General features: G+C 73.2%; 38 protein-coding genes and 1 pseudogene. 26 read left to right on the top strand and 13 right to left on the bottom strand.

All coding sequences use genetic code 11. The annotated features are described in order from the left end of the window. Positions 1–249: 249 nt before the first annotated feature. The 13 genes from ABTY62_RS45940 (at position 250) to ABTY62_RS45880 (ending at position 12,596) form a co-directional block, all read left to right on the top strand. Positions 250–1,161, top strand: a complete 912-nt coding sequence (locus tag ABTY62_RS45940) for an ABC transporter ATP-binding protein (RefSeq protein WP_352135354.1) — start codon at positions 250–252, stop codon at positions 1,159–1,161. After that, positions 1,161–1,949: an ABC transporter permease gene (locus tag ABTY62_RS45935; protein ID WP_352135353.1), complete on the top strand. Its 789-nt coding sequence runs from the start codon at positions 1,161–1,163 to the stop codon at positions 1,947–1,949. Before ABTY62_RS45940 ends, ABTY62_RS45935 begins: the two co-directional genes overlap by 1 nt. 16 nt (positions 1,950–1,965) lie before the next feature. Further along, entirely contained in the window at positions 1,966–2,568 is a 603-nt protein-coding gene (locus ABTY62_RS45930) for a GNAT family N-acetyltransferase (protein WP_352135352.1), read from the top strand. Positions 2,569–2,589: 21 nt separating this feature from the next. Continuing rightward, positions 2,590–4,092, top strand: a complete 1,503-nt coding sequence (locus tag ABTY62_RS45925) for an ABC transporter substrate-binding protein (RefSeq protein ID WP_352135351.1) — start codon at positions 2,590–2,592, stop codon at positions 4,090–4,092. Between the two features lie 5 nt (positions 4,093–4,097). Further along, entirely contained in the window at positions 4,098–5,861 is a 1,764-nt protein-coding gene (locus tag ABTY62_RS45920) for an ABC transporter permease subunit (protein WP_352135357.1), read from the top strand. Then, a complete protein-coding gene (locus tag ABTY62_RS45915) occupies positions 5,858–7,147 on the top strand; it encodes an MDR family MFS transporter (RefSeq protein ID WP_502997653.1) in 1,290 nt (429 codons plus the stop codon). Before ABTY62_RS45920 ends, ABTY62_RS45915 begins: the two co-directional genes overlap by 4 nt. A 105-nt stretch (positions 7,148–7,252) precedes the next feature. Continuing rightward, entirely contained in the window at positions 7,253–7,333 is an 81-nt protein-coding gene (locus ABTY62_RS45910) for a putative leader peptide (protein WP_352135355.1), read from the top strand. A 231-nt stretch (positions 7,334–7,564) separates the two neighbouring features. Beyond that, the gene (gene ssuE, locus ABTY62_RS45905) at positions 7,565–8,119 is read left to right on the top strand and encodes an NADPH-dependent FMN reductase (protein WP_352135350.1); all 555 of its coding nucleotides are present in this window, start codon (positions 7,565–7,567) and stop codon (positions 8,117–8,119) included. A gap of 52 nt (positions 8,120–8,171) precedes the next feature. Next, positions 8,172–9,326, top strand: a complete 1,155-nt coding sequence (locus tag ABTY62_RS45900; RefSeq protein WP_352135349.1) for an LLM class flavin-dependent oxidoreductase — start codon at positions 8,172–8,174, stop codon at positions 9,324–9,326. 426 nt (positions 9,327–9,752) lie between these two features. Continuing rightward, positions 9,753–10,427, top strand: coding sequence for a GntR family transcriptional regulator (locus ABTY62_RS45895; RefSeq protein ID WP_311723033.1), 675 nt, complete (start codon positions 9,753–9,755; stop codon positions 10,425–10,427). Positions 10,428–10,493: 66 nt separating this feature from the next. Beyond that, on the top strand, positions 10,494–11,501 hold the full coding sequence (locus ABTY62_RS45890; RefSeq protein WP_311723032.1) for a 1-aminocyclopropane-1-carboxylate deaminase: 1,008 nt from the start codon (positions 10,494–10,496) through the stop codon (positions 11,499–11,501). An 88-nt stretch (positions 11,502–11,589) separates the two neighbouring features. Continuing rightward, positions 11,590–12,063 carry a nuclear transport factor 2 family protein gene (locus ABTY62_RS45885; RefSeq protein ID WP_352135348.1) on the top strand — a complete coding sequence of 158 codons (474 nt, stop codon included), beginning with the start codon at positions 11,590–11,592 and terminating at the stop codon, positions 12,061–12,063. Positions 12,064–12,191: 128 nt separating this feature from the next. Further along, positions 12,192–12,596, top strand: a complete 405-nt coding sequence (locus ABTY62_RS45880) for a VOC family protein (RefSeq protein ID WP_352135347.1) — start codon at positions 12,192–12,194, stop codon at positions 12,594–12,596. 60 nt (positions 12,597–12,656) lie between these two features. Here the strand turns inward: ABTY62_RS45880 and ABTY62_RS45875 are convergent, their stop codons facing one another. The 5 genes from ABTY62_RS45875 to ABTY62_RS45855 are packed head-to-tail and all read right to left on the bottom strand — an operon-like array spanning position 12,657 to position 17,877. Then, on the bottom strand, positions 12,657–13,415 hold the full coding sequence (locus ABTY62_RS45875; RefSeq protein WP_352135346.1) for a DUF6182 family protein: 759 nt from the start codon (positions 13,413–13,415) through the stop codon (positions 12,657–12,659). Further along, positions 13,412–14,641: a hypothetical protein gene (locus ABTY62_RS45870; RefSeq protein WP_352135345.1), complete on the bottom strand. Its 1,230-nt coding sequence runs from the start codon at positions 14,639–14,641 to the stop codon at positions 13,412–13,414. Before ABTY62_RS45870 ends, ABTY62_RS45875 begins: the two co-directional genes overlap by 4 nt. Further along, complete coding sequence (locus ABTY62_RS45865; RefSeq protein WP_352135344.1) at positions 14,638–15,498, bottom strand: SAM-dependent methyltransferase; 861 nt, start codon at positions 15,496–15,498, stop codon at positions 14,638–14,640. The genes ABTY62_RS45870 and ABTY62_RS45865 overlap by 4 nt, the downstream gene beginning before the upstream one ends. Continuing rightward, positions 15,495–17,246 carry a GH3 auxin-responsive promoter family protein gene (locus ABTY62_RS45860; protein WP_352135343.1) on the bottom strand — a complete coding sequence of 584 codons (1,752 nt, stop codon included), beginning with the start codon at positions 17,244–17,246 and terminating at the stop codon, positions 15,495–15,497. The genes ABTY62_RS45865 and ABTY62_RS45860 overlap by 4 nt, the downstream gene beginning before the upstream one ends. Further along, positions 17,233–17,877: a hypothetical protein gene (locus tag ABTY62_RS45855; RefSeq protein ID WP_352135342.1), complete on the bottom strand. Its 645-nt coding sequence runs from the start codon at positions 17,875–17,877 to the stop codon at positions 17,233–17,235. The genes ABTY62_RS45860 and ABTY62_RS45855 overlap by 14 nt, the downstream gene beginning before the upstream one ends. 625 nt (positions 17,878–18,502) lie before the next feature. On the opposite strand from ABTY62_RS45855, the gene ABTY62_RS45850 reads away from it, so the two are divergent. The 7 genes from ABTY62_RS45850 to ABTY62_RS45820 all read left to right on the top strand — a co-directional run bounded on the left by ABTY62_RS45850 (position 18,503) and on the right by ABTY62_RS45820 (position 25,913). Further along, the gene (locus tag ABTY62_RS45850; RefSeq protein WP_502997655.1) at positions 18,503–20,449 is read left to right on the top strand and encodes an AfsR/SARP family transcriptional regulator; all 1,947 of its coding nucleotides are present in this window, start codon (positions 18,503–18,505) and stop codon (positions 20,447–20,449) included. Positions 20,450–20,458: 9 nt separating this feature from the next. Next, complete coding sequence (locus tag ABTY62_RS45845; protein WP_352135340.1) at positions 20,459–21,580, top strand: CapA family protein; 1,122 nt, start codon at positions 20,459–20,461, stop codon at positions 21,578–21,580. Between the two features lie 70 nt (positions 21,581–21,650). Then, positions 21,651–22,454: a DUF2127 domain-containing protein gene (locus tag ABTY62_RS45840; protein WP_352135339.1), complete on the top strand. Its 804-nt coding sequence runs from the start codon at positions 21,651–21,653 to the stop codon at positions 22,452–22,454. A gap of 148 nt (positions 22,455–22,602) precedes the next feature. Continuing rightward, entirely contained in the window at positions 22,603–23,541 is a 939-nt protein-coding gene (gene opcA / locus ABTY62_RS45835) for a glucose-6-phosphate dehydrogenase assembly protein OpcA (protein ID WP_352135338.1), read from the top strand. A gap of 154 nt (positions 23,542–23,695) precedes the next feature. After that, positions 23,696–24,793: an LLM class flavin-dependent oxidoreductase gene (locus ABTY62_RS45830; RefSeq protein WP_352135337.1), complete on the top strand. Its 1,098-nt coding sequence runs from the start codon at positions 23,696–23,698 to the stop codon at positions 24,791–24,793. Continuing rightward, positions 24,790–25,464 (top strand): FMN reductase, encoded by a 675-nt coding sequence (locus ABTY62_RS45825; RefSeq protein ID WP_352135336.1) that lies wholly within the window; start codon positions 24,790–24,792, stop codon positions 25,462–25,464. The genes ABTY62_RS45830 and ABTY62_RS45825 overlap by 4 nt, the downstream gene beginning before the upstream one ends. A 26-nt stretch (positions 25,465–25,490) precedes the next feature. After that, positions 25,491–25,913 (top strand): tetratricopeptide repeat protein, encoded by a 423-nt coding sequence (locus ABTY62_RS45820; RefSeq protein WP_311723018.1) that lies wholly within the window; start codon positions 25,491–25,493, stop codon positions 25,911–25,913. 152 nt (positions 25,914–26,065) lie between these two features. On the opposite strand, the gene ABTY62_RS45815 is transcribed toward ABTY62_RS45820, so the two are convergent. After that, positions 26,066–27,229 carry a CapA family protein gene (locus ABTY62_RS45815; protein ID WP_352135335.1) on the bottom strand — a complete coding sequence of 388 codons (1,164 nt, stop codon included), beginning with the start codon at positions 27,227–27,229 and terminating at the stop codon, positions 26,066–26,068. A gap of 380 nt (positions 27,230–27,609) precedes the next feature. Here ABTY62_RS45815 and ABTY62_RS45810 point away from each other — a divergent pair, with 380 nt between their 5' ends. The 5 genes from ABTY62_RS45810 (at position 27,610) to ABTY62_RS45790 (ending at position 35,272) form a co-directional block, all read left to right on the top strand. Then, on the top strand, positions 27,610–30,150 hold the full coding sequence (locus tag ABTY62_RS45810) for an ATP-dependent Clp protease ATP-binding subunit (protein WP_352135334.1): 2,541 nt from the start codon (positions 27,610–27,612) through the stop codon (positions 30,148–30,150). Between the two features lie 123 nt (positions 30,151–30,273). Further along, positions 30,274–31,902, top strand: a complete 1,629-nt coding sequence (locus tag ABTY62_RS45805) for an AMP-binding protein (protein ID WP_352135333.1) — start codon at positions 30,274–30,276, stop codon at positions 31,900–31,902. A 198-nt stretch (positions 31,903–32,100) separates the two neighbouring features. Next, positions 32,101–33,150 (top strand): LacI family DNA-binding transcriptional regulator, encoded by a 1,050-nt coding sequence (locus tag ABTY62_RS45800; RefSeq protein ID WP_502997654.1) that lies wholly within the window; start codon positions 32,101–32,103, stop codon positions 33,148–33,150. A gap of 163 nt (positions 33,151–33,313) precedes the next feature. Beyond that, entirely contained in the window at positions 33,314–33,982 is a 669-nt protein-coding gene (locus ABTY62_RS45795) for a ThuA domain-containing protein (protein WP_352135331.1), read from the top strand. Between the two features lie 60 nt (positions 33,983–34,042). After that, on the top strand, positions 34,043–35,272 hold the full coding sequence (locus ABTY62_RS45790; RefSeq protein WP_352135330.1) for an alginate lyase family protein: 1,230 nt from the start codon (positions 34,043–34,045) through the stop codon (positions 35,270–35,272). A gap of 215 nt (positions 35,273–35,487) precedes the next feature. Here ABTY62_RS45790 and ABTY62_RS45785 read toward each other — a convergent pair whose 3' ends face one another. The 5 genes from ABTY62_RS45785 to ABTY62_RS45765 all read right to left on the bottom strand — a co-directional run bounded on the left by ABTY62_RS45785 (position 35,488) and on the right by ABTY62_RS45765 (position 43,705). Then, a complete protein-coding gene (locus tag ABTY62_RS45785) occupies positions 35,488–38,007 on the bottom strand; it encodes an ATP-binding SpoIIE family protein phosphatase (RefSeq protein WP_352135329.1) in 2,520 nt (839 codons plus the stop codon). 94 nt (positions 38,008–38,101) lie between these two features. Continuing rightward, a complete protein-coding gene (locus ABTY62_RS45780; protein ID WP_352135328.1) occupies positions 38,102–38,917 on the bottom strand; it encodes an ATP-grasp domain-containing protein in 816 nt (271 codons plus the stop codon). Beyond that, a complete protein-coding gene (locus ABTY62_RS45775; protein ID WP_352135327.1) occupies positions 38,914–39,816 on the bottom strand; it encodes an ATP-grasp domain-containing protein in 903 nt (300 codons plus the stop codon). The genes ABTY62_RS45780 and ABTY62_RS45775 overlap by 4 nt, the downstream gene beginning before the upstream one ends. Before the next feature lie 114 nt (positions 39,817–39,930). Next, positions 39,931–40,785 (bottom strand): ABC transporter permease, encoded by an 855-nt coding sequence (locus ABTY62_RS45770; protein WP_311723009.1) that lies wholly within the window; start codon positions 40,783–40,785, stop codon positions 39,931–39,933. Positions 40,786–40,993: 208 nt separating this feature from the next. Next, positions 40,994–43,705, bottom strand: coding sequence for a CocE/NonD family hydrolase (locus ABTY62_RS45765; RefSeq protein WP_352135326.1), 2,712 nt, complete (start codon positions 43,703–43,705; stop codon positions 40,994–40,996). A 241-nt stretch (positions 43,706–43,946) separates the two neighbouring features. Between ABTY62_RS45765 and ABTY62_RS45760 the strand changes: the two genes are divergently transcribed. After that, positions 43,947–44,231: a hypothetical protein gene (locus tag ABTY62_RS45760; RefSeq protein WP_385349995.1), complete on the top strand. Its 285-nt coding sequence runs from the start codon at positions 43,947–43,949 to the stop codon at positions 44,229–44,231. A gap of 57 nt (positions 44,232–44,288) precedes the next feature. On the opposite strand, the gene ABTY62_RS45755 is transcribed toward ABTY62_RS45760, so the two are convergent. Beyond that, positions 44,289–45,428, bottom strand: coding sequence for a class I SAM-dependent methyltransferase (locus ABTY62_RS45755; RefSeq protein WP_352135325.1), 1,140 nt, complete (start codon positions 45,426–45,428; stop codon positions 44,289–44,291). After that, positions 45,425–45,663, bottom strand: a pseudogene (locus ABTY62_RS45750) (glycosyltransferase); the annotation flags it as partial. The gene ABTY62_RS45755 and the pseudogene ABTY62_RS45750, both read right to left, overlap by 4 nt.

Genomic DNA, 45,663 nt, shown 5'->3' with positions numbered 1-45,663 from the left:
CCCGCCCCTTCCCTCAACTGGGGCTCCGCCCCAGACCCCGGGGTCCAGGGGCGAAGCCCCCCACGCGGCGGAGCCGCACATCGACAGGGGCCGGGAAGGGGCGGGGAGGGGAACAGCATCGATATGCGGCTCCGCCGCGTGGCCGCCGGACACCCCCTGACGCCTCGCCCGCGGTGTCGACTTTGGTCCCGGCGACGGGCGACTTTCGACGACAGCCCGGCGCCGGGCCCGTTGCCTAGCGTGAACGGCGTGATCGAAGTGCGCGACCTCAGCAAGAAGTACGGGAACACCACCGCCGTTGACGGGTTGTCCTTCACCGTGCGGCCCGGCCGGGTGACCGGTTTCCTCGGGCCCAACGGGGCGGGCAAGTCCACCACGATGCGGATGATGCTGGACCTCGACCGCCCCACAACGGGCCACGTTCTCATCGACGGAGACCGATACCGCCGGCTCCCGGATCCGCTGCGCCGGGTCGGGGCGCTGCTGGAGGCCCGGGCGGTGCACGCCGGCCGCAGCGTGTACGACACCCTGCGGTGGCCGGCCCGCAGCAACCGCATCCCCGAGAGGCGGGTACGCGAGGTGCTGGAGCTGGTGGGTCTCGCGGGCGTGGCCCGCAAGCGGGCCAAGGGCCTCTCGCTCGGCATGGCCCAGCGGCTCGGCATCGCCGCGGCGCTGCTCGGCGATCCGTCGGTGCTGCTGTTCGACGAGCCGGTCAACGGGCTGGACCCCGAGGGGATCCTGTGGATCCGGAACCTGATGAAGGACCTGGCCGCGGAGGGCCGGACCGTGTTCGTCTCCAGCCATCTGATGAGCGAGATGGCCCTCACCGCGGAACACCTGATCGTGATCGGGCGCGGCCGGCTGCTCGCGGACACCACCGTAAGGGAGTTCATCGAGGCCAACTCCAGCTCGTACGTACGGATCCGCACGCCGGAGCCGGAGCGGATGCGCGCCGCGCTGGCGGCCACGGGCGTCCGGGTGCGGCGGTCGGCCGACGGGGCGCTGGAGGCTCACGGGGCGCGGGCCGAGGCGGTCGGGGAGCTGGCGGCGGCCCAGGGGCTGACCGTGCACGAGGTCAGCGCGCAACAGGCCTCGCTCGAAGAGGCGTTCATGCGGCTGACGGGGGAGGCCGGCGACCACCGGGCGGGGGGTGTCCGGTGATGGACGCGACCCGGGTGCGCGCGGCCTTCGCCGCCGAATGGATCAAGATCCGTACGGTCCGGTCGACCCTTTGGACCCTGTTGCTCGCCTTCCTGCTCAGCGTCGGTCTGGGCCTGCTCGTCGGCCACTCCCTGAGCGCGGGCTTCTCGCGGATGAACCAGGAACAGCAGGAGAACTTCGACCCCGTGGCGGCGGGGTTCCTGGGGCTGATGGTCGGCCAGATCTCCCTCGTCGTGTTCGGCGTGCTCCAGATCGGCGCCGAGTACACCAGCGGCACCATCCGCGCCTCGCTCATCGCGGTGCCGCGCCGGGGGCTGTTCTACGGCGCCAAGGTGGCGGCGGCGACGCTGACCGCGATGGTGTTCTCGCTGCTCACCGTGTTCCCCGCCTTCTTCGCCGCGCAGTGGGCGCTCGGCCCGCACGGCGTGCCCCTCGGCGACCCCGGTGTCCCGCGCGCGGTCCTCGGCGCCTGGGCGTATCTGACGCTGATGTGTGCGTTCTCGATCGGCGTGGCCACGATGCTGCGCAGCACGTCGCTCACCCTCGGCATCCTGATCCCGCTGCTCTTCCTCAACTCGCAGGGGCTCGGCAACGTCCCGAAGATCCGGATCGTGGCGCAGTTCCTGCCCGACCAGGCCGGGGCCGTGATGATGCAGGTGGTCTCGGTGGACGAGTCCTTCATCGGCCACCGGGACTTCGGCCCCGGGGTCGCCCTGGTGATCCTGCTGGCCTGGACGGCGGCGGCCCTCGCCGGGGGGTATGCGGTGCTGCGCCGCCGCGACCCTTGATGCATATGATGTGCAAGTGCATGATTACCGCATCAGGACGGCCACGCCCGAAGACCTCGACGGTGCCCGGAGCGTGATGCTGGACACCGTGTACCGGGACTTCGGTACGGGATATGTGCCGCGCTGGCACGGCGACATCGTCGATCCGGAGGGCGCGTACCTCCGTTCCGCGCGGCACACCCTGCTCGTCGCGGTCGACGGGCGCGACGGGCAAGTCGTGGCGACGGCCGCGCTCGACTCGCGGGGGCCCGCGCATCCGCCCAACCCCCGCGCGCTCGCCGAGCGCTACCCCTCGGGGCGCACCGCGCAGCTGCGCCGGGTGTACGTGCGGCCCGAACACCGGCGGCGGGGGCTGGCCCGGCAGTTGGTGGCCCGGCTGCTGGACTTCGCGGCGGCGGACGGCGGCTATCACTCCGTCTATCTGCACACCGACCCCGCCGTGCCCGGCGCCGAGGCCTTCTGGCGGTCCCTGGGGGAGGTGGTGTGCGACGAGCGGGCGGAATCCGGGGGCGGGGAGCGGGTCGTGCACTTCGAGGTGGCCATGCGGCGGCAGCCCTACCCGGGGGGCGTCATTAATGGAAACGATAATCATGTAATCTGTGCGGCGTCCCGCTCGTAGAACCCGTGGAGAACGAGGACCATGCGCTTCGCCCGCCGCCGTCGGCTGCTCTCCGGCCTGCTGCTCGCCCCCCTGCTCTCCGGCTGCTTCGCGGCCGAGGACAAGTCCTCCCCGTCCGGCTCCGGTTCCGGCCCCGGCGAACGGCTGCGCGTCGCGCTCGCCTTCCCGCCCGCCGAGAACTTCTCGCCGTACGGCAGTGACGCCACCCTGCTCAGCAGGCTCGGTGTCACCGAGGGGCTGACCCGGCTGGACGCCAACGGCGCCGCGTCCCCCGCGCTCGCCGAGTCATGGCGTCAGGAGGGCGAACGCGCCTGGGTGTTCACCCTGCGCGAGGCCCGGTTCCAGGACGGCACCGAACTCACCCCGGCCGCGGTCGCCGCCGCCCTCACCCACGCCACTCGGGCCGACCCGGCCCCCGCCGCGCTCTCAGGGGTGGAGCTCATCGCCGAGCCCGCCGGGAAGCGGCAGGTCCGCGTCACCACCGCCGACCCCGACCCGGCGCTGCCGCCGCGGCTGTCCAGCCCGAGCCTGGCCGTGCTGTCCGCGAAGGCCTACCGCGAGAAGGGCGCCGTCGATCCGGCCGGGACCGCCACCGGGCCGTTCGAGCTCACCAGCACGGGCGGCGGCAACCGGGCCGGCCTGGACCGCTTCGACGACTACTGGGGCGGCCGGGCGCAGGCCTCCGGCATCGACGCGCGGTTCATCGCCGACGGCACGGCCCGCACCAACGCCCTGCGCACCGGCGAGGTGGACATCGCCGAAGCCGTGCCGGTCGCCCAGGTCTCCTCCCTCGACAAGGGCATCGCCCGCGAACTGGCCACGACCCGCACCACCAGCCTCCAGCTGAACACCCGCTCCGGCCCCTTCGCCGACCCGAAGGTGCGGGCCGCCGCCCGTGCGGCGGTCGACACCTCGGTCCTCGCCAAGGACGTGTACGAGGGATACGCCGACCGCGGGCAGGGCGTGTTCGGGCCCGCCCTGAGCTGGGCGGCGGACAAGCGCGAGGAGCCGAAGGGGCGGGCGCGGGCCGCGCGCGTCCACGGCACCGCCATCACCCTCGCCACCTACGACAACCGGCCCGAGCTGCCCGAGGTCGCGCAGGTGCTGCAACAGCAGCTGAAGAAGGCCGGGTTCACGGTCGAGGTGGAGGTGCGCGAGTCCTCGCGGATCGAAGGCGACGCGCTGGCCGGCAAGTTCGACGCGTTCGTCGGCGCCCGCAACACCATGCTCGACACCGGCGACCCGGTCTCCGTCCTCGCGAGCGGCTTCACCTGCGACGGTAGCTACAACCTGGCGCTGCTGTGCGACAAGCGGGTCGACCGGGCGGTCGCCGAGGCCGAGACCACGGCCGACCCCGCGCGGCGGCAGGGCGCGGCGATGGCGGCGGAGGCCGAGATCCTGCGCACGGACGCGACCGTTCCGCTCGTCCACCAGCGGATCGTCCACGGCGTCCGCACCGCGGTCCACGGCGTCCTCCTCGACCCGTACGAGCGCACCCTCATCGGCCCCGGGACCCGGCGCTGAGCGCCATACGCCGGGGCGCACCGGGCGCGCTGTGGCGCGCCGTCGTCGTCGCGGCCCTGCTGTGCGGCATCGGTCTGCTGCCCTGGCTCTCCCGCACCGACCCGGCGCTCACCGTGCTCGAGGCGCGGTCCGCCGAACGCGACCCCGCCCCCGAGGTGCTGGCCGCCATCCGCGGTGAACTCGGCCTCGACGCGGGCCCCGCGCACCTGCTCGGGCGGTGGCTCGGCGGGCTGCTGCACGGCGACGCCGGACACTCCTGGATCTCCGGCGGCGCCGTGCTGCCCGCCGTCACCACCGCCCTCGGCGCCTCGCTGCTGCTCATGGCCGCCGCGCTGGCCGTCGCCGCCGTCACCGCCGCCGCCGTGTGCGCCCGCACCCTGCGGCTCGGCGCGCGGCGCGCCCTCACCGGGCGGCGCACCGGCGGCGCGGCGGCGATGCTCGCCGCGCTGCCCGAGTTCCTGACCGCCTCCGTCCTGGCCACCGTGGTCGGGGTGCAGCTCGGGTGGCTGCCCGCGCTCGGCTGGTACGGCCCGCGCTGGCTCGTTCTGCCCGCGCTGGCCATCGGCCTGCCCACCGGCGCGCTGCTCGGGCGGATGCTCGACGACGCCCTGCCCGGCGCCTTCGCCGAGCCCTGGGCGCGCGCCGCCGCCGCCCGCGGCATCCCGGGCCGGCGCATCGCCCGGCACGCGCTGCGCCGGTGCCTCCCCAGCCTGCTGCCCAACCTCGGTCTCTTCGTGGTCGGCCTCACCGGCGGCGCGGTCGCCGTGGAGCAGATCTTCGACATCCCCGGGCTCGGCCGGCTCACCCTGGACGCCGCCATCGCCCAGGACCTGCCCGTGCTCCAGACCGGCACGCTCGCCCTGGTGGCGCTCGCCGCGGCCGTCAGCGGCCTGGCCCGGCTCGCGGGCCGCGCGCTGCTCGGACCCGCGCTGCGCGACGGCGCGCTGGTCACCCTGCACCGGCCCGACGCCCCCGGCCGCAGCCGCCTTCCCCTTGTCCACGGCGCCCTGCTGCTCGGCGTCATCGCCCTCGGCCTGGCCCGCGACCCGCTCGCGCTGGACACCGCCGCCCGGCTGCGGGCCCCGTCCTGGGCGCACCCGTTCGGCACCGACGCGCTCGGCCGCGACCTGTTGGCCCGGGTCGGCCACGGCGCGCTCACCACGCTCGCCCTCGCGCTCGCGGTCAGCGCCGCGGCGCTGCTGGCCGGGGTGGCGCTCGGCCTGGTGCCCCGGCTGTCCCGGGCCCTCGTCGACACCGCCAACGCCGTGCCGCCCGTACTCGCCGGACTCCTCGTCACCGGAGTCACCGGCGGCGGCCCGGCCACGCCCGCGCTCGCCGTGGCCGCGGTCGCCTGGGCCCCGCTGGCCGCGCACACCTCCGCCCTGCTGCGGCAGGAGTTGGCCACCACCCACCTCGCCGCCACCCGCGCACTCGGCGCGGGACGGGCACATGTGCTGCGGCGCGCCCTGCTGCCCGCCGTACTGCCACCGGTGACCCGGCACGCGCTGCTGCGGCTGCCCTCGGTGGCGCTCGCCCTCGCCTCCCTCGGCTTCCTCGGCCTCGGCGCCGGGCCGCCGTCCCCCGAGTGGGGCCTGCTGCTGGCCGAGAACCACCCGTACGCCGAGCGTGCCCCCTGGGCCGTGCTCGCCCCTGCCGCGATGCTCGCCGTCCTCGGGGCGCTGGCGGTCACCGCGTCCGGCGGGGTGCGGTGGCCGTGGCCGGGCCGTGGCGGCCGGGCGTCCTCCGCGGCGCGTGAGGAAGCCCGGTGACCGGCACCCCCGTCCGAACGCCCGCCGCCACGGGCCGGACCTGGCGGCGGCGCCCCGGGTTGCCGCCGCTGCCGCCCCTGTTGCGGCTGCTGATCTGGACGCAGCTCGCCTTCAACATCGGCTTCTACGCGGTGCTGCCCTTCCTTGCCGAACACCTCGGCACGGCCATCGGCATGGCCGGCTGGCTGGTCGGCCTGGTGCTCGGCCTGCGCACCTTCAGCCAGCAGGGGCTGTTCGTGGTGGGCGGTGCCCTGGTCGACCGGTACGGCATCCGGCCGGTGGTGCTGGCGGGCTGCGCGCTGCGGATCGCCGGCTTCGCGTGGCTGGGCTGGGCGGAACGGACCTGGGCGGTCATCGGCGCGGTGCTGCTGATCGGCTTCGCGGCCGCGCTGTTCTCGCCCGCCGTGGAGTCCGAGGTGGCCCGCCAGGCGGTCCGTTGGGAGGAGGCGGGCGGCGGGTCCCGCACCCGCGTCCTGGCGCTGTTCTCCGTCGCCGGGCAGGCCGGCGCGTTCGTCGGACCGCTGCTCGGCGCGCTCCTGCTGGCCGTGGATTTCCGCGCCGTATGCCTCGCCGGGGCGGCGGTGTTCGTCCTCGTCCTGGCCGGACACCTACGGCTGCTGCCCCAGCACATCCCCGGCCGCAAGCCCACCCGGCCCCGGGGCGGCCCAGGGACCCTGGCGCGCAACCGGCGCTTTCTTGCGCTGTGTCTGGCGTACGGTGTCTACCTGCTGGCGTACAACCAGCTCTACCTCGCCCTGCCGCTGGAAGTGGAGCGCGCGGTGGGCTCGCAGGCGCCGCTGGCCTGGCTGTTCGCTCTTTCCTCCGCGCTGGTGGTGACCGCCCAACTGCCCGTCACCCGCTGGGCGGCCGCCCGGCTGGACCTGCGCCGCTCCATGGCGGCCGGGCTGCTGCTCGTCTCCGCGGGCTTCGCGGCCGTGGCCGCCGCGCGGCCCGCCGCCTGGACGGGCGCGGCCGGGCTGCTCCCGGCGGCGGGCCTCGTGGTGCTGCTGACCCTCGGCCAGATGCTGCTCGTCCCGGCCGTCCGCGCCTGGGTGCCCGACCTCGCCGAAGAAGGCAGGCCCGGCCTCTACACCGGCGCGCTGTCGTCCGTCTCCGGCCTCGTCGTCCTGGCGGGCAGCGCGGCGACCGGCTCGCTGCTCGACGCGGGCCTGCCCGCCGCGGTGCCGTGGCTGGTACTCGCCGCGCTCCCGCCGGCGGCGGTCGTCCTGCTGCCGCGCCACCGCAGCGCGCCTCCGGAACCCCCGGCCCCCGCGGCGAACCGGTAGCCGCACCGGCGGCCGAGTGGGCCGGGCGTTGCGGGCGTTCCGGGATATGGAATCCCGCAGGGGCCTCCTTGACCCGGTGTACCCGCCACTGATTTGATCGATGACATGAAGCGACAGGACCTCACGCGGCGGCGCCACGTCGATCTCGTGCGTGTCTCGAGCGCGTTCTGTTGCCGTCGGGTCTGAGCGAGCCCGTCAACCTCCGCTTCGCATCCCCGCCGCGCCGCCGCTGACGCATTCCGGCCGCGCGCCCTCCGGCTACGGCGATTCCACCGCCGCCACCTCACGTCCGTGACGTCCGTAACGGCTGTGCCGCCCGTCGCCGTTGCCCGTTGATGCCCCGTCAGTTCCCTCTCGTGCCCTCACCGGCCGACCGGCCCGACCACCGCATCGCACCACCGTCCCGAAGGGTCCGCCATGGCCACCGTCCTGTCCGTCTCCGGAAGCCCCTCCGCCACCTCCCGCACCGCCCGGCTGCTGCGCCACCTGGACGCCCGGCTGGAGCGGCACGGACACGAGGTGATACCGCTGGACGTCCGTACGCTCCCGGCCGGGGCCCTCCTCGGCGCCGACTTCGCGCACCCGGCCATCACCCAGGCCACCGCCCTGTTCGCGCGGGCGGACGGCGTCGTCATCGGCACACCCATCTACAAGGCCGCCTACTCCGGCCTGCTGAAATCCCTGCTGGACCTGCTCCCGCAGTACGCCCTCGAGGGCAAGACCGTGCTGCCGCTGGCCACCGGCGGCACCACCGCACACGTCCTGGCCATCGACTACGCGCTGCGGCCGGTGCTCAACTCCATGGGCGCCGGACACATCGTCCAGGGCTGGTTCACCCTCGACAAGGACCTCCAGACCGGGCCGGACGGCGCGCTCACCATCGCCCCCGGCTCCGCCGAAGCCCTGGCCCAGGTCGTCGACCGGTTCTCCCTCGCACTGGGCGGCACCCCACTGCTCGCCGCCGCCGGCTGACACCGGCCCCGACCGCCCCCACTGCCGCCGCCACCCCGAACGGAGTTCCCGAGTGAGCCTCACCTTCCACTGGTTCCTGCCCACCAACGGCGACAGCCGCCATGTCGTCGGCGGCGGCCACGGCACCCCGGTCACCGCGGCCGGCGGCGACCGGCCACCGACCGTGGGCTACCTCTCCCAGATCGCCCGCGCCGCCGAGGACCTGGGCTTCGTCGGCGCGCTGACGCCGACGGGCGCCTGGTGCGAGGACGCCTGGCTGACCACGGCCATGGTCAGCCAGCGCACCGAGCGGCTGAAGTTCCTGGTGGCCTTCCGGCCCGGATTCCTCTCGCCCACCTTCGCCGCGCAGATGGCCTCCACCTACCAGCGGCACACCGGCGGGCGGCTGCTGCTCAACGTGGTCACCGGCGGCGAGAGCCGGGAGCAGCGGGCGTACGGCGACTTCCTCGACAAGGACGCCCGTTACGCGCGCACCGGCGAGTTCCTGGGCATCGTCCGGGATCTGTGGGACGGCAGAACCGTGAATCTGACCGGCGACCATCTGCGGGTGGCGGAGGCGAAGCTGACCCGGCTGCCCGACCCCGTCCCGGAGGTGTACTTCGGCGGCTCCTCGCCTGCCGCCGGAGCCGTGGCGGCCCGGCACGCGGATGTCTATCTCACCTGGGGCGAGCCGCCGGCCGCGGTGGCGGAGAAGATCGCCTGGGTCCGGGGTCTGGCCGCGCGGCAGGGCCGCAGCCCGCGCTTCGGCATCCGGCTGCACGTCATCACCCGGGACACCGCCGAGCAGGCGTGGGCCGAGGCCGGGCGGCTGCTGGACGGCTTCGACGACGACACCGTACGGGCGGTGCAGGAGGGTCTCGGCCGCAGCGAGTCGGAGGGGCAGCAGCGGATGCTCGCGCTGCACGGCGGCGGCCGCGACGGCCTGGAGATCCACCCCAACCTGTGGGCCGGGATCGGGCTGGTGCGCGGCGGCGCGGGGACCGCGCTGGTGGGCAGCCACGCCGAGGTCGCCGACCGGATCGCCGAATACCACGCCCTGGGCATCGACGAGTTCATCCTGTCCGGATATCCGCACCTTGAAGAGGCGTACTGGTTCGGCGAGGGCGTACTGCCGGTCCTGCGCCGACGCGGCCTGTGGAGCCACCCCTTCCGCGGTGACGAACGCATCGCCGAGCACACCCCCCTCGCGGTGTCCGGGAGTTCATGACGACCCTCGCGCGCCGGTGACGAACGGATCGACGAGGCCACCGGCCACCGGATCACGACGGTCACCACGCCCGAGGGCCACTGGTGACCGTCACCGGGCCCGCGTCGCCGGGGCGGCGAGCGGCCCGGGCGGAGCGACGCGCGCGCGGAGGCGGCGGGGGAGCTGCCGGCCACGGTGGCGGGGAGGCTTCTGCGAGGAGTCGCTCGCGGACGGCTGGAGCGCGGCGGAGCTGGGCGTTCAGGGGCTCGCCGAGTGGCCCTCCGCCACGGTTCCGCTGTGGCTGGGGGAGCGCCGCGGCCCTGGCGGGCGGCTACCGGGCCAGGGCCGAGGAGTACGCGCGGATGTCCAGCCCCCGTCCGGCGCGCACCTCGGCTCCCCGCCCCCGACCCTTGACACGGCGACGACATGCGGCGTGCAATATTTCGCATGCCGGTACCCCAGAGCCGAGGGCTCGTCTCCAGGCCCCTGCTGCGCGAAAGCGCCTATCAGGCCATCCGTGACGCGATCGTCGACGGCACGCTCGCCCCGGGCGAGCGGCTGAACGACGGCGATCTGGTGGAGTGGCTGGGCATCAGCCGGACGCCCATCCGGGAGGCCCTGGCGCGGCTTGAGCAGGCCGGGCTGGTGCGCACCAGGCCGGGCCACTCCACGACCGTCAGCCCGCTGGACGTCCGGGCGGTGCGGGCCGCCCAGTCGGTGACGGCCGCGATGCACGAGCTCGCGGTGCGGGAGGCGGTGCCGAATCTGTCGTCCGCCGAGCTGGACGCCATGCGCGAGGCCAACGCCCGCTTCGCCGACGCCCTGCGCCGCAACGACGTCGGGGCCGCGCTCGCCGCCGATGACGACTTCCACGCCGTGGCGGTCACCGCCTCCGCCAACCAGGCGGTCCGTAGCGTCCTCGAGCAGTTCACGCCGGTACTCAGGCGGCTTGAGCGGCAGCGCTTCGGCTCGCTGAGCGGGCGGAGCTCGGTCGCGCAGCACGAGCGGATCATCGAGCTGTGCGCGGCCGGGGACGTCGAGGGGGCGGCCGCCGCCGCCCGCGCCAACTGGCAGACGCTGGCCCCGCTGCTCGACGTGGTACCGGCGGACGACACCGAGTAGTCCGCGCCTCCCGATTTCCCCTCGTCCCAGCACACCCTCGCACCCCGCACCCGCGAAGGAGCCACCATGTCCCTGGACGACTTCGAGCGCTATCCGCTGCTTTTCGGCCCCAGCCCCATCCACCCCCTTGACCGCCTCAGCGACCACCTCGGCGGGGCCCGCATCTGGGCCAAGCGTGAGGACTGCAACAGCGGGCTGGCCTATGGCGGCAACAAGACCCGCAAGCTGGAATACCTCGTGCCCGACGCGCTCCGGCAGGGCGCGGACACCTTGGTGAGCATCGGAGGTGTCCAGTCCAACCACACCCGCCAGGTGGCCGCCGTGGCGGCGAAGCTGGGGCTCAAGGCCGTGCTGATGCAGGAGAGCTGGGTGGACTGGCCCGACTCCGTCAACGACAAGGTCGGCAACATCCTGCTCTCGCGGATCATGGGCGCGCGGGTGGAGCTGGTCGACGCCGGGTTCGGCATCGGCTTCAAGGACAGCTGGACCCGGGCCCTGGAGGAGGTCCGCGCCGCGGGCGGCACTCCGTATCCGATCCCGGCCGGGGCCTCCGACCACCCGCTGGGCGGTCTCGGCTTCGCCAACTGGGCCCGGGAGGTCCAGGCGCAGGAGCGTGAGCTGGGCGTTTTCTTCGACACCATCGTGGTGTGCAGCGTCACCGGCTCCACCCAGGCCGGCATGATCGCGGGCTTCGCGGGCCAGGACCGCCCCCGCCGGGTGCTGGGCATCGACGCCTCGGCCAAACTGGCCGAGACCCATGCCCAGGTGGAGAAGATCGCCCGCGCCACGGCCGAGCTGATCGGTCTGGGGCGTGAGCTGAGGGACGAGGAGATCACCGTGCTGGAGGGGTGGGCCGGCGATCTCTACGGAATCCCCGTGGCCTCCACGGTCGATGCGATCCGGCTCACCGGCGGCCTCGAAGGCGTGATCCTCGATCCGGTCTACGAGGGCAAGTCCATGGCGGGCCTCATCGACCTGGTGCGGGGCGGTGACATCCCCAAGGACTCCAACGTCCTGTACGCCCATCTCGGCGGCCAGCCCGCCCTCAACGCCTACAGCGGCGCCTTCGGCTGACCACGGCGGCCCTTGCGGGAGAACCATCGTTCTCGTAGAGTCGCCGACAGGGACAGAGAACGATGGTTCTCTGCTGTGAGGAGTTGATATGCCCGCCGAGTCACGCCCCCCGTTCCCTCCCTTCACCCGGGAAACCGCCATCCAGAAGGTCCGTGCGGCCGAGGACGGATGGAACTCCCGCGACCCCGAAAAGGTCGCTCTCGCCTACACGGTGGACTCACACTGGAGAAACCGGGCCGAGTTCGTCGACGGCCGCGAGGAGATCGTCGCCTTTCTGACCCGAAAGTGGCGCCGGGAGCTGGACTACCGGCTGATCAAGGAGCTGTGGGCGTACGACGGCAACCGCATCGCCGTGCGTTTCGCCTACGAGTGCCACGACGACTCGGGAAACTGGTTCCGGTCGTACGGCAATGAGAACTGGGAGTTCGACGCGAACGGACTGATGGCGCACCGCTACGCCTGCATCAACGACCTGCCGATCAAGGAGTCGGAGCGCATGTTCCACTGGCCGCCGGGCCGCCGCCCGGACGACCACCCGGGGCTGAGCGACCTCGGCCTCTGACGCCCCTGACATGCATTCGACGTGGCGGGCGGGCGCCGACTAAGGTCGTGAGTACGGCATCGCGTGCCGGTCACCGGCCGGGTGAGGCATGGAGGTGCCCGGGACATGCCTTCTGGAGGCATTCCACCATGTCAGTCGAGTTGAATCACACCATCGTGTACTCCGAGGACAAGCGGGAGTCCGCCGAGTTCCTGGCGAACATCCTGGATCTTGAGGTCGGGGCCGAATGGGGCCCGTTCATCCCCGTGGCCACCAGTAACGGGGTCACCCTGGACTTCGCCACGATCCCGGCCGAGTCCATCACCATGCAGCACTACGCCTTCCTCATCTCCGACGAGGAGTTCGACGAGGCCTTCGGGCGGATCAGGCAGGCGGGGATCACCTACTACGCCGATCCGCACGGAAAGCAGCCGGGCGAGATCAACCATCACCACGGCGGGCGCGGTCTGTACTTCAAGGATCCGGCCGGCCACGGAATGGAGATCCTCACCCGCCCCTACGACACCGACGAGCAGGGGACATCGGGGGCATGAGCCATTGACCGGCCGGGGCCCGCGCCCCGGCCGGTCGGCCCCGGAACACCGCCGACGGGCTCACCCCGTTCCCACGGCCACGGTCTCCTCGGTCAGACAGGCGTAGGCCCGCAGCCGGTCCGGGTGTTCCCGCTCCGCGCCCACTCGCAGGGCCGCGTACGGCCCGGACAGCCCGACCAGACGCGGCACCTGACGGACGACCAGGGTGTCCCCGGGGGCGATCAGGCCGTCCAGGACCGCCTCGACGAGCAGGTGGTTGAGGTGCACCAGACAGTCCGCGACGCTCGTTCCGGCCGTGGCCACATACAGCTCGCGCCGCACGGGCGGCCGGTGGCGCGGGCCGATGGCCTCCGGGATCCGGACCGCTGCGTCCGGGCGGGCGGGCAGGCCGCGGGAGCCGTCGAAGAGCTTGAGCAGCCTGCGCAGCCCGGCGGAGGCACCCGCCGGGGCCGGTCCCGTCCACGCGGCCGAGCCGTCCTCGGCGATGTGGTCGAACCGGACCCGGTCACCGAGGTTGTCCGGGTTTCCGGCCAGGAAGATCGTGCGGGAGAACGAGCGCCGCCACGCCGCCAGCCGCTCCGGCGCCAGGCCGATGGCGAACTCACAGGTGGCGCGGGTCCATTCGGCGAGCTCGAAGCGGCGCACCACGGACACGGCGAGCAGGGCGTCGGTGTCCGTGTCCGCCGACTCCTGGATCCGGGCGTGCGCCTGCGACAGGGCGGCGGCGGTGGAAAGGTCCAGGTCCGCGGCCAGATCGGGGCGGGCGACCCGGACGCGCCGCGCTGCCTCGTCCCGCAGCAGGTCCTGGGAGAGCTTCACAGGAACACCGCCGGGAGCAACTCGTGGACCGGGGCCGGGCGGTGCTTGGCCAGCAGCCCGGAGGTCAGCCGGTACGGGTCGACGTAGGTGTGGTCGCCGCGTTGCCGCTCCAGGAAACCGGTCAGCCCGGCTTCGGCCGCCGCCACGGCCGGGTCCCCGTACGACGCGAGCATCCGCCCGGCGCGGATCACGCACTGGCGCAGCAGGTCCGGGCGGAACGACTGCCGGTCACCCGGCCCCAGGGTGGCGATGAAGTACAGCCGCATGCCGAGCCGCAGCGCCGGGTCGTCGTGGTCCGCGCCCAGCGCCTCGATCAGCTCACCCGCCGAGTGGCCGCGCCAGTCCCCGTGGCGCGCGGAGCGGATCCGGCCGTCGATCGGCACCCGGCCCACCGGGACGCGGCGTACGACGGGGCCGAGCTCCGACAGCACCCGCTGCAACAGCTGGTAGTCGGGCTCCAGCTCGCGGTCGTAGAGCAGCACCACCTCGTCGTAGCCGGGGACGAGGGGGACCAGCTCGCGCAGCGCGCAGGCCAGGTAGTTGGGCCGTCCCCGCGCCGTGGCGATCTGGCGCAGCGGCAGCCCGAAGCGGGTGGCGTCCAGGTAGACCGGCCCGCCGTACTCGCGCATGTCCAGACAGAGCCCGAGGGGCACCAGCCGGTCCAGCACCTCGTCGAGGGCCATGCCGGGCGGCTGGTGTGCGGTGAGGCCGGGGTCGTGCATCCCGAGCCGCGCGTACTGCGCCGACCACAGCTCCAGCACCCGGGCGCTGGACGGATGCACCCAGCCGTGGTGTTCGATCGAGTCGAGGTACGGCCGCAGCGCGGACACCGGTGCCCGGCGGCCGTCCGCGCGGTAGCCGATGTACAGCTCGCCGATCTCCTCCTCGGACAGCCGGGAGTAGTCGGTGTCACCGAGCGTGTGGTCCAGATACTCCCAGAAGCCGAGGGTCTGGTCGGTGGGGTGGTAGGTGGTGGGGCTGTAACGGTAGGTGACATCGGCCAGCCGCGCGGTGGCGCGGTACATCACATCGACCCAGAAGAGCCCCTTGAGGTGGCTGGGGGTCAGCGGCTTGCCGGGGGTGACGGTGACCGGCGCGATCAGGACCCGGGGCCGGCCGTGGCGGGGCGCGGCCGGGCCGCCGGGGCCACCGGGCAGCGGGGCGGCGCCGTACGACGGCCCCGCGCCGCCGCGGAGCAGCGGCACCGGTTCCGCGGTGCCGGTCATGCGGCCCGGCCCCCGTGGACCAGGAACACCCTCTCGGCGCCCTCGGCCGTGCGCGGTGGCACGGGGTCCCGCCACCTGCCGTAATGGGCCGGCGGCTCCCCGGGCTGCACCGCCTCGACGGTGAAGCCGTGCCGCGCGAACAGCGCCTCGGGCTCGTCGGTGCCGAACACCCACGGGCAGCCCCAGTCGGCGAACACCTTCAGCAGGCCCCGCATCCTGGGGGCGGTCAGCGCCGCGTCGTTGACCAGGTCCGCGCCGATACGGCTGCCGGGCGCGGACACCGTGCCGACCCGGCGCAGCAGCTCCTCGACCTCAGCTTCCGCGAAGTAGTACAGCAGCCCTTCGAAGAGCCAGGTGGAGGGCAGCCCGGGGTCGTACCCCGCCGCCAGGAGGGTGTCCTCCCAGCCGGGGGCGAGCAGGTCGGCCGGGACCGGGCGGCGGTCGGCGCCGGGCCGCTCGGCGGCCAGCAGCTTCTCCTTGACCTCCAGGACCGTCGGCCGGTCGAGCTCGAAGAAGCGGACGTGGTCCGGCCACTCCAGCCGGTAGGCCCGCGAGTCCATGCCCGCCGGGGCCAGCACGATCTGGGTCATCGACGGGTCGGCGGCCGCCCGCTGGAGCCAGTCGTCGAAGAACCGGGTGCGAATGGGGTTGAAGTCGAAGGTGCTCGGCACCGTGCGCGGGACCTCGCCGTCCGGGAAGGTCGCCGATCGGATCTCGGCCAGCAGCCCGGGGCCCGCGTCGCCGACGAGCAGCTCGGCGTACGGGTCGTCGAAGAGCCGGTCCTCCCGGCGGCTCTCCCCGGCCCTGAGCGCGGCGGTGAGCAGACAGGTGCGCTCGATGGCGTCGAGTTGCGTCATGATCGGTCTCCTTGCCGAGCGGCGGCGCCGGTCAGCCGCCGCCAGTTTTCGGGGTCCTGCCGGAAAAGCCGGTCCTTGACCTGGGTGGGACGCACCCCGCGGCCGACGGAGTCCTGCCACTCCTCGAGAAAGGCGTCCCGGCCGAGCCGGAGCAGCTCGGCGGGGCCCAGCCGCCCCGCGTCGCGGGCCGCCCGGTAGCCGGCCGACTCGCGGGCGAGTTCGGTGTCGAGCGCCGCGGTGAGCCGCCGTGTCTCGTCGGCGCTCCACGCCGACTCGCCGGCCAGGGCGAAAACATAGCGGGGCGCCTGGCCGTCGGGGGTTTCCGCATGGCACGCGGCGTTGCGCACGGCGAGGCCGGCGCCGCCCAGCGCCGACTCCAGCGCCCGGACGACCTGTGCGTCGCGCAGCCGCTCCCCGGCCACGTCGGAGAGGTTTCTGCGGCCCGCGTACGACACCCGCGCCACACCGCCGGGCTGGGACGGCACGTCGACGACACGGACCACGTCGCCGCCCGCGTAGCGGTACAGGCCGCCGACATGGCTGTAGATCGCGTGGTACTCCCGGCCCGGCTCCAGCTCGTGCGGTCCGAGCGTCTCCACATCGGGGCCCAGGTCGCGGTCGGCGTCCACGAACTCGTACACGGAGGCCGTGACGACCAGGCTGCCCGCCGTCGGGTGGCGGTCGAGCGCGACGCCGACCGGGCCCTCGGACGCGGCCACGGGCGCGGGCAGGGCCGTCACCGAGGGGCCGAACTCCTCGCGGAGCCGGGGCAGATAGAGCGCGGCGAGACCGGTGGTCCAGCAGAACAGCAGTCGCATGTTCGGCCAGATGTGGGCGGGCCGTACGGTGCCGAAGTACCGCTCCAGCCGCTCCAGTTCGGCGGCCCGCTCCGGGTTCGGCGAGCGGAACGGGTGGCCGCCGAGCGTGCCGTCGCGGACGTCCTTGACGATCCGCGGCCACCACAGCCTCAGCTGGTACGGCACCGCGGCCACCATCGCCGGGTTGATCCCGATGACGCAGCGGACATCGCTCTCGACGGCCATGCGCAGCCGCAGATACATCTTCTCCACGTGGTCGTCCGCGGCCACCGGCACCGGCAGCACGGCCCAGGGGGCCGAGGTGCCGGGCTCGGCCGACAGGTGCTCGCCGAACATCTTCCCGAAGTCCACCTGGCTGGCGCCGACATGGGGGCGCCCGGAGGCGGTGGTGGCGGGAGCGACGACGGGGTCGTGTTTGAGGTTGAGCACCGCGTCCGGCCGGGTGAGGACGTCCGGGAAGTGTTCGGCCATCGGCGCCCACGCGGCGTAGTAGAACGGGAAGAAGGTGGTGTGCATGAAGCGCGGGGTGACCGGGATCTTCTTGTGCGCCCCCGTGCTGCCGCTGCTGGTGAAGAACACCGCGGGCTGGTCGGCGGTCAGGACGTTGGGCTCGCCCTCGGCCATGCGCTCGATCCACGGCGAGAGCGCCGCGTAGTCCTGCACCGGAACGGCCTTGCGGAGGTCGTCCAGGCTGCGCAACCGGTCGAAGTCGTGGGCCTTGCCGTAGGCGGTGCCCGCGTTGAACGCCAGCAGGTCGGTGAGAACTTCGCGCTGCCGGGCCGCCGGGTCGGAGAAGGCGCGCCACAGCCGGCTCCGCTCCTCGAACACCCGCGCCCGGTACTGGTCGAGCCGGTCCTCGGCGTGCGGAGGCTCGGCGTTCGAGGACCCGGTGGGCGCGGGCTCGGCGGCCGAGGGTTCAGCGGTCTGCATCTGACAACACCTTTCGTATGGCCTGCGCGGTCTGCGCGACATCGCCCTGCGCACGGATCACCGTGACCGGCAGATGGCTGATCTCGTCGAGCATCAGACGCCGCAACGTGGTCTGGTAGGCCGCGAAGGCCCCCTCGTCGGGGTGGTCGCCGTAGTACTCCAGCCGGTTGGTGTCCGCGCCGTTGCCGGAGCGCCGCCAGGCCGTGGTGGTGGACACGTCCAGGAACACCACGCGCCGCGGCTGCGGAAAGGAACGCCACCACGTGAACATCGGGTTGTCCCACAGCCCGGCGAGTCTGCACTTGGCCAGGATCTTGTAGTAGTACGAGTCGACGAGCGTGGGCGACAACGTGTCGCTCTCCTCGATGCGGTCCCGCAAATGGACCACCGCCGTCTGAAGCATGCTGGCCGTGAACTCCGGCGAATAGTCCCTCCCCAGGGAAGGCAGCACATCCACCGCCATATCCCTGCGCAGCCGGCCGATCAGCGCGTGGGCGGGCTGAAGAAAACGCTCGTCCGTGGAAATCAGCCGCCAGGACGGGGACGACCTGGCGAACTCGGACATCACCGAAGACTTTCCGGCGTAGTCCGGCCCCAGGAGGACGGAAAAGCCGGATTGAGTCGTCCGCACGATCGGCACTCCTCACATAGTTCCAGTGCTCGCCACCGCGATCCGGGCCGCGTCGCGAACCGCCGATCGGCTGCCGGGGGTGCCGTCCCGGCTGGGTGAGGGAAAGTCAACATCGCCGAGATGGCCATCCGATCAGGACGAGCTGGGACGCGGGGGAGGGTCCGGAAGCCGGGAGCCGGAAAGCGGAGTGGCGGCCATCGGATCGTTTCTTGCCTCGGACGATGTGCCGTACGCCCGGTCCCACGGGGCGCAGGTCGATGTCCATATCCTGGTCCGCCCCCCGGCACGGACATTCGGAAGGCCGGAAAACCGGACTTCTCCCCGGACTTTCCCCGTTGCACGGAACACCGCGGCCCGCGAGCCCCCGGCCACTACAGTGATCCACGAGCGTCGGGGGGACAGCGCGTCGGGGACAGGGCTCGGAGGCGAGGGAATGCGGGGGACGGCGTTTTCGCGCGCGTGCGAGCAGCGGCGGTGGGCACGGCCGGCGGTCTTTCTCATGGCCTACGCGACGGTGGCCACGCGGCTGGGAGAACCACAGGAGGTGACCGCCCGCCAGTTCCACCGGTGGCGGCAACCCGGGCCACCCTGCCCTCAGCCATCCGCACAGCGGGTCCTGGAGGAGATGTTCGACACCCCGCTGCACCACCTCGGCTTCGATGTGCCCGAACACCGCCGACGGGACAACGCCGCCCCTCCGGCGGCCGCGGCCGAGCCGCCCCCGGCCGCCCTGCGGTTCGCGGTCCTGGGGCCGGTGCGGGTGCGGCGCGGCGAAGAGACACTGGCCGCGGGGCGGCCGCAGGAACGCGCCCTGCTGTGCGCCCTGCTGCTGCGCCGCGGCCACACCGCCACCGCGCAGGAGCTGATGGACGCGGTGTGGGGCGGCAAACCGCCACGGAGCGCCCTCGCGACCCTGCGGACGTACGCCTTCCAGCTGCGCAGGACACTCGGCCCGCGCGCCCTCGTCTCCGACTCCGGCGGATACGCCCTGCACGTGCCGCCCGAGGCGCTGGACCTGGTGGTGTGCGAGGGCTACGAGGCACAGGCCAGGAGCGCCCGGGCCGCGGGCGATCCGCCACGCGCCCGGAAACTGCTCCGCAAAGCGCTGGCCCTGTGGGACGGCGAACCCCTCGGCGGTGTCCCCGGGCTCTACGCCCAGGCACAGCGCGCCCGCCTGGCCGAGTGGCGGCTCACCCTGGTGCAGACCCGGCTGGAACTCGACCTGGAACTGGGCCACCACACCGAGGCCATCGCGGAACTCACCGCCCTGTCCGTCGAACACCCGCTGCGGGAGCGGCTGCGCGCCCTCCAGATGCTCGCGCTGTACCGCTCCGGGCGACAGGCCGAGGCGCTGCGGGTGTACACCGACACCCGTCATCTGCTCGCCGAGGAGCTCGGCGTGGACCCCGGCCCCGAGCTGACCGAGCTCTACCAGAACGTCCTGTGCGCCTCCCCGGCCGTCGCCCGCCCCCCGGCCCCGCGACGACGCCCGCCCGCCGGGGACACCGGCCCGTATGTCTCACCGCGCCCCGCCCAACTCCCGGCGGAGCCGCCCGACTTCACCGGACGCGCCACTCTGGTGCACCGCCTCACCGAGCAACTGTCGTGCGCCCAGGGCGCGGTGATGCCCGTCCTCGCGGTCCGGGGGCTCGGCGGAGTGGGCAAGACCGCGCTGGCGTTACGGGTCGCCCACGCGGCCCGTGGGCACTTCCCCGACGGGCAGCTCTACACGGACCTGCTCGGCCCCGGCCCCGGTGCCGCCCACCCCGGAGCCGTCCTCGGCGCGTTTCTGCGCGCCCTGGGCATCCCCGCCGCCGCCGTCCCCGCAGGGACATCCGAACGGGCCGCGCTCTACCGGTCCACCCTCGCCGGCCGCCGGGTGCTGGTTCTGCTCGACAACGCCCACGACGGAACGCGGATCCGCCCCCTGCTCCCCGGCGCCCCCGGCTGCGCCGCCCTGGTCACCAGCCGCGCCCGGCTCGCCGACCTCGACGGCGCCCGCCCGCTGGACCTCGAGGTCATGAGCCCCGAGGAAGCCCTCACCCTGTTCGGCCACGCCATCGGCGAGGAGCGCGCCGAGGCCGAGCCCGCGGCCTGCCGCGACACCGTCGCCGCCTGCGGCTTCCTCCCGCTGGCCATCCGGATCGCCGCGGCCCGCCTGTCCGCCCGCCCCGCCTGGACCGTCTCCGCCCTGGCCGCCCGGCTGGCCGACGAGCGCGGCCGGCTCGACGAGCTGCGCATGGGCGACCTCACCGTCACCTCCTGCTTCGCGCCCGCGTACGGGCGGCTGCGGCCGGACCGGGCCCGCGCCTTCCGGCTGCTGGCCCTCGCGGACGGCCCCGACCTGTCCCTGGCCACGGCCGCCGCGCTGCTCGGCCTCGACCGGTGCGACCCTTCCGTCGAACCCCTCCTGGATTCCCTCGTCGACAGCGCACTCCTGGAGTCGCCCGCCCCGGGCCGCTACCGCTACCACGACCTGGTCCGCCTCTACGCCCGCCAGGAGCACGGCGCGCTCATCGGCAAGGCGCCGGGGACGGTGCGAGGGCTGGGGCGGGCCTCGGCCACGGGCTAGTTTGGGGGTGTGGGCCGCGATGCGACGACGCTGTTCCTCTGCGGCGATGTGATGCTCGGGCGCGGCGTCGACCAGATCCTCCCGCACCCCGGAGACCCGGAGCTGCGGGAGCCGTACATCCGGGACTCCAGCGCCTACGTCGAGCTGACGGAGGAGGCACACGGCCGGGTGCCGCACCCGGTCGACTACGGGTGGCCGTGGGGGGACGCGCTGCGGGTGCTGGAGGAGACCGCGCCCGACGTCCGGGTGGTGAACCTGGAGACCAGCGTCACGCGGAGCGACGAGTTCGCGCCGGGGAAGAGCGTGCACTACCGGATGAGCCCGGCCAATCTGCCGTGCCTGGCCGCCGCCCGGCCCGACGTGTGCGTCCTGGCCAACAACCACGTGCTGGACTTCGGACGGAGGGGGCTCGCGGAGACGCTGGACGCCCTGGCCGGGGCGGGGCTGCGGGTGGCGGGCGCGGGACGGGACGCCGACGCCGCGCGGCGGCCCGCGGCCGTCCCGGCCGGGAGCGGGCGGCGCGTGCTGGTGTTCTCCTGCGGCACCGGGTCCAGCGGCATCCCGTACGACTGGGCCGCGGCCGAGCACCGCTCCGGCGTCGACTTCCTCCCCGAGCTGTCGGAGGCCCGCGCGGCCCGGTTCGCCCGCCGGATCCGGCAGCTGAAGCGGCCGGGCGACATCGCCGTCGTCTCCATCCACTGGGGCGGCAACTGGGGGTACGACATCTCCGGCGACCAGATCCGCTTCGCGCACACGCTGATCGACGGCGGCGCCGATGTGGTGCACGGCCACTCCTCGCACCACCCCCGCCCCCTGGAGGTGTACCGGGGCAAGCTCGTCCTCTACGGCTGCGGCGACTTCATCGACGACTACGAGGGCATCACCGGCTATGAGGAGTACCGGGACGATCTGCGGCTGCTGTACTTCGTCGCGGTGGCCCCGGACACCGGCGAGCTCACCGGAATCCGGATGGTGCCCATGCGCGCCCGGCGGATGCGGCTGCGCCACGCCACCCTCGGCGACTCCCGCTGGCTGCGGGGGGTGCTCGACCGGGTCAGCTCCGCCCACGGCTCCCGCGTCGTCCTCGGCCGGGACGGCGCGCTCTCCCTCCACGGCCCCCCGGCTCGGTGAGCGCCGCCGGAGCGCCTACCATCGCGCACATGTCCGACACGCCGGCCATCACTGGAACGGAGCGCTGAGCGTGAAGATCGACTGGAATCGGCGTACCTGCGCCCGTCGCGGCCATGTCACCTACTCACCCGCGGAGGACGAGCTGCGCGAGCGGCTGCACGCCGCGACCGCCCTGGGCGACGCCTGGCGCTGTCTGCGCTGCGGCGACTTCGCCCTCGGCGCGCCCCACGGCTCCGGGCCCGCGGCCGACGCCCCGCTGGTGCTGCGCGGAAAGGCCCTGCGGGACCTGATCGTGATGCGCTTCATCGCCGCCGAGCGGTTTCTGCGCGGTCTCTTCGTGCTGCTGGCGGCCGTCGCGGTCTACCGGTTCAGCAACAGCCGGGCCGCGGTGCGCCGGCTCTTCCAGGAGAACCTCACCGTCTTCCGGCCGGTGGCCCGCCACTTCCACTACGACCTCGACCACTCGCCGGTGGTCGACACCATCCGCAAGACCTTCGAGTACCGGCACTCCACCCTCGTGATCGTGGCGGCCGCGCTGGCCGCCTACGCGGCCATCGAGCTCGTCGAGGGCGTGGGGCTGTGGCTGCTCAAGCGGTGGGCCGAGTATCTGGCGGTGGTGGCCACCGCCGCGTTTCTGCCGCTGGAGATCTACGAGCTGACCGGGAAGGTCAGCTGGCTGAAGATCGCCACCTTGGTGATCAACATCCTCGCGGTGCTCTACATCCTGCTCTCCAAGCGCCTCTTCGGGCTGCGCGGCGGCCGGGCGGCGTTCGAGGCGGAGCGGCACAGCGCCTCGCTGCTGGAGGTGGAGGCCGCGGCCGGGACGGCCACCCTCGGCGGCGGGCAGCACGGCGGGCACGGCGGGCGGCCATAGCGCCGAAGGCACCGGACAGCCGGCGCCGATCAGCCACGGCCTCGACTGTTCGGTATTGATCATTCGCCCCGGCCCGGCGGGGGAGTGACGATACGCTCGGGCCGCGGACGAACCGCTCGAACGAGAACGGCAGGAGCTGGCGCCGGCCATGAACACCGACCTGACCAACACCACATCGAGCAAGATCAACGCGGCCCTGGTGCGGGCCCGCAGGGCGATCGGCAGTCCGGCGGTCGGCATGGTGCTGACGCTGGTCATCGTCACCGACGAGGCCAACCACTACGACGCCCTCAAGGCCGCCGCCGACGCCTCGCAGGAGCACCCCTCCCGGATCCTTGTGGTGATCAAGCGGCCCGGCCGCTCCCCGCGCGAGCGCGGCCAGTCCCGGCTGGACGCCGAGGTGCGCGTCGGCGGCGCCGACGGCAGCGGCGAGACCGTACTGCTGCGGCTGCGCGGCGAGCTCGCCCAGCACGCCGAGTCGGTGGTGCTGCCGCTGCTGCTGCCGGACGCCCCGGTCGTGGTCTGGTGGCCGGTCGACGCCCCCGACCATCCGGTCAGGGATCCGCTGGGCGCGCTGGCGCAGCGGCGGATCACCGACACGTACGCCGTCGAGCGCCCGCTGCGGGAGCTTGCGGCCCGCGCCGCCTCGTACGCCCCCGGCGACACCGACCTGGCCTGGACCCGGCTCACGCCCTGGCGGTCCATGCTGGCCGCCGCGCTCGACCAGGCGCGGGCCTCCGTGACCTCGGCGGTGGTGGAGAGCGAGGCGGACAACCCGAGCGCGGAGCTGCTGGCCCGCTGGTTCGCGGACCGGCTGAAGGTGCCCGTCGAGCAGGTCGTCACGGACGGCCCGGTGGTCACCGCGGTCCGGCTGCGCACCGCCGCCGGAGAGATCCACATCGACCGGCCGGAGGGCCCGGTGGCCACGCTGTCCATCCCGGGGCAGCCCACCCGCACCCTCGCGCTGAAGGTGCGCAGCACCGCCGAGCTGATCGCCGAGGAACTGCGCCGGCTCGACCCCGACGAGGCGTACGCCGCCGCCCTCCGCGCCACGATTCCGTCCGCCGGGCCCGTCCGGCTCGGCTGACCCGCTCACCTGCCACGACGGCCGATCCGAACCGACGCCCTTCCTCTGCTCGCGCCCTGTTCACGGGACCACCGCGGGCGGGGGAATAGTGGCGACAGCTGCCACGTTCCGGGGATATAGTTGAACCGTAAACATCCTAGGAGGGGTGAGACCGGTGCAGTTCGGTATCTTCACGGTCGGCGATGTCACGATGGACCCGACCACGGGCCGGGAGCCGACCGAGCACGAGCGGATCAAGGCGATGGTCACCATCGCGCAGAAGGTCGAAGAGGTCGGTCTCGACGTCTTCGCGACCGGTGAGCACCATAACCGACCGTTCGTCCCCTCGTCGCCGACCACCATGCTGGGCTGGATAGCGGCCCGTACCGAGCGGCTGATCCTGTCCACCTCCACCACGCTGATCACCACCAACGACCCGGTGAAGATCGCCGAGGACTACGCGATGCTCCAGCACCTGGCCGACGGCCGGGTGGACCTGATGATGGGCCGCGGCAACACCGGCCCGGTCTACCCCTGGTTCGGGCAGGACATCCGCCAGGGCATCCCGCTCGCGATCGAGAACTACGCGCTGCTGCGCAAGCTGTGGCGCGAGGACGTCGTCGACTGGGAGGGGAAGTTCCGCACCCCGCTTCAGGGCTTCACCTCCACGCCGCGGCCGCTGGACGGTGTGCCGCCGTTCGTCTGGCACGGCTCCATCCGTTCGCCGGAGATCGCCGAGCAGGCCGCGTACTACGGCGACGGCTTCTTCGCGAACAACATCTTCTGGCCCAAGAACCACTTCCAGAAGCTGGTGAACCTCTACCGGGAGCGGTACGCGCACTACGGGCACGGCACGCCGGAGCAGGCCATCGTCGGCCTCGGCGGGCAGGTGTTCATGCGCCGCAACTCGCAGGACGCGGTGCGTGAGTTCCGTCCGTACTTCGACAACGCGCCCGTTTACGGCCACGGCCCCTCCCTGGAGGAGTTCACGGCCGAGACCCCGCTGACCGTCGGCAGCCCCCAGGAGGTCATCGAAAAGACGCTGACCTTCCGGGACACCTTCGGTGACTACCAGCGCCAGCTGTTCCTCGTCGACCACGCGGGCCTGCCGCTGAAGACGGTGCTGGAACAGCTCGACCTGCTCGGCGAGGTCGTGGAGGTGCTGCGCAAGGAGTTCGCCCAGAACCGCCCGGCCGATGTGCCGGACGCCCCCACCCACGCGTCGCTGGTGGCCCAGCGCGACGCCAAGGCCCTCGAGGAGGTGGCCCGATGAGTACGGTCATGCGACACATTCCGCAGCAGCACGGTGCCCCGCGGCCGGTGAGGCTCGCCGTGGTCTCGGCCGGGCTGAGCGTGCCCTCGTCCACCCGGCTGCTGGCCGACCGGCTGGCGGAGGCCACCCGGCGGCTGCTGGCGGAGGGCGGGCACGAGGTCGAGGTGCAGGTGATCGAGTTGCGCGACCTGGCCGGCGACATCGCGAACAACCTGGTCACCGGCTTCCCGTCGGCCGCCCTGGAGGAGGCCGTGGAGAAGGTCACCGGCGCGGACGGGCTGATCGCCGTCACCCCGGTCTTCTCCGCCTCCTACAGCGGGCTGTTCAAGTCGTTCTTCGATGTGATCGACAACACGGCCCTGACCGGCAAGCCGGTGCTCGCCGGCGCGACCGGCGGCACCGCGCGGCACTCGCTCGCGCTGGAGCACGCGCTGCGGCCGCTGTTCGCCTATCTGCGGGCGATCGTGGTGCCCACGGCCGTGTACGCCGCGTCCGAGGACTGGGGCGGCTCCGGTGACCCCCTCACCGACACCCTGCCCACCCGCATCGACCGGGCGGCGGGCGAGCTGGCGGAGCTGATCGGCGGCCGCCGGGGCGCCGTCGCCCCCGAGCCCGAGATCGAAGCCGTGGTGCCGTTCGAGCAGCAGCTCGCGGCCCTGCGGCCCGAATGACCCCTCACCTCAGGGAGGAGCCTGACATGATCGACAACTTCAACAGCTTCCGGCCCGACGGTGAGCCCACCGCCGACCGCTGGGTCACCGCGCTGAGCCTGTTCGACGACAAGGAGCGGGAGGAGACCACGGCGGACCGCTGGGAGCGGGCCGGGCTGTACTTCGAGGCGAAGCAGTACACGGAGGCCGCCCAGCTCCTCGTCCAGGTCGTCGAGGAGGCCCCCGAGCAGACCGCCCCCCGGCTGCTGCTGGCCCGCGCCTACTACCACTCGGCGCAGCTGGGCCGGGCCGAGGAGCAGCTGCGCGAGGTGATCGCGCGCGACCCGGTCGAGCACTACGCCCATCTGATGCTGGGCCGCACGCTCCAGCGGCAGGGGCGTGCCGAGGAGGCGGAGCCATGGCTGCGCATGGCCGCGGCCTTCTCCGGTCACGCCCCCGCGGCGGAGTGACGGGCCGGCCGTACTGACCGGCCGGGCCCGGCGGGCCGTATCCGGTGGGCCGTATCCGGTGGGCCGTATCCGGTGGGCCGTATCCGGCGGGCCGGGACGGAAGGGCGGGGTGGACGGGCGGCACCGATGGGCCGGGCTGACGCTGCCGGGCGTCAGCGGCCCATCGTGAGCCCGTCCCGCCCGGCTCCCCGGCTGAGGACGGCCCGGCGGATGGTGTCCAGGGCGGTGGTGTCGACGCCGGCGCCGTTCGTCTGCGCACGGGGGAGGTTCACCACCCGGATCGGGTCGTTGGCCACGGCGTGGGGGATGAACTCCGCCTTCTTCACGGTCCACGGCTTGTCCGTGGTGGCGGGCGGGGCGAAGGTGAAGCGGGCGGCCGAGCCCATCTGGCCGCGCGGGTCGTTCATGACGCCCGCCACCTGGTCGCCCATGCCGTAGACCACCCAGGTGCCGTTCACCTTCTCGTACGCCTGGGGGATATGGGCGTGGGTGCCGAGGATGAGATCGATGTCGCGGCGCCCGTGGTCGGCCGAGGCGGTGAGCTTTTTGGCGACCGAGAGCTGGAGCTGGTCCGGCGCCTCCTGCCACTCGGTGCCCCAGTGCAGGCTCACCACGACCACATCGGCCCCGGCCCGGCGCGCGGCGCGGGCGTCCTCGACGATCTGCGCCGGGTCGATGAGGTTGACCAGCCACGCCTGTCCCTTGGGTACGGGGATGCCGTTGGTGCCGTAGCTGTAGGCGAGATGGGCGACCGTGGCGTCGCCGGCCTTCAGCAGGGTCGGCATGCGCTGCTCGTCGGCGGAGCGGGCCGATCCGGCGTGGCGGAGCCCGGCCCGGTCCATCGCGTCGAGTGTGCGGGTCACCCCTTCCGCACCCGCGTCCAGCGTGTGGTTGGAGGCGGTGGAGCAGGAGTCGTAGCCGAGCTCCTTGGCCGCCTCGGCGACCTCCGGCGGGCTCTTGAACGTCGGGTAGCCGGTGAACGGCCCGCCCGCGGCGCCGTAGACCGTCTCCATGTGGCAGATCGCCAGGTCGGCCTGGGAGGCCACGGACTTGGCCCCGGCGAGCATGGGCCCGAAGTTGTAGCCGTTGCCGCCCGCGTCCGCGCGCGCCTGGCGGATCACCGAGTCATGGATCAGCAGGTCGCCGGTGGCCGCCAGGGTGAACCCTTGGGTGGGCCCGGGTTTCGCCGCGGCCGCGGTCCTCGAGGACTTCTCCCCCGGATCGGGGGTGGCGGGTATGCCTGCGGTGCACGCGGTCGCCGCACCGAACAGCGCGGAGACCACGAGCGCGATCCTTTGGCGGGTCTGGAGAGACAAAGGGGTTCACCTCACGCTCACATGGGCCAAATAGGTGGATAGTCGTATTTATGTGCGTGAGGGGGCCGCTCTTGGCTGGGCCGCGCCGTACTTCACCGGAACGGCCGACGAAACGCACCCGATAGATCCGGGCCACTGCGCCGTCCGGCCCAGCGCCCCGGCGTGTCGCCGGACGCGGGGCCGGGCCGGGGCGAGCGGGGTGCGCGAGCCGCCGCAATGTCGGATAAAATCACTCAAACAATTAAAATTGACCCAAATGAGCTTCCTCGCGGGTGCTCGTGCCGGGCCGACCGGCTCGCACGCCACCCGAGCACCCGCACGCCACCAGAGCACCGATGACAACGGGGCCCGCGTCCGCCGGGCCACCGGGACGGATGCCTATGAACAGCGGGTACGAGGGACGGGACGAATTCGGCCCGGACCCCCTCGGAGACTTCCTGGCACGCTTTCTCGGCGTCGGACCGGCCGGGCAGCGACCCGGCTCCCGGCACGTCGACTTCGGCCGCCTGATGAGCGAGCCCGCACGGCAGCTCGTCTCCTCCGCGGCCTCGTACGCCGCCGACCGCGGATCCACCGACCTCGACACCGAGCACCTGCTCCGCGCTGCGCTCACGGCCGAGCCGACCCGCACCATGGTCGCCCGGGCCGGGGCGGACCCCGAGAGCCTGGTCGCCGAGATCGACCGGCAGACGGGGGAGGGGGCGCCGCGCGGCTCGGTCGCGGTCACGCCCGCCGTCAAGCGCGCGCTGCTCGACGCCCACGACATCGCCCGGTCCGCGGGCGCCTCGTACATCGGCCCCGAGCACGTCCTGATCGCCCTCGCCGCCAACCGTGACTCCACGGCCGGGCAGCTGCTGCACGCGGCCCGGTTCGAACCGCGCCCCGGCCCGCCGGGCGGGCTCGCGGCGGCCCCCGGCACCGCCGAACAGCGCCCGGGCCCCGGGCGGCGGGAGACCCCCAACCTCGACAAGTTCGGCCGCGACCTGACCGAGATGGCCCGCGAGGGGCGGATCGACCCGGTGATCGGGCGCGACGAGGAGATCGAGCAGACCATCGAGGTGCTCGCCCGGCGCGGCAAGAACAACCCCGTCCTCATCGGCGAGGCCGGCGTGGGCAAGACCGCCGTCGTCGAGGGGCTGGCCCAGCGCATCGCCGAGGCCGACGTCCCCGACATCCTCCTCGGCCGCCGCGTCCTACAGCTCGACTTCGCGGGCGTCGTGGCCGGGACCCGCTACCGCGGCGACTTCGAGGAGCGGCTCACCGGCATCATCGACGAGATCCGCGCCCACTCCGAGGAACTGATCGTCTTCATCGACGAGCTGCACACCGTCGTGGGCACCGGCGGCTCCGAGGGCGGCCCGATGGACGCGAGCAACATCCTCAAGCCCGCCCTGGCCCGCGGCGAACTGCACGTCATCGGCGCCAGCACCCTCCAGGAATACCGCCGCAACATCGAGAAGGACGCGGCCCTCGCACGCCGCTTCCAGCCCATCATGGTGCCCGAGCCCGCCCCCGCCGACGCCCTGGAGATCCTCCGCGGCCTGCGCGACCGCTACGAGGCCCACCACCAGGTCCGCTACACCGACGAGGCGCTGCTCGCCGCCGTCGAACTCTCCGACCGCTATCTCACCGACCGCTTCCTGCCCGACAAGGCCATCGACCTGATGGACCAGGCCGGCGCCCGCGTACGGCTGCGCTCCAGCACCCGGGGCACCGACGTCCGCGCGCTGGAACGCGAGGTCGAGCAGCTCACCCGGGACAAGGACCAGGCCGTCGCCGCCGAGCAGTACGAGCGGGCCACCGCCCTGCGCGACCGGGTCAACGACCTGAACCGGCGCATCGAGGAGGGGTCCGGCAAACTGCACCCTCCCGGCCGGGTCTCCGAGGTCACCGTCGAGGACATCGCCGACATCGTCTCCCGGCAGACCGGCATCCCCGTCAGCAGCCTCACCCAGGAGGAGCGGGACCGCCTGCTCGGCCTCGAGGAACACCTGCACAAGCGGGTCATCGGCCAGGAGGAGGCCGTCGCCGCCGTCGCCGACGCCGTACTGCGCTCCCGCGCGGGCCTCGCCGACCCCAGCCGTCCCATCGGCAGCTTCCTGTTCCTCGGCCCCACCGGCGTCGGCAAGACCGAGCTGGCCCGCGCCCTGGCCGAGGCGCTGTTCGGCAGCGAGGACCGCATGGTCCGCCTGGACATGAGCGAATACCAGGAGAAACACACCGTCAGCCGGCTGATCGGCGCCCCGCCCGGATACGTCGGCCACGAGGAGGCCGGACAGCTCACCGAGGCGGTGCGCCGCCAGCCGTACTCGCTGCTGCTCCTGGACGAGATCGAAAAGGGCCACCCCGACGTCTTCAACATCCTCCTCCAGGTCCTCGAGGACGGACGGCTCACCGACGCCCAGGGCCGCACCATCGACTTCAAGAACACCGTCATCGTCATGACCAGCAACCTCGGCTCCGAAGAGATCACCGGGCGTGGCGCGGTCCTGGGCTTCGGCGGCGGCGCGGAGGCCGACGAGGAGGCCCGCCGGGATCGCGTGCTGCGCCCGCTGCGCGAGCACTTCCGGCCGGAATTCCTCAACCGCATCGACGAGATCGTCATCTTCCGGCGGCTCGCCGACGAACAGCTGCGGCAGATCACCGATGTGCTCCTGGAGGAGACCCGGCGCCGGCTGCGCGCCCAGGACGTCCCCGTCGACTTCACCCCAGCCGCCGTCGACTGGCTGGCCCACCAGGGCTACCAGCCCGAGTACGGGGCCCGGCCGCTGCGCCGCACCATCCAGCGGGAGGTCGACAACCCGCTGTCCCGGATGCTGCTCAACGGCAAACTGTCGCCGCACAGCCATGTGGAAGTCGATGTCGAGGACGGGAAGCTGACCTTCAGAAAGGAGGGGAACCCCACCGCCGCGGTCGGCTGACAAAGGTCTTGCGGACACGGGGTGACCAGCTCGCGAGCGGGCGCGATAGCGTGTCCAAGCCAACGGGGACAGCACCGGCCCCTGGATTTGGATTCCGCTCGCCTGCACGCACGAGGAGCCCACTTGACCAGCCCGGAACAGCGCATGGCCGACCTGCTCAAGACCTTTGGAGATCCGGGGGCGTCCACCGCCCAGCTGCTGTGCGACCGGCACTCGGCCGACGCCGTCGCCTTCACGGTGGTCGGGGCCGACCTCAGCGGGCACGACATGACCTACGGCGAACTCCGCGACGCCTCCGCGCGGATGGCCGGCGCCCTCACGGCCCTCGGGGTGGGCCCCGGCGACCGGGTCGCCACGCTGATGGGCAAGTCCACCGAACTCCTCGTCGTGACGCTCGCGATATGGCGGATCGGGGCCGTCCAGGTGCCCCTGTTCACGGCGTTCGCGCCCCCGGCCATCGCGCTGCGGATCACCGGCAACGGCACCAAGGTCGTGATCACGGACGCCGGGCAGCGCCCCAAGCTGGCCGCCGGCCCCGACCTCCCCGCCGACCAGCCGTGGCGGATCGTCACCACCGGGCCCACCGAGGAGGGCGACCTGTCGTTCGCCGAACTGCTCCAGGGACACGCCCCGCTGGAGGAGCCGGCCGCCCTCGGCGGGGACGCGACCATCGTGGAGCTGTTCACCTCCGGCACCTCCGGCCCGCCCAAGGCGGTGCCGATCCCGCTGCGTGCCGTCGCGGGCTTCGCCATGTACCAGGAGTTCGGCCTCGACCACCGGCCCACCGACGTGTTCTGGAACGCCGCCGACCCGGGCTGGGCCTACGGGCTGTACTACGCGATCATCGGCCCGCTCGCCCTCGGGCAGCGGAGCCTGCTGCTGGGCGGCCTGTTCTCCGCCGAATCGACATGGCAGGTGCTGTCCCGCTTCGGCGTCACCAACTTCACCGCGGGCCCCACCGTCTACCGCAAGCTGCGCACCACCCCCGCCCCCGACGGGGTGCGGCTGCGGTGCGCCTCCGCGGCCGGCGAGCCGCTCCCGGCCGACGTGATCACCTGGGCGGAGCAGGCCCTCGGCATCCCGGTGCGCGACCACTACGGCTCCACCGAACTGGGCATGGCCATCGCCAACGGCTGGCACCCCGCGCTGCACGCCGAGCTCAAGCCCGGCTCCATGGGCCGGCCTCTGCCCGGCTGGAGCGTGACCGTTCTGCGCGAGGACACCAACTCCGCCGTCGCCGAGACCGGCCGCCCCGGCCGGGTGGCCGTGGACATCGCCAAGAGCCCGCTGATGTGGTTCGAGGGCTACCGCGACGCCCCGGAGCGCACCGCCGAGAAGTTCAGCCCCGACGGACACTGGTTCTACACCGGCGACACCGCCTCGCGGGACGATGAAGGCCACCTGTACTTCTCCGGGCGCAGCGACGACGTGATCCTGATGGCCGGATACCGCATCGGCCCGTTCGAGGTGGAGAGCGTGCTGCTGGAGCACGAGGCGGTGGCGGAGGCGGCCGCGGTCGGTGTGCCCCACCCGGAACACGGCGAGATCATGGAGGCCTTCGTGGTGCTGCGCGCGGGCACCGAGGGCGATGACACCCTCGCCGCCGAGCTCCAGCAGCTGGTCAAGGACCGGCTCGCCAAGCACGCCTACCCCCGCAGTGTGCGCTTCGTCGCCGAGCTGCCCAAGACGTCGAGCGGGAAGACCCAGCGCTTCCTGCTGCGCCCGCGGCAGGTCAGCTCCCGCGCTCGCTGAGAGACAGGTCCGGGGCGGCCCGGCTCGGCTATCGTGAGCGGTTACGCGACGGCGGGGGTACCTCCCAGCGGCAGCTGGGGGAAGCCGAGCCGAAGGCGCGCGAGGGGAAAGGCCTACGTGAACGAGGCAGCAGAGGCGACCGGCGCGGGCACACCGGGCAAGGCGGGCAGGCGGACGGAGAACACCACGGGCAAGGACGTGTCCACGGTCAGGGACGTCGCCCGGCGCGCCGGGGTCTCCGCGTCCACCGTCTCGCGTGTCATGGGCGGCACCTATCCGGTGGCCACGGCCACCCGGGCCAAGGTGCTCAAGGCGATGCGCGAACTGGACTACGTGGTCAACGCGCATGCCCGCGCGCTCGGCGGGTCCACCAACAAGACGGTGGCCTTCGTCGTGGACGATGTGACCGGCCCCTTCTACGCGCACATCGCGCGCGGTGTGGAGGAGCAGGCGTCCGCCGAGGGGCGGCTGTGCATGCTGTGCACCACCCACGGCGATCCGCAGCGCGTCCTCGCCGTGGTGGAGATGATGCGCGAGCAGCGGGCCGACGCGGTGATCGTGGTGGGTGGCGCCTGGGAGGACAAGGCCTACCAGGACCGGATGGCCCACTTCGCGCACGCCCTGGACCGGGTGGGGTCGCGACTGGCGCTGGTCGGCAGGCCACCGCTGGGCGAAGGCGTGCCCGCCACCGTCGTGGACTACGACAACGAGGCCGGCGCCTTCGCGATGACCACCCACCTGCTCAGCGCCGGACACCGGCGCATCGCCTATCTGGCCCGGGTCCCGGGGCTGTCCACGAGCACCCAGCGGATCAGCGGCTTCACCCGGGCCCATGAGCTGATGGGGCTGAGCCCCGACCCCGCCCTGATCCTGGACGGAAACTTCACCCGCGCCCACGGCTATCGTGCCGCCCGGGAGCTGCTGGCCTCAGGGGCCGACTTCAGCGCGGTGTTCGCCGGGACGGACATGGTGGCGGCGGGGGCGCTCCAGGCGCTGCGCGAGGGTGGCGTACGGGTGCCCGAGGACGTCTCGGTGGCGGGCTACGACGACATTCCGGTGGCGATCGACGTCTTCCCCGCGCTGACCACCGTGCATGTGCCGCACGAGGAGCTGGGCCGCACCGCGGTGCGGCTGGCCCTGCACCGCGACGAGCTCCCCGAGAGCCAGCACCAGGTGCTCGGCACCCATATCGTCATCCGGTCCTCGACCAAGAGCCCGGGCCGGCCCCAGAGCCGGGAAACCAGCTAGAAAACGGTCTCTGCCAAGCGCTCCCGAACCCCGGGAGCCGCGGCGGAGACCGTCGAAAATTTTCGCGTCTGGTAGCGGTGGAAGACGGCACGGCGAGGGACGCCCATGATGGGCACCGGTTTCCTTGAACCCCCACCCGCACGCCTTCCGGGAGCGACCCACCATGACGCCGAGCCGGCCGAGGTTCCTCGTCTACACCCGCACCACCGCCTATCGGCACGACTCCATACCCGAGGGCGTCCGCGCCTTCCGCGAGCTCGGCGCCGAGCACGGCTTCGAGATCGAGGCGACGGAGGATCCGCGGGCCCTCGAAGGCGACCTCGACCGCTTCGCGGCCGTGGTGTTCCTCTCCACCAGCGGCGATGTCCTCACTCCCGAGGGGCGGACGGCGCTGCGTACGTACTGCGGGACGGGCGGCGGGTTCATGGGGGTGCACGCCGCCGCGTGCACCGAGTACGGCTGGCCGTACTACGGCGAGCTGCTCGGCGCCCGCTTCGCCCGCCACCCCGCACTCCAGCCGGGCGTGCTCACGGTCGAGGACCGGGACCATCCGGCGACCGGCCATCTGGGCGCCACCTGGTCGTTCACCGACGAGTGGTACGACTTCCGGGCCAGCCCGCGCGGTGCGGTGCGGGTGCTGGCCTCCGCCGACGAGACCTCGTACGAGGGCGGGGGGATGGGGGACGACCATCCACTCGTCTGGTGCCATGAACACGGCGGCGCGCGGGTCTTCTACACCGCGCTCGGACACGCCCCCGAGGCGTATGACGACCCCGCCTTCCGCGCCCATCTCCTCGGCGGGCTCCGCCATGTGGCCCGGTCGCAGCCCTGACCACATCCCGCACCGCCCCCCCCACACACACAATCCCCCCACGATGGGAGTGACTTCTCGATGAGCCGCGAGAACACACACAAGCTCAGCCGCCGCGGAGTGCTGAAGGCCGCCGGAGGGCTCGCCCTCGCCGGCGCCGCCGGCGGCATCACCTCCGCCGTCACCGCGGGCTCCGCGGGCGCCGCCCCGGCCACCTTCACCCACCCGGGCATGCTGCACGCCTACGGCGAACTCAACCGGGCCAAGGTGCGGGTGGCCGCCGGGAACGACCCCTGGCTGGCCGGCTGGAACCGGCTGATCGCCAACTCGCACGCCCAGTCCGGCTGGAAGGCCAACCCGCAGGCCACCATCGTCCGCGGCGGCACCGGCGAGAACTACGGCATCCTCTACAACGACATCCACGCCGCCTACCAGAACGCCCTGCGCTGGAAGATCGCCGGGACCACCGCCCACGGCGACACCGCCCGGGACATCCTCAACGCCTGGTCCGCCACGCTCACCACGGTCACCGGAAACGCCGACCGGTTCCTGGCCGCCGGAATCTACGGCTACCAGTTCGCCAACGCCGGCGAGCTGATGCGCGGCTACTCCGGCTTCGACCTCGACCGGTTCAAGCGGATGATGCTCAACATCTTCTACCCGCTGAACAACCAGTTCCTCACCGGTCACAACGATGCCTGCATCACCAACTACTGGGCCAACTGGGACCTGTGCAACATGAACTCGATCCTGGCCATCGGCATCCTGTGCGATGACGGGGCCAAGTACGACCAGGCCGTGAACTACTTCAAGAACGGCGCGGGCAACGGCTCGATCAAGCACGCCGTGCCCTTCGTCTACGACGACCAGGGCCTCGCCCAGTGGCAGGAGTCCGGCCGGGACCAGGGTCACACCATGATGGGCATGGGCCAGATGGGCGCCTTCTGCGAGATGGCCTGGTCTCAGGGAGAGGACCTGTACGGCTACGACAACAACCGCTTCATGAAGGCCGCCCAGTACGTCGCCAAGTACAACCTCGGCCAGGACGTCCCCTTCACCACCTACACCTGGGGCACCGGCCAGAACTGCGCCCAGCAGTCCCAGACCGTGATCTCCTCCGCGAGCCGCGCCCAGACCCGGCCGGTGTGGGACATCCTGCACTACCACTACGCCAGGCGCCGGGGCCTGTCCGTCCCGCACATCACGGCCATGGCGGAGAAGGGCCGCCCCGAGGGCGGCGGTGGAGACTACGGCTCCACCAGCGGCGGCTTCGACCAACTGGGCTTCGGCACCCTGCTGTACGCCAAGTAGGGCACACCCGCCGCGCGGGGCGCGCTGCCCCCGTGAGGTGGTACGAAGGTCTTCGTCCGACGCCGGTCATCCCGAGGCTCCGCAGTTGTTGCAACTCCAACCGCCGCTCGGCCCCTGGATGACCGGCGCTCCGCACTGACTGCAGTTCACAGCGGTCCCCCTCCTCATCCTCTACACAAGAAGACGCCGTATCTCTGTCCAAGGCTGCCCGGAATTCAGGCGGAGATCGAAACGGCGGCGTCCGGGCGGCCCACGGGGAGGCTCTGCTCGGCCCAGATCACCTTGCCGTGCGCGGTCTGGCGGGTGCCCCAGCGCTGGGTGAGCTGGGCGACGAGCAGCAGTCCGCGACCGCCCTCGTCGAAGCTGCGCGCCCGGCGCATATGCGGAGCGGTGCTGCTGGCGTCGGAGACCTCGCAGATCAGCCCGGTGTCATGGATCAGCCGCAGCTGGATGGGGCTGCTGGCGTGCCGGATGGCGTTGGTGACCAGCTCGCTCACCACCAACTCGGTGGTGAAGACGGCCTCCTCCATCCCCCAGGCCATCAGCTGCCGCGAGGCCCACCGGCGCGCCTCGGCGACGGTCGCCGGGGTGGCCGGCACATCCCGGATGGCGACGCACCCGGCATCCAGGGTGCGGGTCCGGGCGACCAGCAGGGCGATGTCGTCACCGCCCCGCTCCGGGGTGAGCGCGTCCAGCACGGACTGGCACACCCGCTCGGGCGACTCGGCCCGCCCGGCCAGCGCCCGGCACAGCAGCGCCAGACCCTCGTCGGGGTCGCTGGCGGCGGACCGCAGCAGACCGTCGGTGTACAGGACGAGCGTGCTGTCCTCGGGCAGCTCCAGATCGACGGTCTCGAACGGCAGGCCCCCCACGCCCAGCGGCGGCCCCGGAGGCACCCTCGGCAGCGTGACCGCGCCGCCGGGGGTGACCACGACGGGCGCGGGGTGGCCGGCGCTGGCGAAGGAGGCCGTGCGGGTGATCGGGTCGTAGACCCCGTACAGACAGGTCGCGCCCAGCTCCCCGGCGGTGCCCTTCCCCTCCCCGGCGGTGTGGGCCTCCTCCTCGTCCAGCCGGATGACCAGATCGTCCAGGTGGGTGAGCAGCTCGTCCGGGGGCAGGCCGATGTCGGCGAGCGTACGCACCGCGGTCCGCAGCCGCCCCATCGTCGCCACCGCGTGCACCCCATGACCCACCACGTCGCCCACCACCAGACCGATCCGGGCGCCGGAGAGCCTGATGACATCGAACCAGTCGCCCCCGAGCCCGGCCGCGGTGCCCGCCGGCAGATAGCGGGAGGCGATCGAGGCGGCCGCCTGCCGCATCCCGTGCCGCGGCAGCATGCTGCGCTGGATGGCCAGCGACACGGCGCGCTCCCGCGTATACCTGCGGGCGTTGTCCACACACACCGCGGCCCGTGCCGTGATCTCCTCGGCGAGGAGCAGATCGTCGTCGTCGAAGGGCTCCCGCGTCCGGTGGCGGTAGAACATGGCGACCCCGAGCGTCGTGCCCCGGGCGCTCATCGGCACCGCCATCACCGAGTGCATCCCGTACCGGCGCACCGCCTCGGCACGGCGGGGCACCTCATCGGTCCAGCGTCGGAACTCCGGGTCCCGGACGGTGTGGCGCACACCGCGGCCGGTGGTCAGGGCCTGGGCCGGAGGCGAGTACTCCGGCCAGGAATCCGCGCCCCCGGCCTCCAGCGACGCCTCCGGGCAGCCCGGCAGCACGGACTGCTGCGCGATCCGGCGGAAGTCCACGGCGCGGCTCGCCGGGCCCACGGCCGGCTCCTGCCCGTGGTAGATTGAATCCAGCAGATCGACCGTGACGAAGTCGGCGAACCGGCCGACGGCCACGTCCGCCAGCTCCTGCGCCGTCCGGGTCACGTCCAAGGTGGTGCCGATCCGGACGCTGGCCTCGTTGACGATGGTCAGCCGGCGGCGGGCCCAGTGCTGCTCGGTGTCGTCGAAGACCAGCGCGGACATGCCCCGCACCCGGCCGGCCGCGTCCTTGATCGGGATCAGATAGCAGGCCCGGGCGCGCTTGCCGGGCACGCCGGACATGCCCCGGCCGTACGACTCGTGCCGCACGCCCTCTCCGGTGCGCAGCACCTGCTCCTGGAGGCGGTCGAGCTCCTGGAAGACGGGGCGCGGGTCCATCTCGCGCAGCCGCAGCCCGCGCATCTCCTCCAGCCTCCGCCCGGTGATGCGGGTCATGGCCGCATTGGCGTCCACCAGGCGCACCCGCGTGTCGTAGATGGCCACGGGCACCGGCATCTGGTCCAGCGTCCAGTCCGACAGCAGCCGCGCCTCCTCGGACTGCCCGGCCTCCCCGGGCTCCTCGGACCGCCCGGACTCCATGGCGGCCGCCGCCTCCGGGCCCGCCGCCACCAGCCAGTGGGTCACGCCCCCGACGTCGGTCAGCAGATGTGCCTGCACCGCCAGCTCCACGCGGTGCCCGTCCCGGTGCCTGGTCCCGATCCGGCCGCTCCAGCCGTCGCCCGGCCGCGCGTGCAGATGGCTCCGGGCCCCCGCGGGAAGATCCCCGGCGAGCAGATCCCCAACCGGATGCCCCAGCATCTCGCCGGGCTGGTACCCGAGCACCCGCACCGCGTCGGGCCCCCACGCCGTGATGAATCCGCGGGTGTCGACCTCGATCGCCGCGGAGAGCGGTCCGGCACCGGTGTGCCCGAGCCCTGCGGTCCCGCCCCGGCGCGTCGGAATGTCGTTCTTGCGCATCGGCGTCTCTCTCGCTGGGCCATGCTCCGTGCCCGGGCTCCGCGGCACGGACGCCACGGCTCCTCAACTGAATGATCCCCGGGCCCGGGCCCGCTCAATCGACCCCCGTCCCGGCGGTGCGCACCGCCAGCTCGGCCAGCGCCTCCGGGGCCCCGGCCTGGCCGCGCACCCCCGGGAAGGCGTTGATGTCCACGATCAGCGGCTTCCCGCCGCCCGCGTCGATCACATCCACGCCGTACACCCGCAGCCCGAAGACCGACCCCACCTCCAGCGCCAGCCGCGCCCAGCCCGCCGGCAAGTCCCCGGGGCCGAGCGACAGCGCCGGGCCGCGGTCGGGATCCGCCAGTTCCGACCGGCGGACGGCCGCGAACAGCCGGTCCGCGATCACCCACAGCTTGTGGTCCCAGCCGCTGTTCTCGGTGAACCGCTGCACCACCACCGGCTCATCCGGCCAGACGGCGCGCAGGGCCCGCAGCCCGGCGGCATCGTCGACCCGGGCCACCAGATCGTGCCGCCTGCTGTGCCGGCTCTTGATCACCACCGGATACGCGAGCTCCTCGGCGGAGAGCCGGGCGAGGGCGGACACCGTCCGGGTGCGCGCGAACGGCAGCCCCGCCCGGAGCGCCAGCGCGGCCATCGCCGTACGGTCCTGGCACAGCTCGGTCGCCCCCGCCGCGTTCAGCACCGGAGCGCCACGCTGCTCCAGGTAGCGGGCCAGACCGAGGGCGCGCGGCGTCCGCGCCTTGAGCAGATAGACGTCGGCGAGCGCGCCGAAGGAGCCCGGATCGTCCGGCACGCCGTCCCAGGCGCCCGGATCCACCGCCTCCACCCGATGCCGGGGCGTCAGCAGCGCGGTCGCGGCGGCCAGCAGCGGATGCCCCGGCTCCGGGGTGATCAGACCGATCCTCATCGGCCCTCGACGGCGCTCGCGGGAACCTGTTCCGCCACCCGCGCCCGCGCCGGGGCGGGCACCACGGCCGCCGCCCCCGCCCCGCCCGCGCCCCGGCGGGCCAGCTCCAGCACGGCCCGCCCCACCCGTGCCGCCGCGTCCGGCACCTGACGGAAGCTCGGAAAGTCGTTCACATCGACGATCACCGGGCCGTCCGGACCCAGCAGCACATCCACCCCGTACAGGTCCAGGCCGAAGGCCGCCCCGGCCTCGGCGACGATCCGGGCCACCTCGGCGGACAGCGGCACCCGCCGCTCGCGCACCGGCCCGTCGGGGTGCAGCGGCGAACTCCGCTCGGTCGCGTACAGCTCGCCGTCCACGCAGTACACCTTGAGGTCGACCCCGGAGTTGGCCACATACGGTTGGGCGATCAGCATCCCTTCCCCCGCCAGCTCCGCCCGCAGTCCGGCCAGCCGCTCGGGGGAGGAGACCAGCCGCACCGCCCGCCCGGAGCTCCCGTCGGCGGGCTTGACCACCAGCGGGAACTCCGCCGCGGGAATCTCGGTCAGCGACTCCGGCCGGGCGGCGGCGTAGGTCAGGGGCATCGGCAGCCCCCGGGCGCGACCGATCGCCGCCGCCAGCACCTTGTCCCGCACCCCGCGGATCGACCGCGCGTCATTGACCGTGGTCAGCCCCACAGCCGCCGCGGCCTCCAGCAGCGTCAGGCCCGGCCCCCCGGAGACCGTCTTGAGCACCCAGGCGTCGTGGCTGCCCGCCCCGACCGTCTCCGATACGCTCACCAAGGAGCTCCCGGGCCACAGCACATCCACCCGGTGTCCCCAGGCGGTGAGCTGCCGGATCACCTCCAACGGCATGCCGTCGTAGCGGTAGTGCTCCTCCACCAGAAAGCAGAGCCTCATCGACCATCCCTGTCACGCTGTGGGACGTTCGCCGACCGATCCGGCGCGCCACAACGTCTCAGCATGTCATGACGGCCCGGCAGACTCGCGGGCGGGAACCGAACGGCCGTCCGCTCAGGAGACGATGTCCTTGCGGTTGAACCCGCGGAAGGCCAGCGCGATCAGCACCAGCGCGTAGGCGACGGAGACCGCCACACCCTCCACCATGCCGCTCCACTCCGCCTGCGGCTGTAGCGCGTCGAGCCAGGCGAACTGCCAGTGGGCGGGCAGGAAGTCACGCCAGGATCCGAGCGCCGTGACCGCGTCCAGCACATTGCCCACGATGGTCAGCCCGACCGCTCCGCCGACCGCGCCCAGCGGGGCGTCGGTGACCGTGGAGAGCCAGAACGCCAGTGCCGCGGTGACCAGTTGGGACAGGAAGATGTACGCGACCACCACGCCGAGCCGGCCCAGCGCCTCGCCCGTGGGCAGCGACCCGCCGGTGGGCAGCCGCAGCGGGTCCCAGCCGTACGCCACCGTCCCCACCACCAGTGCCACCAGCGGCAGCAGGACGATCGCGGCCGCGCTGAACCCGAGCGCCACCGCGAGCTTGCTCAGCAGCAGCCGCGTCCTGGGCACGGGCGCGGCCAGCAGATAGCGCAGCGAGGACCAGTTGGCCTCGGCCGCGACGGTGTCCCCGCAGAACAGCGCCACCGGCACCACCAGCAGAAACGCCGCCGAGACGAACAGCGCGGTGGCGGCGAAGTTGGCCCCGGAGGCCGTCGCGGTGACCATCAGCGTGGTCCGGTTCTCGCGCCCTTCCGGGGTGCCGCCCAGCGCGAAGGCCGCGACGAGCACGAACGGCAGCGCCGCCAGCACCGTCGCCATCACCAGGGTCCGGCGCCGGCGCAGCTGCCGGACCGCCTCGACCCGCAGCGGCAGGGTCCGGCCCGGGCGGTGTCCGGGCGCCGCCTCCGTCAGCGAGCTCATGCCCCTGCCTCCCGCTCGGTCTCGCCGCGCTTCCCTGCGCGGGCTTCCTTCGTCACTGCTCGCTCCTCCGTCGCTGCGCCCCAAGACACGCGCCCCTTCACCCGCTCAGTCTTGGCGCGCTCCAACGCGCGGGCTTCCCTCGTCACTGCTCGCTCCTTCGTCGCTGCGCGGCTCCTCAGTCCAGCCCGCGCAGCGCCCCAAGACACGCTCATGCGGCCCCTCCTCCGATCAGGGTCAAGAACGCGTCCTCCAGGCGCCGGTTGGGCCCGAAGCTGGTCACCGGGATCTCCAGCCGCACCAGTTCCGTGAGCAGCCGCGCGGGACCGGTACCGTCCAGGCGCACCAGCAGCCCGTCGCCGGTGCGCACCGCCGAGGCGACCCCGGGCAGCGCGCCCACCTTCTCCACCAGGGCGTCGCTCAGCTCGCCCTCGTGGCCCACCAGCAGGCTGTTCCCGGTGCCGGCGATCTCCTCGACCGGGCCCGCCTCGACGAGCCGGCCGCGGTCCATGACGACCAGATGGGTGCAGGACTGCTCGACCTCGGCGAGCAGATGGCTGGAGACGATCACGGTGCGGCCCGCCGCCGCGTACCGGATCATCACCTCGCGCATCTCGCGGATCTGCGGCGGGTCGAGGCCGTTGGTCGGCTCGTCCAGGATCAGCAGATCGGGCAGCCCCAGCATGGCCTGGGCGATGGCCAGCCGCTGCCGCATGCCCTGCGAGTAGGTGCGCACCGCGCGCTCCAGCGCGTCGCCGAGCCCCGCGATCTCCAGCGCCTCGTCCAGATGGGCGTCCTCGGCGGGGCGGCCGGTGGCCTGCCAGTACAGCTCCAGGTTGGCCCGGCCGGTCAGATGCGGCAGGAACCCCGCCCCCTCGACGAAGGCGCCCACGCGTGAGAGCACCGAGGCGCCGGGCCTGATGGCGTGGCCGAACACCCGGATCTCACCGCTGTCGGGGGTGATCAGCCCCATCAGCATGCGCAGGGTGGTGGTCTTGCCCGCGCCGTTGGGCCCGAGCAGCCCCAGGACCTGTCCCTTCTCCACGGTGAAGGAGAGGTCCTGCACCGCGTACCGGTCGACCGACTTCGCGTACCTCTTGCTCAGGCCCGTGATCCGCAGCGGCACCTCGGTCAGCTCGGGGTCGGGCGCCGGCGCGGCGGTGCGCCGCCTGCCGGTGAGCAGCAGGACCAGCGCCACCGCGGCGGCCCCCAGCGGCAGCCCCCACACCCACCAGGGCAGCGGGGCGGCCTGGGTGCGCACCTCGGGCGCGGTGGGGACCGTCAGACCGCCGTCCGCGAGGGCGACGGTGTACGTGGCGGGCTCGGCCGGCGAGGCGTAGCCGAGGTCGGTCGCCGCGAGCACCAGCCGCAGCCGGTGGCCCGGCTCCACCTCGTGGTCGACGGCGGGCAGCCGGAGCTCGACGGTTTTGCCGCGCTCGGCGCCGGTGACCCGCACGGGGGAGACCAGCTGGGAGGGCAGTACCTGCGCCCCGTCCGGCCCCACGTCGTACACCTTCGCGAACAGCACCGCGTCTGGCGCGTCCGCCTTCACCCGCACCTTGACCGAGGGCGAGCCGGTGATCCGCAGCGACCGGCCCAGCGGTGCCGAGTCGAAGCGGGCGTACTGCCCGGGGAAGTCGAGGGAGACCCCGACGCCCAGGGACGAGGCCTGCGAGAGCCCCGCGATGCCCGGCACCGAGGAGACCGCCGACGGCCCGCCACCCGGCGGGTTGGCGAACGACTGCTCGCGGCCGCTCAGCCGCACGGTCCGCCCGTGGCCGGTCAGCCCCGGGTAGCTGTCGCCCGTCGCGCCGCGCAGCCGGGCGGCGCCGTTGGTGGAGTCGAACCCGCCGGTGCGGGTGATCCGGAAGGCGGGGCCGGTGTCCGTGCTCTTGTCGCCCTTGAGATAGCGGTCGAACCACGCCCGGGTGCGGTCGGTGACGCGCGCGGTCTCGGGGTCGCCCCCGTCGTGTCCGCCGGCGATCCAGTCGACGGCGACGGGCGCCCCGTTGGCCTTGATGGCCTTGGCCATCGCGTCCGACTGGCCGAGCGGGAAGAGCGAGTCCGTCTGGCCCTGGAGGATCAGCGTCGGAACCTTGATCCGGTCGGCCACGGCGGACGGGCTGCGTTCCTCCAGCATCCGGCGGGCGGCGGCGTCCGGCTTGCCGGACACCGCGATCCGCTCGTACATCTCGCACAGCCGCTGCTCGAACCGGCCGCAGCCCTGGCCGCGGTCCCGCTCCTGGCCCTCGCGACCCTGGCCCTGGCCTTGGCCCTGGCCTCCGCGCCCCTGGGCGGCGGTGGGGTCCGCCGAACCGGTGGTGAAGAAGATCCCCGTCCAGAGCTTCTTGAACACGCCGTCGGGGAAGAGCGAGTCGGCCAGGTTCCAGTAGGTGATCGCGGGAGCGATGGCGTCGACGCGGCGGTCGTACCCCGCGGCGAGCAGCGAGACGGCCCCGCCGTACGAGGCGCCCGCCACCCCCACCCGGGGGTCGCCCGCGGCGTCGAGCCGCACCTCGGGCCGCTTGGCCAGCCAGTCGACCAGCCGCCGGACATCGGCCACCTCGTGGTCCGGGTCGTTCAGCCCGATCTTCCCCGTGGACGCGCCGAAGCCGCGCGCCGACCAGGTCAGCACCGCGTACCCGTCCCGGGCCAGCTTCTCGGCCTGGGCGCGCACATCGTCCTTGCTGCCCCCGAAGCCATGGGCCAGCAGCACCGCGGGCCTGCGGCCGGAGCCCGAGGTGAAGTACGAGGTGTCGATGCGCGCCCCCGGCATGCGCAGCACCTGGTCCTCGCGGTGGACGGACGGGCGGCCGTCGGAGGCGACGGCCGCCCAGGTGCCCGCGCCCGCGAGCACGGCCACCGCGGCCACCGCCGACACCAGCAGCCGTCTGCCGCGCAGCCGGGTTTTTCGCAGAATCATGTCTGCACCCTAAGCGGGCGGTCTGAGCACGGCAGCTGACACCGGGTGGATTCCGCAACCCTCCCAGGGGAGTATTCCGTCCCCCGGACGTACGACGGGTGCGGTATGGCGAGCGAGGTGGGGAGGCGCGGCGAAAACGGCCTTCCGGACGCCCTCAAACAGCCTGTGGCCAGGGTCTTTTGTCAGTGCCAGGCAGTAGAATGGAGGGGTAAGAACAAGGGTCCCCGACCTCCTTTGGAGGATGCCGATGGCCACTGCCGCCACACCTCTTCCGAACCTGCCGAACTACGCGACCCTCCCGACGAAACGAGTGCCCGCCGGACGTCCGCGCGAGTGGTACGAGAACCACCACCGCCGGCTGAAGGCCATGCGCCTGGCCATCGCCCTGCTCAACTCCGGGGTGTACCGCCCCGAGCAGGCGCCCAACCGCAAGATACGCACCACCGCGGCCCGAATCGGGGTGCACCCGCCCTCCAACACCACCTGCCGCATGGTGCGGTCCCTCATCCGCTACGAGCACCGCTGACCCCGGTCCCCGCCGGGCCGTCTTTCCCGACGGCCCGGCGGGGCCTTCCGGCCCTCGTCAGTCGCGCCGGGCGACCACCCGGTAGGCATTGGACAGATGACGGCGGCCGGCCAGCGGCCTGATCACCAGGTGGTCCAGCGCGGCCGCCGCCAGCAGGGCGGGGACGCCCGCCAGCACGGTCGCCGTGCGCAGCGCCCGGCGGAGCCGGCCCGGCGGGGACGACAGCCACGGCTGCTCCTCACGCGGGGCGACGGCGTTCAGCAGCAGCCACACCGCCCCGAGCAGATCCACCGGGTCGTGCGGCCGGGCGTGCTCCTCGGCGACCACGGTGAAGCCGAGCCCGGTCAGCTCCCGGCGCAGATTGGCCACGGGGACGAAGTGGAGGTGCTGCGGCTGGAGCCAGGGCAGCCACCAGCAGCCCAGCAGCCGGGCGAAGCGGCTCTCCGGGTCGGGCACGTCGATCAGCAGATGCCCGCCCGGGCGCAGCACGCGCCGCGCCGCGCGCAGCTCGCCCCGGGGGTCCGTGCTGTGCTCCAGATAGTGGAACATGCTCACCACGTCGTACCCGTCGGCCAGTTCCGCCACCCGCTCGACGAAGCCGCCGCGGATCCCCCGTGCCACCCGGCCCGCCCGCTCGGCCAGCTCCACCCCCGCACTCAGGTCGAGACCGTCGAAGAGGGTCCCGGGGAAGACCGCGCGGGCCGCCTCGCAGAAGTGGCCGTGTCCGGTGCCGACGTCCAGCCAGTTCTCCGGCGCCTTGGCGAACGGGCGCAGCGACTCGGCGCGCCTGACGTAGGTCTTCCGCCGGCCGGCGAAGAGGCCCGCCATGTCCTTCTCGCCCAGGCCGTCGTAGAAGTCCCGGTAGTAGAACTCCAGGCCCTCGCCGCTCAGCCGCGGGTTCTGGAACACATGGCCGCAGTCCCGGCACCGGTCCAGCCCGAAGCCGCCAGGCTTGTGCTGGAAGAGGTCCGCGGTGCGCAGCCGCTCCTCCAGCCGGTCCGAGCCGCACCACGGGCAGTCGGTCCGGCGCGGCTCGAAGAGCCGCTCGGTGCCCCGCGCGAGATCGTCCGCATAGCGCGGGCGCAGCGCGGCGACGGCCGCGGCGCGCGCGGCGCCCTTCTTCAGGGCTTGGTTGGCCGGGCCGGGCGCGTCGCTCGCCGGATTGGGCGTGGTGGGTGGTTCGACGCTGCTGCTCATCCCTCCTCCAAGGGGGTTGTCCGGGGTGTTCGCGCAGGTACCGTGCGGATGGCCCGCGCGGCCAGCCGTTCCAAGTGGCCGGCGGCCGCCGCGGCGCCGCCGGCCGCGCGGAAGGATGCCTTGACGCGCTCGGCTGCCGCGCGATGGCCCGGCTCGTGCAAAACCGTGTCCAGCGCCTCGCCGAGTCCGGCGGCCGTCACGCGGCCGAACCGCACTCGCACCCCCGCTCCGGCGG

This window comes from Streptomyces sp. NPDC097640 (assembly GCF_040302705.1).
GTDB lineage: Bacteria > Actinomycetota > Actinomycetes > Streptomycetales > Streptomycetaceae > Streptomyces.
The sequence above is the reverse complement of the archived record's forward strand: the minus strand, read 5'-3'. Positions and strand labels throughout refer to the sequence as shown.

Coding starts and splice junctions, on each gene's coding strand:
- ABTY62_RS45935 (WP_352135353.1), top strand. CDS start 1,161: ATGGACGCGACCCGGGTGCGCGCGGCCTTCGCCGCCGAATGGATCAAG.
- ABTY62_RS45925 (WP_352135351.1), top strand. CDS start 2,590: ATGCGCTTCGCCCGCCGCCGTCGGCTGCTCTCCGGCCTGCTGCTCGCC.
- ABTY62_RS45910 (WP_352135355.1), top strand. CDS start 7,253: ATGAAGCGACAGGACCTCACGCGGCGGCGCCACGTCGATCTCGTGCGT.
- ssuE (WP_352135350.1), top strand. CDS start 7,565: ATGGCCACCGTCCTGTCCGTCTCCGGAAGCCCCTCCGCCACCTCCCGC.
- ABTY62_RS45895 (WP_311723033.1), top strand. CDS start 9,753: ATGCCGGTACCCCAGAGCCGAGGGCTCGTCTCCAGGCCCCTGCTGCGC.
- ABTY62_RS45890 (WP_311723032.1), top strand. CDS start 10,494: ATGTCCCTGGACGACTTCGAGCGCTATCCGCTGCTTTTCGGCCCCAGC.
- ABTY62_RS45885 (WP_352135348.1), top strand. CDS start 11,590: ATGCCCGCCGAGTCACGCCCCCCGTTCCCTCCCTTCACCCGGGAAACC.
- ABTY62_RS45880 (WP_352135347.1), top strand. CDS start 12,192: ATGTCAGTCGAGTTGAATCACACCATCGTGTACTCCGAGGACAAGCGG.
- ABTY62_RS45870 (WP_352135345.1), bottom strand. CDS start 14,641: ATGACCGGCACCGCGGAACCGGTGCCGCTGCTCCGCGGCGGCGCGGGG.
- ABTY62_RS45865 (WP_352135344.1), bottom strand. CDS start 15,498: ATGACGCAACTCGACGCCATCGAGCGCACCTGTCTGCTCACCGCCGCG.
- ABTY62_RS45860 (WP_352135343.1), bottom strand. CDS start 17,246: ATGCAGACCGCTGAACCCTCGGCCGCCGAGCCCGCGCCCACCGGGTCC.
- ABTY62_RS45850 (WP_502997655.1), top strand. CDS start 18,503: ATGTTCGACACCCCGCTGCACCACCTCGGCTTCGATGTGCCCGAACAC.
- opcA (WP_352135338.1), top strand. CDS start 22,603: ATGAACACCGACCTGACCAACACCACATCGAGCAAGATCAACGCGGCC.
- ABTY62_RS45825 (WP_352135336.1), top strand. CDS start 24,790: ATGAGTACGGTCATGCGACACATTCCGCAGCAGCACGGTGCCCCGCGG.
- ABTY62_RS45820 (WP_311723018.1), top strand. CDS start 25,491: ATGATCGACAACTTCAACAGCTTCCGGCCCGACGGTGAGCCCACCGCC.
- ABTY62_RS45810 (WP_352135334.1), top strand. CDS start 27,610: ATGAACAGCGGGTACGAGGGACGGGACGAATTCGGCCCGGACCCCCTC.
- ABTY62_RS45795 (WP_352135331.1), top strand. CDS start 33,314: ATGACGCCGAGCCGGCCGAGGTTCCTCGTCTACACCCGCACCACCGCC.
- ABTY62_RS45790 (WP_352135330.1), top strand. CDS start 34,043: ATGAGCCGCGAGAACACACACAAGCTCAGCCGCCGCGGAGTGCTGAAG.
- ABTY62_RS45785 (WP_352135329.1), bottom strand. CDS start 38,007: ATGCGCAAGAACGACATTCCGACGCGCCGGGGCGGGACCGCAGGGCTC.
- ABTY62_RS45780 (WP_352135328.1), bottom strand. CDS start 38,917: ATGAGGATCGGTCTGATCACCCCGGAGCCGGGGCATCCGCTGCTGGCC.
- ABTY62_RS45775 (WP_352135327.1), bottom strand. CDS start 39,816: ATGAGGCTCTGCTTTCTGGTGGAGGAGCACTACCGCTACGACGGCATG.
- ABTY62_RS45770 (WP_311723009.1), bottom strand. CDS start 40,785: ATGAGCTCGCTGACGGAGGCGGCGCCCGGACACCGCCCGGGCCGGACC.
- ABTY62_RS45765 (WP_352135326.1), bottom strand. CDS start 43,705: ATGATTCTGCGAAAAACCCGGCTGCGCGGCAGACGGCTGCTGGTGTCG.
- ABTY62_RS45760 (WP_385349995.1), top strand. CDS start 43,947: ATGCCGATGGCCACTGCCGCCACACCTCTTCCGAACCTGCCGAACTAC.
- ABTY62_RS45755 (WP_352135325.1), bottom strand. CDS start 45,428: ATGAGCAGCAGCGTCGAACCACCCACCACGCCCAATCCGGCGAGCGAC.